The sequence below is a fragment of the Methanococcoides sp. DA23 genome, assembly GCF_057593895.1.
This window is the reverse complement of the sequence record NZ_CM172520.1, coordinates 978436-1036106: the sequence shown is the minus strand read 5'-3', so window position 1 is coordinate 1036106 and position 57671 is coordinate 978436. Positions and strand designations below refer to the sequence as shown.

Annotated in this window: 55 protein-coding genes, 1 tRNA gene and 1 pseudogene (2 of these 57 only partly in view); 23 read left to right on the top strand and 34 right to left on the bottom strand. The window is 42.0% G+C overall.

Features of this window, described 5'->3' with window-relative positions:
• On the top strand, positions 1 to 1036 hold the 3' portion of the coding sequence (locus tag AC20MK_RS05140; RefSeq protein WP_487356907.1) for a diaminopimelate decarboxylase. 227 nt of this gene lie to the left of the window's left edge; only the last 1036 of its 1263 coding nucleotides appear in the window; the start codon falls outside the window, past its left edge; its stop codon occupies positions 1034 to 1036.
• A 127-nt stretch (positions 1037 to 1163) separates the two neighbouring features.
• Here the strand turns inward: AC20MK_RS05140 and AC20MK_RS05135 are convergent, their stop codons facing one another.
• The 4 genes from AC20MK_RS05135 to AC20MK_RS05120 all read right to left on the bottom strand — a co-directional run bounded on the left by AC20MK_RS05135 (position 1164) and on the right by AC20MK_RS05120 (position 6134).
• A complete protein-coding gene (locus AC20MK_RS05135) occupies positions 1164 to 4310 on the bottom strand; it encodes a tetratricopeptide repeat protein (protein WP_487356906.1) in 3147 nt (1048 codons plus the stop codon).
• 248 nt (positions 4311 to 4558) lie between these two features.
• Positions 4559 to 4855 carry a carboxymuconolactone decarboxylase family protein gene (locus AC20MK_RS05130; RefSeq protein ID WP_487356905.1) on the bottom strand — a complete coding sequence of 99 codons (297 nt, stop codon included), beginning with the start codon at positions 4853 to 4855 and terminating at the stop codon, positions 4559 to 4561.
• 224 nt (positions 4856 to 5079) lie between these two features.
• Positions 5080 to 5361 (bottom strand): Sso10a family chromatin protein, encoded by a 282-nt coding sequence (sso10a, locus tag AC20MK_RS05125; RefSeq protein WP_487356904.1) that lies wholly within the window; start codon positions 5359 to 5361, stop codon positions 5080 to 5082.
• Positions 5358 to 6134 carry a hypothetical protein gene (locus AC20MK_RS05120; protein WP_487356903.1) on the bottom strand — a complete coding sequence of 259 codons (777 nt, stop codon included), beginning with the start codon at positions 6132 to 6134 and terminating at the stop codon, positions 5358 to 5360. The genes sso10a and AC20MK_RS05120 overlap by 4 nt, the downstream gene beginning before the upstream one ends.
• Before the next feature lie 91 nt (positions 6135 to 6225).
• Between AC20MK_RS05120 and AC20MK_RS05115 the strand changes: the two genes are divergently transcribed.
• Genes AC20MK_RS05115 through AC20MK_RS05105 form a run of 3 tightly spaced genes read left to right on the top strand, consistent with a single transcriptional unit; the run spans position 6226 to position 9573 of the window.
• On the top strand, positions 6226 to 6963 hold the full coding sequence (locus AC20MK_RS05115) for an ABC transporter ATP-binding protein (protein WP_487356902.1): 738 nt from the start codon (positions 6226 to 6228) through the stop codon (positions 6961 to 6963).
• 16 nt (positions 6964 to 6979) lie between these two features.
• A complete protein-coding gene (locus tag AC20MK_RS05110; protein WP_487356901.1) occupies positions 6980 to 8239 on the top strand; it encodes a COG1361 S-layer family protein in 1260 nt (419 codons plus the stop codon).
• Positions 8240 to 8265: 26 nt separating this feature from the next.
• A complete protein-coding gene (locus AC20MK_RS05105; RefSeq protein WP_487356900.1) occupies positions 8266 to 9573 on the top strand; it encodes an ABC transporter permease in 1308 nt (435 codons plus the stop codon).
• Between the two features lie 648 nt (positions 9574 to 10221).
• Here AC20MK_RS05105 and AC20MK_RS05100 read toward each other — a convergent pair.
• Entirely contained in the window at positions 10222 to 11091 is an 870-nt protein-coding gene (locus AC20MK_RS05100; protein ID WP_487356899.1) for a DMT family transporter, read from the bottom strand.
• Positions 11092 to 11206: 115 nt separating this feature from the next.
• Between AC20MK_RS05100 and pncB the strand changes: the two genes are divergently transcribed.
• Entirely contained in the window at positions 11207 to 12418 is a 1212-nt protein-coding gene (gene pncB, locus AC20MK_RS05095) for a nicotinate phosphoribosyltransferase (RefSeq protein WP_487356898.1), read from the top strand.
• Positions 12419 to 12706: 288 nt separating this feature from the next.
• Complete coding sequence (locus AC20MK_RS05090) at positions 12707 to 15238, top strand: bifunctional aconitate hydratase 2/2-methylisocitrate dehydratase (protein WP_487356897.1); 2532 nt, start codon at positions 12707 to 12709, stop codon at positions 15236 to 15238.
• Positions 15239 to 15474: 236 nt separating this feature from the next.
• Here AC20MK_RS05090 and AC20MK_RS05085 read toward each other — a convergent pair whose 3' ends face one another.
• Complete coding sequence (locus AC20MK_RS05085; protein ID WP_487356896.1) at positions 15475 to 15615, bottom strand: hypothetical protein; 141 nt, start codon at positions 15613 to 15615, stop codon at positions 15475 to 15477.
• Between the two features lie 253 nt (positions 15616 to 15868).
• Here AC20MK_RS05085 and AC20MK_RS05080 point away from each other — a divergent pair, with 253 nt between their 5' ends.
• From AC20MK_RS05080 to AC20MK_RS05055, 6 genes are all read left to right on the top strand, one after another.
• Positions 15869 to 17659 carry a cohesin domain-containing protein gene (locus AC20MK_RS05080; protein ID WP_487356895.1) on the top strand — a complete coding sequence of 597 codons (1791 nt, stop codon included), beginning with the start codon at positions 15869 to 15871 and terminating at the stop codon, positions 17657 to 17659.
• 13 nt (positions 17660 to 17672) lie between these two features.
• Positions 17673 to 18224: a cohesin domain-containing protein gene (locus AC20MK_RS05075; protein ID WP_487356894.1), complete on the top strand. Its 552-nt coding sequence runs from the start codon at positions 17673 to 17675 to the stop codon at positions 18222 to 18224.
• Between the two features lie 18 nt (positions 18225 to 18242).
• Positions 18243 to 18884, top strand: a complete 642-nt coding sequence (locus tag AC20MK_RS05070) for a hypothetical protein (protein ID WP_487356893.1) — start codon at positions 18243 to 18245, stop codon at positions 18882 to 18884.
• 96 nt (positions 18885 to 18980) lie between these two features.
• Positions 18981 to 19352 (top strand): VOC family protein, encoded by a 372-nt coding sequence (locus AC20MK_RS05065; RefSeq protein WP_487356892.1) that lies wholly within the window; start codon positions 18981 to 18983, stop codon positions 19350 to 19352.
• A 47-nt stretch (positions 19353 to 19399) separates the two neighbouring features.
• Entirely contained in the window at positions 19400 to 21124 is a 1725-nt protein-coding gene (locus tag AC20MK_RS05060; protein WP_487356891.1) for a 2-oxoacid:acceptor oxidoreductase subunit alpha, read from the top strand.
• Position 21125: 1 nt separating this feature from the next.
• The gene (locus tag AC20MK_RS05055; protein ID WP_487356890.1) at positions 21126 to 21980 is read left to right on the top strand and encodes a 2-oxoacid:ferredoxin oxidoreductase subunit beta; all 855 of its coding nucleotides are present in this window, start codon (positions 21126 to 21128) and stop codon (positions 21978 to 21980) included.
• A gap of 28 nt (positions 21981 to 22008) precedes the next feature.
• Here the strand turns inward: AC20MK_RS05055 and AC20MK_RS05050 are convergent, their stop codons facing one another.
• Together AC20MK_RS05050 and AC20MK_RS05045 are read right to left on the bottom strand one after the other, a co-directional pair.
• Positions 22009 to 22656, bottom strand: coding sequence for a LysE family transporter (locus AC20MK_RS05050; RefSeq protein WP_487356889.1), 648 nt, complete (start codon positions 22654 to 22656; stop codon positions 22009 to 22011).
• Positions 22657 to 22763: 107 nt separating this feature from the next.
• Entirely contained in the window at positions 22764 to 23597 is an 834-nt protein-coding gene (locus tag AC20MK_RS05045; RefSeq protein ID WP_487356888.1) for a hypothetical protein, read from the bottom strand.
• Positions 23598 to 23703: 106 nt separating this feature from the next.
• Here AC20MK_RS05045 and AC20MK_RS05040 point away from each other — a divergent pair, with 106 nt between their 5' ends.
• The 3 genes from AC20MK_RS05040 to AC20MK_RS05030 all read left to right on the top strand — a co-directional run bounded on the left by AC20MK_RS05040 (position 23704) and on the right by AC20MK_RS05030 (position 25335).
• Positions 23704 to 23835 (top strand): hypothetical protein, encoded by a 132-nt coding sequence (locus AC20MK_RS05040; RefSeq protein ID WP_269479035.1) that lies wholly within the window; start codon positions 23704 to 23706, stop codon positions 23833 to 23835.
• Positions 23836 to 24186: 351 nt separating this feature from the next.
• Entirely contained in the window at positions 24187 to 24519 is a 333-nt protein-coding gene (locus AC20MK_RS05035; RefSeq protein WP_487356887.1) for a carboxymuconolactone decarboxylase family protein, read from the top strand.
• Between the two features lie 180 nt (positions 24520 to 24699).
• Positions 24700 to 25335 carry a CDGSH iron-sulfur domain-containing protein gene (locus AC20MK_RS05030; RefSeq protein ID WP_487356886.1) on the top strand — a complete coding sequence of 212 codons (636 nt, stop codon included), beginning with the start codon at positions 24700 to 24702 and terminating at the stop codon, positions 25333 to 25335.
• Positions 25336 to 25545: 210 nt separating this feature from the next.
• On the opposite strand, the gene AC20MK_RS05025 is transcribed toward AC20MK_RS05030, so the two are convergent.
• Positions 25546 to 28209, bottom strand: coding sequence for a cation-translocating P-type ATPase (locus tag AC20MK_RS05025; RefSeq protein WP_487356885.1), 2664 nt, complete (start codon positions 28207 to 28209; stop codon positions 25546 to 25548).
• Between the two features lie 281 nt (positions 28210 to 28490).
• Between AC20MK_RS05025 and AC20MK_RS05020 the strand changes: the two genes are divergently transcribed.
• A complete protein-coding gene (locus tag AC20MK_RS05020; RefSeq protein ID WP_487356884.1) occupies positions 28491 to 29600 on the top strand; it encodes a PGF-pre-PGF domain-containing protein in 1110 nt (369 codons plus the stop codon).
• 65 nt (positions 29601 to 29665) lie between these two features.
• Here the strand turns inward: AC20MK_RS05020 and AC20MK_RS05015 are convergent, their stop codons facing one another.
• The 7 genes from AC20MK_RS05015 to AC20MK_RS04985 all read right to left on the bottom strand — a co-directional run bounded on the left by AC20MK_RS05015 (position 29666) and on the right by AC20MK_RS04985 (position 37115).
• Positions 29666 to 30487, bottom strand: a complete 822-nt coding sequence (locus AC20MK_RS05015; protein ID WP_487356883.1) for a response regulator — start codon at positions 30485 to 30487, stop codon at positions 29666 to 29668.
• Positions 30488 to 30660: 173 nt separating this feature from the next.
• The gene (locus AC20MK_RS05010; protein WP_487356882.1) at positions 30661 to 31971 is read right to left on the bottom strand and encodes a TldD/PmbA family protein; all 1311 of its coding nucleotides are present in this window, start codon (positions 31969 to 31971) and stop codon (positions 30661 to 30663) included.
• Position 31972: 1 nt separating this feature from the next.
• Positions 31973 to 33304, bottom strand: coding sequence for a TldD/PmbA family protein (locus AC20MK_RS05005; RefSeq protein ID WP_487356881.1), 1332 nt, complete (start codon positions 33302 to 33304; stop codon positions 31973 to 31975).
• Positions 33297 to 35210, bottom strand: coding sequence for an ATP-dependent protease LonB (gene lonB, locus AC20MK_RS05000; RefSeq protein WP_487356880.1), 1914 nt, complete (start codon positions 35208 to 35210; stop codon positions 33297 to 33299). The genes AC20MK_RS05005 and lonB overlap by 8 nt, the downstream gene beginning before the upstream one ends.
• Positions 35211 to 35546: 336 nt before the next feature.
• Positions 35547 to 35936, bottom strand: coding sequence for a 5-(carboxyamino)imidazole ribonucleotide mutase (purE, locus tag AC20MK_RS04995; protein ID WP_487356879.1), 390 nt, complete (start codon positions 35934 to 35936; stop codon positions 35547 to 35549).
• A gap of 12 nt (positions 35937 to 35948) precedes the next feature.
• Positions 35949 to 36236 carry a chorismate mutase gene (locus tag AC20MK_RS04990; protein ID WP_487356878.1) on the bottom strand — a complete coding sequence of 96 codons (288 nt, stop codon included), beginning with the start codon at positions 36234 to 36236 and terminating at the stop codon, positions 35949 to 35951.
• Positions 36237 to 36251: 15 nt separating this feature from the next.
• Positions 36252 to 37115: a shikimate kinase gene (locus AC20MK_RS04985; protein ID WP_487356877.1), complete on the bottom strand. Its 864-nt coding sequence runs from the start codon at positions 37113 to 37115 to the stop codon at positions 36252 to 36254.
• A 67-nt stretch (positions 37116 to 37182) separates the two neighbouring features.
• Between AC20MK_RS04985 and AC20MK_RS04980 the strand changes: the two genes are divergently transcribed.
• Positions 37183 to 37353, top strand: coding sequence for a hypothetical protein (locus AC20MK_RS04980; protein WP_487357065.1), 171 nt, complete (start codon positions 37183 to 37185; stop codon positions 37351 to 37353).
• Between the two features lie 794 nt (positions 37354 to 38147).
• Here AC20MK_RS04980 and AC20MK_RS04975 read toward each other — a convergent pair.
• The 15 genes and pseudogenes from AC20MK_RS04975 to AC20MK_RS04905 all read right to left on the bottom strand — a co-directional run.
• A pseudogene (locus tag AC20MK_RS04975) lies at positions 38148 to 39095 on the bottom strand (hydantoinase/oxoprolinase N-terminal domain-containing protein); the annotation flags it as partial.
• Between the two features lie 266 nt (positions 39096 to 39361).
• A complete protein-coding gene (locus AC20MK_RS04970; protein WP_487356876.1) occupies positions 39362 to 41287 on the bottom strand; it encodes a hydantoinase/oxoprolinase N-terminal domain-containing protein in 1926 nt (641 codons plus the stop codon).
• A 149-nt stretch (positions 41288 to 41436) separates the two neighbouring features.
• Positions 41437 to 42045, bottom strand: a complete 609-nt coding sequence (locus AC20MK_RS04965; RefSeq protein WP_487356875.1) for a HemK2/MTQ2 family protein methyltransferase — start codon at positions 42043 to 42045, stop codon at positions 41437 to 41439.
• 4 nt (positions 42046 to 42049) lie between these two features.
• Entirely contained in the window at positions 42050 to 42862 is an 813-nt protein-coding gene (gene rsmA / locus AC20MK_RS04960; RefSeq protein ID WP_487356874.1) for a 16S rRNA (adenine(1518)-N(6)/adenine(1519)-N(6))-dimethyltransferase RsmA, read from the bottom strand.
• Positions 42863 to 42880: 18 nt separating this feature from the next.
• Positions 42881 to 43477 carry a DUF655 domain-containing protein gene (locus AC20MK_RS04955; protein ID WP_487356873.1) on the bottom strand — a complete coding sequence of 199 codons (597 nt, stop codon included), beginning with the start codon at positions 43475 to 43477 and terminating at the stop codon, positions 42881 to 42883.
• A 79-nt stretch (positions 43478 to 43556) separates the two neighbouring features.
• Positions 43557 to 43910, bottom strand: coding sequence for an RNA polymerase Rpb4 family protein (locus AC20MK_RS04950; protein ID WP_487356872.1), 354 nt, complete (start codon positions 43908 to 43910; stop codon positions 43557 to 43559).
• Positions 43911 to 44060: 150 nt separating this feature from the next.
• A complete protein-coding gene (locus tag AC20MK_RS04945; RefSeq protein WP_487356871.1) occupies positions 44061 to 44354 on the bottom strand; it encodes a 50S ribosomal protein L21e in 294 nt (97 codons plus the stop codon).
• A 65-nt stretch (positions 44355 to 44419) separates the two neighbouring features.
• Entirely contained in the window at positions 44420 to 45712 is a 1293-nt protein-coding gene (locus AC20MK_RS04940; RefSeq protein WP_487356870.1) for a tRNA pseudouridine(54/55) synthase Pus10, read from the bottom strand.
• Between the two features lie 23 nt (positions 45713 to 45735).
• Positions 45736 to 46344, bottom strand: a complete 609-nt coding sequence (gene trmY / locus AC20MK_RS04935; protein ID WP_487357064.1) for a tRNA (pseudouridine(54)-N(1))-methyltransferase TrmY — start codon at positions 46342 to 46344, stop codon at positions 45736 to 45738.
• 225 nt (positions 46345 to 46569) lie between these two features.
• Positions 46570 to 47595, bottom strand: a complete 1026-nt coding sequence (locus AC20MK_RS04930) for a DUF21 domain-containing protein (protein WP_487356869.1) — start codon at positions 47593 to 47595, stop codon at positions 46570 to 46572.
• Between the two features lie 181 nt (positions 47596 to 47776).
• On the bottom strand, positions 47777 to 48823 hold the full coding sequence (locus AC20MK_RS04925; protein ID WP_487356868.1) for a succinylglutamate desuccinylase/aspartoacylase family protein: 1047 nt from the start codon (positions 48821 to 48823) through the stop codon (positions 47777 to 47779).
• Positions 48824 to 48826: 3 nt separating this feature from the next.
• Complete coding sequence (gene rimK, locus AC20MK_RS04920; RefSeq protein ID WP_487356867.1) at positions 48827 to 49732, bottom strand: 30S ribosomal protein S6--L-glutamate ligase; 906 nt, start codon at positions 49730 to 49732, stop codon at positions 48827 to 48829.
• A 72-nt stretch (positions 49733 to 49804) separates the two neighbouring features.
• Positions 49805 to 50161, bottom strand: coding sequence for an ATP-dependent zinc protease family protein (locus AC20MK_RS04915; protein ID WP_487356866.1), 357 nt, complete (start codon positions 50159 to 50161; stop codon positions 49805 to 49807).
• Positions 50162 to 50510: 349 nt separating this feature from the next.
• Positions 50511 to 50834, bottom strand: coding sequence for an META domain-containing protein (locus AC20MK_RS04910; RefSeq protein ID WP_487356865.1), 324 nt, complete (start codon positions 50832 to 50834; stop codon positions 50511 to 50513).
• A gap of 51 nt (positions 50835 to 50885) precedes the next feature.
• Positions 50886 to 51011: a hypothetical protein gene (locus AC20MK_RS04905; protein ID WP_487356864.1), complete on the bottom strand. Its 126-nt coding sequence runs from the start codon at positions 51009 to 51011 to the stop codon at positions 50886 to 50888.
• A gap of 332 nt (positions 51012 to 51343) precedes the next feature.
• Between AC20MK_RS04905 and AC20MK_RS04900 the strand changes: the two genes are divergently transcribed.
• Positions 51344 to 52123 (top strand): TIGR00266 family protein, encoded by a 780-nt coding sequence (locus AC20MK_RS04900; protein WP_487356863.1) that lies wholly within the window; start codon positions 51344 to 51346, stop codon positions 52121 to 52123.
• 22 nt (positions 52124 to 52145) lie between these two features.
• On the top strand, positions 52146 to 52790 hold the full coding sequence (locus AC20MK_RS04895) for a metallophosphoesterase (RefSeq protein WP_487356862.1): 645 nt from the start codon (positions 52146 to 52148) through the stop codon (positions 52788 to 52790).
• A gap of 51 nt (positions 52791 to 52841) precedes the next feature.
• Here AC20MK_RS04895 and AC20MK_RS04890 read toward each other — a convergent pair whose 3' ends face one another.
• Positions 52842 to 53588 (bottom strand): MBL fold metallo-hydrolase, encoded by a 747-nt coding sequence (locus AC20MK_RS04890; RefSeq protein ID WP_487356861.1) that lies wholly within the window; start codon positions 53586 to 53588, stop codon positions 52842 to 52844.
• Between the two features lie 81 nt (positions 53589 to 53669).
• Between AC20MK_RS04890 and AC20MK_RS04885 the strand changes: the two genes are divergently transcribed.
• Both AC20MK_RS04885 and AC20MK_RS04880 read left to right on the top strand, forming a co-directional pair.
• Positions 53670 to 53754, top strand: a tRNA-Leu gene (locus AC20MK_RS04885).
• Between the two features lie 351 nt (positions 53755 to 54105).
• Positions 54106 to 55059: a cohesin domain-containing protein gene (locus AC20MK_RS04880; RefSeq protein WP_487357063.1), complete on the top strand. Its 954-nt coding sequence runs from the start codon at positions 54106 to 54108 to the stop codon at positions 55057 to 55059.
• 190 nt (positions 55060 to 55249) lie between these two features.
• Here AC20MK_RS04880 and AC20MK_RS04875 read toward each other — a convergent pair whose 3' ends face one another.
• Positions 55250 to 55519, bottom strand: a complete 270-nt coding sequence (locus tag AC20MK_RS04875) for a DUF504 domain-containing protein (RefSeq protein WP_487356860.1) — start codon at positions 55517 to 55519, stop codon at positions 55250 to 55252.
• A 398-nt stretch (positions 55520 to 55917) separates the two neighbouring features.
• Positions 55918 to 56109 (bottom strand): hypothetical protein, encoded by a 192-nt coding sequence (locus tag AC20MK_RS04870; protein ID WP_487356859.1) that lies wholly within the window; start codon positions 56107 to 56109, stop codon positions 55918 to 55920.
• 227 nt (positions 56110 to 56336) lie between these two features.
• On the opposite strand from AC20MK_RS04870, the gene AC20MK_RS04865 reads away from it, so the two are divergent.
• Complete coding sequence (locus tag AC20MK_RS04865) at positions 56337 to 57401, top strand: MBL fold metallo-hydrolase (RefSeq protein WP_487356858.1); 1065 nt, start codon at positions 56337 to 56339, stop codon at positions 57399 to 57401.
• Positions 57402 to 57645: 244 nt separating this feature from the next.
• On the top strand, positions 57646 to 57671 hold the beginning of the coding sequence (locus AC20MK_RS04860; protein WP_487357062.1) for a methyltransferase family protein. The gene runs 574 nt beyond the window's last position; the window shows 26 of its 600 coding nt (coding positions 1-26); it begins with the start codon at positions 57646 to 57648; its stop codon lies beyond the right edge, outside the window.

Here is a 57671-nt window from a genome sequence, read left to right as displayed (position 1 = left end):
CAGTTCACTTCCTGAGCTTCTGCTTGCAGAGAAGACAGGTATTGTTGGCGAGAATATTATGTTCAGTTCTAACGATACTCCTGCAGAGGAATTTGTCAAGGCCAAAGAACTTGATGCGATCATTAATCTTGATGATATCAGTCATATCGAGTTCCTTGAAAAAGAAGCAGGGCTTCCTGAGCTTGTTTGTTTCAGGTTCAATCCCGGCCCATTGAAGGGAGGGAATGCCTTCATTGGAAATCCAGAAGAAGCAAAGTATGGATTTACAAAAGAGCAGCTTTTTGAAGGATACAGAATTCTGAAAGAAAAAGGTGTCAAGCGTTTTGGTCTTCACACAATGGTGGCATCGAACGAACTCGAACCATCATATTTTGTCGAGACGGCAAAACTGCTCTTTGAAGTCATAGTTGAGATCTCAAAAGAGCTTGATATTCGTTTCGATTTCGTCAATCTTGGTGGCGGAATAGGTATCCCATACAGACCAGACCAGGAAGCTGTTCCTTATCACGTCATCGCAGAAGGCGTACGTGATGAATATGAGAAGAGCATCAAGGCGAACGGTCTTGACCCGTTGAAGATATACCTTGAATGTGGTAGGACTATCACAGGCCCTTACGGATATCTTGTCACTGAAGTAAGGCATCTTAAACATATCTACAAGGACTATGTCGGAACCGATGCATGCATGGCAAATCTCATGAGACCGGGACTTTACGGTGCTTACCACCACATAACCGTTCTTGGAAAGGAGAGCGAACCGGAAGACCATCTTTATGATGTTACAGGTTCACTCTGTGAGAACAACGATAAGTTCGCAATTGACAGGATGCTCCCTGAAATAGAGCGTGGTGACCTTCTTGTGATCCATGATTCCGGAGCTCACGGCCATGCAATGGGATTCAACTACAACGGTAAACTCCGTTCTGCTGAATTACTGTTAAGAGAGGACAACAGCGTTGTCCAGATCAGAAGAGCAGAAACAATTGAAGATCACTTTGCAACCCTTGACCTTGATGGTCTTGAGGATTTCAGCTGAACTTAGATGAATCTATGCATATTCTGAAAACTCAATTTCAGTATATGCATTTTTTTGTTCTCTTTTATTTTAGTTATCAGAAAAGGTATTCTTTGCTTTTAAAAAAAAGGAATGGACCTTTGAGTTCTCATTCCTTTACTGAATTTGTTTCCAGCAGGTCTTCACCATCATACCATCTGCTTGGCAGTTCATACACGATCGCTGGATCATATTCATCCGGCGTAAAGAACTTTGTCCCTCTGTCGTCAAGCGCTGCTATGAAGTCAGGATCGAGTACATCCAGCTTCTTGCGTTCAGTTTCCGCAGAAACCGATTCTCCCACCCTATAATGTGCAAACCTTTTGTTATACAATGCAGAAGCAGCATTTGGATCGATAGATAGTGCCTTTTCGTAGTATGTTATTGCGGTCTCCACATCACCGAGTATATTGGCTATATATCCGAGGTTATACCATGCTGTGATACTATTTGGTTGCAATTCAACAGCTTTGAGGTAGAACTGTGTCGAACCTGAGTAACTACTTGTCAGATAAGCCAAATTACCCTTGTTGTACCATGCAGCAGCATCGTATGGATTTATGGCAATTACCTTATCATAATGGTCCATTGCGCCGGTATAATCTCCAATCATATATAGGTTGAAACCTTTCCTGCTCAATGCGAGACTGTTCGCCGGTTCATTTGACAGAACGATATCGTAGCAATCATTCGCATCCTTGTAAAGCCCAAGCTTTTCGTAAACATTGCCCTTCTTCATAAGCACCGATGAATCGTTTACTTTCAACGTCAATACTTCATCATAATTAATGATCGCATCTTCAAAGCGTCCAAGACCCTCTAGTGCAAGAGACTGTTCAAGTAGCACTTCAATGTTCTGTGGATCTGATACAAGGAACTTATCATAGGAATACACAGCTTCCTCGAAATTTCCAAGATTATAGGAAGCAGCTCCCCTAAGATACCATGCTTCAGTGTTACCTTTATCAATCGTTAGAAGTTTGTTGTAAGAAGCCAGTGAATTTCTATAAAGACCGATCTTATCATAAGCTTGACCTTTCTGAAGCAAGGCGGCCTTGTTTTCCGGATCGATCTTTAAGAGGCTGTCATACGCCTGGATCGCATAATAATAATTACTTGACTTGTAGGCGTTCTGTGCGAGAGCGAACCAGGCATCTTTATAGCTGCTGTCGATATCAACGGCTTTTTCGTAATCGTTTATTGCTCTGGACCTATCTCCAAGCATTTCATATGTCTGCCCTCTCATATACCAAGTAGTACTGGAGTTTGGCTTGATCAATATCGCTTTATTGTATGATGACAGAGCATCAACATAACTTCCTGATGAAAATAAAGAACCACCTTTGGCAACCCATGCATCGTGTCCATCGGGAACGACACCAATAAGATCCAACTCATTCTGTTCCATTATGGCTTTATCATAATCATTAATGCCTGAGATACTCTTTATGATCTCAAAAATATCTATAATAGGACTTATATCCTGTTTCGGAATGGTAGATGAATGGTTTGATCTTTCAACTCGACTGATATCTGCCTCCATCTGGAAACTTGCAGCAGAATTGGAAGCATCTAATGAAATAGCAGTACTGTAGCTTCCGATCGCATCTTGATACAAGCCGAGCTTGTCAAGTGCTCTTCCCTTTCTATAGTAGGCATCTGAAAAAGTAGAGCTCTGCCCAATGACCTGATCGTATGCAGCGATCGCTTCGCTGTGTTCATCCATATGGGCAAGATCAAGACCAAGTGCATACCATGCAAGTGTGAACTGTGGATCTATTTCTACAGCTTTCTTATAACAGGAAACAGCCTCTGAATACCTTCCAGTAGTATCAAGGTCATATCCTTTCTGATACCACACATTTGCACTGGATGGGTCTCTTTTCAATGCTTCAGTGTAGCATATGATAGCTGCATTATAATTTCCTAATTTATCGAGTACAATAGCTTTTTTATACCATACGATCGCATGTTTTGGATCATTTTCAAGAACCTTGTCAAAGCTAAGGACTGCTTCGTCATAGTCCCCTAGTTCAAGATAAAGAGTACCTTTGTCGTACCATATCTTTGCAGAATCACTATTAAATGAAGGAGTCGCCACAAAAGATCCAGCAAGCTGACTGGTGTTCAATCTTGCTATTGCTGGATTGGATGCATATATTTTAGCAATGTTGTCCGGATTGATCTTCAATGCACTATCATAACTGACCAGTGCTTCATCGAACCTTCCAACTTTATTGAGAACAAGTCCCTTTTTGTGCCATGCATCAAGATTGTCAGGATCGAGCAATATAACTTGTTCAAAACTGTTTATTGCTTCGAAATAATTGCCAGTAGCTTCAAATGCAACCCCAAGGTTGAACCATGCTTCTGCGTTGTAAAGATCAAGAATAAGTACTTCCTTATAAGCGATGATCGCATCTTCCTTTTTATCGAGCTTGTCATAGTCAAGCGCCTTGTTCCACCATGCATTCACATCGTTGGGCTCGAACTCTATCGCTTTGTCATAGGATACAATAGCTTCTTCATAGAGACCAAGGCTATCATATGCCTGTCCTCTTGAGTACCAGATGGTCGTATTATCAGGATCTACCTGTAGTGCTTCATCATAAAATGCAATAGCTTGTTCCGACTTACCGTCTTCTGCAAAGTTAATACCTTTTTCATAAAGGGTTGCTGAATGCTCAAGCTGTATCTCAATGAATTTTTCATAAAGTAGAATTGCTTCTTCAGTCCTTCCAAGTCCTTCAAGAGACTTGGCTTTATGATACAGTATCATTGATTCGTCAACTCCAAGCTCTTCTACAATGGAAGTTGTGGAAGTTGATCCGTTCAATTCGCTTGTTTCATTCAGAGTGATGTTTGAAATATATCTAGTAAGGTACATAAGAGCTCTATCATATGTATCAATAGCAGCTCCATAATCTCCTTTTTTTTCCAGTGCTATGCCTTTTTTAGTAAGAATAAGTGGAGACTCGGGTTGTAACATTAGAATATGATCGTAAGTGGTAATAGCCCCATCATAATCTCCTAAAAGAAATTGAGCTGCGGCCTTATTTTCCAGTGCAATTCGGGAATCGGGATCGGATACAAGTGCAAGATCATATTTCGCAATTGCCCTATCATAGGTTCCATTCAATGTCAGAGCCACACCCTCATCATTGAAGGATCTGGCATCATACCCCATACATTGAGCAGGAATACTTGTTACTAATATTATAGTAATTATAACTAGACTAAATGCCGATTTATTCATTAATGTACCACCCCAAGATAAAAATAAATCACAGATATATCTCACTTTTTCATATATAAATATTATTCTTGATCAAATGTTTCTATCTTCTAAAATATTATATAGATTCCATTTGTCCCTTTTTAAAAAAGTTATAAAATATATATGTAATATTTATTTATGAGTGTATACCAGAATTGCACAACATGATCAGACACCACCACAGCCTGATCATTTCATTAAAAATATGATAGTCCTACTTTTATTTCTCACTCTTCTGTGCCATCAAGTATTTCGTCATATGCATCTGTCCAGTGTAATTGTGATCCGGCTGCTATGAACATTGCAATGGAAATCGATTCGGCTATTTCGCTTTCAGTTGCACCTTTCTCTTTTGCCCTTTCTGAATGGATCTTTACACATTTTTCGCAGCGCATAAGAACTGCTGATGCAACTGCAATAAGTTCTTTTGTTTTTATGTCAAGCGCGTTTGCCCTGAATATAGCAGATCGCAGATCTCCAAAGGCTTTAGAAGCTTCTGGCATTTTATCATCTAAGAATGTCATATATAGACCTCCATAATTAAGATTGTTTCAATTATTGTTTTTTTCGATAGTGAACATATGACTTTGTATATAACTTATACATAGCTTTTTCCACCATCATGTTTTGGAAGTCAACAATGACAGGAATATTGTATCTACATACTAGTACATTCTCAGAACTTTAATTTTTAGAAGGAGGATGTATTAAGACATATCAGAAAGATTTAAAAAAATGTATGCGTTATTCAGAGACCAAAATCTGCAAGGAAATTCACAAAATCCTGATATTTATCCAGAAAAGCTCTCCCCTTATCTGTAAGCGAATAGATCTTCCTTTTTTCCTTATAAGGTTTAACTTCAATAAGTCCTTTTTTTTCAAGATCGTTCACATATTCTTCGAACATCTGAAAAGAAAGATTTGAGAACCTTTGGAGTTTTGTTGGACTGATGGAGTTATTGGATTCGCGTATAACTTTAAGAATATCCCTTATGATCTCCAGACGGCTTCTTTTCTGGAAAGGTTTCATATTGTTAGAATGCGACTCCATTTTCTAATACCTTTAAGGATAATTATGTAAGCGGTAATTGTAAGCCCATTTATAAAAATTGTCGCAATGCTGGACTCTGCTATGAGGTCTGCAAAAATCCCCAAAAAATTCAATGTAAAAAGCATGATAAGCCCTAGATAATATGGATGCTTTATTGACCCCATCCTTCCGGAAGACCTAAGATTGCTCTTAATTAATAATAGTATCAAAGCAAAAATTAAACCTTTATAGACCATTCCCACTGCAAATCCATATGCTTCGCTCAATAAACTATAGAGAATCAGATCTATGAATACAAAGAACATCAGACCTATGAAAAATAATGCTTTGATTACCCTCTTTGTCGAGATGGAATCAAAATGCCTCCATGTAATTGTGTAAAGCAATTCAGACCTGGCTATCCAAAATCCAAATAAAGCAAGGACCAATGCAGGTACTCCCACAATAAGAAAAAAATATGTTCCTATTAAAATGGAGAATTTCAGCATTATAAATGAGATCACAACTGTAAGGAATGAAAGATTCCCTATTCCAAAGAACAAAAAAGCGTTCTTGAAATGTTTAAGTCCCTGATACTGACTGATAGAATATATCTTCGAGATCTCCAGGTATATCATCAGTGCAAGAATCGCCATCAATGGATATGAGATCAGATCAAGCACAATATCTGTTGTAGTATAGCTCGAATTGATCTCGGTAGATAGATCCAATAGCTCTTGTGGTATTGTTGAATTAAGAACGCTTAGATCCATGGTTGTAGCTATAATCTGGGTAATATATAAAGAAAATGTAGTTGAACTATATTTTTCAACTACCCCTTGCTTTTATACACGTACAATTAGTATGCAAGATATGACAGAACCGCTGATAGAATTTCGTGATGTCTGGAAGATATACCAAATGGGTGAAGTGCAGGTAGATGCCCTGAAAAAAGTTAGTATCGAGATAGAATACGGCGAGTTCACTGCTATCATCGGCCCTTCCGGCAGTGGTAAATCCACAATGATGAACCTTGTAGGATGTCTTGATGTCCCTTCCAAAGGTGATATTTTCTTAAAGTCCAGAAATATAGCAGATATGACCGAATCCGATCTTTCAACTCTCAGGGGCAAGACCATCGGTTTTGTTTTCCAGCAGTACAACCTAATTCCCGGAATGACAGCTCTTGAGAATGTCCTCCTTCCATTGGAGATACAGGAAGTTGAAGATGACATTGCTCTGGAAAAAGCAACCGAAGCCCTTGAACTTGTAGGATTGTCTGACAAACTGAACAACAGACCAAGCCAGCTTTCAGGTGGACAACAACAACGTGTCTCAATTGCACGTTCCCTGGCATGCGACCCTGAACTTATTCTTGCGGATGAGCCCACCGGCGCTCTGGATAGTAAGACCGGACGTGATGTAATGGGGATCCTCTATCGTTTGTGGAAAGAGAAAGGTAAGACCGTAGTGATGGTGACCCACGACATGGACCTTGCACAATACGCTGCAAGACATATCGTTCTAAAGGACGGTATGGTGGTTCACGATGAGATAAATGACAATTCATCGAAGATCGATGATCAAAATAATAATATTTGAAAAAGGAGACCTTGCTATGAAATTAAAATTCATCATTAAAATAATGATCCTCTGCATGGTCATTATAGTGCCCTTCGGGCAAAGTGCCATGGCAATAAATGCCCTTGATAAAGGAATAATGGTAGATATGCTCAACCAGAAACCTGATCCTGTAAAACCGGGTGATGTCCTTGAAATAAGGTATTCCATCCAGAATACCGGTTCAAGTGAAACAGGAAACCTTGTTGTTGAAGTAGTTCCAAAATATCCATTCAAGAAAGTATCAGGCTCGAGTCTCATTGAAAATGTAGGAAAATTGGGAAGGCGTTATGAGGATGATAGAAGCAAGGTCGTAAAATTTGAAATGCTTGTTGATAACAATGTCAATGCAGGCCAGTATCCCCTAGAAGTGCTGGTATATGAACAAGGCAACAAAGACAATATCTGCATTTCCCGTGAGTTCTATATCGATGTTGATAGTGAATCAAATGCTGAGATAGAATCCATCAGCCTTGAAAAACTGGTACCTGGCAAGAAAACGAATCTGTCATTCGTGGTAAAGAATGTTGGTAACTCTCCGCTAAAGAACGCAATGTTCTCCTGGGAAAGCACAAGCGACCTTATTTTGCCTGTCGGCTCAAGTAATGTGAAATACATCAATTTTATTGATATCGATGGGAATGCAACAGTTGATTTTCAGGTGTTGACCAATGTTAACACTAAGCCTGGCTTGTATAAACTTGATATGAAACTCACTTATGATGATGTCGAAGAACTACAAACAATAACACAGGCTGGAACACTTGAGAACCAGAAACGTAAGACCATTGAAAGTAAAGCAGGCATCTACATTGGAGGTGGAACGGATTTCGACATCCTATTCGTTGAACAGACCATGGGTGGAGAATATTCATTCTCAATATCCAACATTGGTAACAATCGGGCGAGTTCAGTTACCGTATCCATTCCTGAGCAAGAGGGATGGAGTATGAGGAGTGGTTCTAATTCTGTAGTTCTGGGCAGTCTTCAGAAAGGTGATTATACACTTGCAGATTTTGGATTGATCCCTGACAACTATGGCGAGTCCTTGCCTTTGAAATTCCAGATAGCCTATACTTCAAGTGATGGAGAAAGAGAGTTACAGGACAAGGAATTGTCAGTTTATGCATCAAGGCCTGATGCATCACAAAGCGCTGTTAAGAGCAATTCTTCAGGAGGTATCAACAATTTACTTCTTCTGACACTTGCGCTTCTTGGTGGTGCAGGTTTTGTTATATATAAGAAGAAAAAGCTCTGATAGGTCCGTTCCTGAGATGTGAAAAAATGAAACCTAAAAAGATATTCAAAATCTCACTGAATATGGTCAAGGCCAACAAATTACGCAGTTGGCTGACCATTATAGGTGTTGTTATCGGCATAGCTTCTGTTATGACAGTTGTAACTACCGGCGAATATTTTCAGGATCAAGTAACGAAAACACTTGAAGATTTTGGAGGAGACACTATAACCATTTTTGCTTCTGTTCCTTTTGAGATGAATGAGGATGAAGGTGTTGGCGAACCTGTGGTCGAGGACAAAGAAACGAATCAGTACATTGATGATCCCGATTCACTATCTCAAGCACAATTGACAAAAAAAGATGTGCAAACCCTTGAAAGAATATCTGCCATCGAATACATCAATGTAAAAGTTGAGTCTGGTGCCATGCTGAGTATGGGCAATGAAGAGACATCAGTATACATAAGCGGTGTTGACCCGAAGGTCTGGTCAAAGATGACCACCGAAGATATAGGAGAGGGAAGGTTGCTTAAAGCAGGCGACAAAAATGTGGTCGTTATATCTGATAATCTTGCCAATGAAGCATTCAAGGATAAGAAGATAAGAATTAATCAGCTTATTCTGTTGAACGGAAGGTCATATCGTGTTGTAGGCATTCTCGCAAAGGGTGATGGTCTTCTTGGTGGAATGGGAGGTCTTTTTGGCAGCAGTGTTTTCATGCCATATGAAGACATGTACGTAATGGCTCAGGATGATGAATATTCGAATCTGAAAAAAGACGTCTATGGATCCATAGAAGTTAAACTCTACAAGAATGCAGAGCTACAACCTGCACTTGATGAAATGGACAAAAAGCTCAAGTTATCAAGACGTGTCAATGAGGACACAAAGGATTTCTATATATATTCACAGCAGGAAATGATGGAAAGCACAAATAAACTGATATCAGGTCTGACCGCATTCCTTGCGTTCATTGCAGGAATATCATTATTAGTGGGTTCTGTTGGTATTGCCAATACAATGTTCACTTCCGTGCTTGAAAAGACTAAAGAGATAGGCATTATGAAAGCCATAGGTGCCAGAAATGAGGATGTTCTTCTGATATTCCTCTGCAATGCTGCATTGATAGGGCTTGTAGGCGGTTTGATAGGGATCATATTTGGAACCGCATTTGTACAAGTGATAGTGTACCTGATATCAATGCAATTGAAGATACCTTTCGTATTCACGTTGAGCGTAAAGGCTACGATTGTGGCCACCCTGGTATCCATAGGAGTTGGTCTTGTCGCAGGTTTCATGCCGGCAAAGAGTGCAGCGAAGTTGAATCCTGTGGATGCTTTGAGATATGAATGAGTTCATTGAAATGATCTGTATGGGACTATCAATATAGGTACTCGAACAAAAGCAATAAACTTAAAATTCAGAACGGGATCTACTAATTCTCGTTCTATTCTTTTTTATAGCAATCCATATATTTCACCTACACAAATATCTTCATGAGACGATCTCATAATACTTAATTTAGGGGAGAACTGATCATGCTTGAAGGATGGATAGAGAACTGCCCATAGCTTAACAAAGATATTGAATATATAGAATGTAGAAAATGTGAGAACTTCATCAAACTTGATTGTATCTTCATCATATGTGGCTACAAGAACAGGGCAGTTAAAAGGCGAAAGGTCTATCGGGATGATATAACAGGTGAAGATGCTTCCAGATGTGATATTTCATGAGTATTCGAGTGAAAATGTTGTGTTTATGCTAAAAAAAGGAAGATCAATACATCTGTATTGCAAATCCTGCAAAAGCTGCCAGAAGTATTGATACGAATAGAACAAATGGTCCATTTGATGTTTGTTTTACTACTGATTCCATGGTATTACCTCCATTGTAACTGAAAGTAACCATAATCAAATCCCTCACCCCCATGAGTAATATTTCATTAGTTCCGATGTCATATAAAATTAACTATATGATCAAGACGATGCATAATTGCTTTTAAGTTCTTTCTGAAAGATACACACCTGTAAGAACCAATACCGCTCCCACAAGAGCATATATATTAGGTATGTTCCCAAAAATTATGCTATCTCCAAGAATGGTTATTGGAGGAACAAGGTAAAGCCCATTGGTAGTTGTGCTTGAACCTGTGAGACCTATTGCCTTGTTCCATAATAGGAATGCAAGAGCAGAAGCGAAGAAAGCCAGATACATGAGAGCAAACATCGCTATCAGAAGGTCAGACTGTGAAACAATATCGATCCTCATGTTCCTTGCCTCAAAAAGTGCAAATGGGAACAGGAAGATCGTACCGAACAGAGTGATGTCACGGGAAAGGATGAGCACATCCTTCGATCTTAATTTATCTATTATGGTAGTGTAGAAGACCCATGAGAAGACCGAGCCGAACATTAGAAGATCACCAAGGGGATTAAGTGCAAGGTTGAATTTTCCGTTAAGTATCAGTAATCCGACTCCTGCAAAAGCAATGACCGCTCCCAGGTATTTGATGGGTCTTGAAAATGTGCGCTTTAGCGTATCAACTGTGAGCAAGAAGAACACTGGCACGGTAGCACTTATTAAGGATGCGTTCGTGGCCGTTGTATGAGTGAGTGCCACATTCTCGAACATGTAAAAACTTGTAATTCCCAGAAAACCGGCGATAATGACGTATTGCAGTTCTTTTCTTGTATAATCCGCTTTTTTTCTGCAAATAGCAGATAGAAGAATTGTTGCAATGAAAAAACGTAAGAAACCTATGATCGCAGGATCCAGATAATTCAGCAGGACCTTTGTACCTATGAACGAGAAACCCCAGAGTATAACGGTCGTCAGCATGTAGATGATGCCTTTTGTCCGATCTTCCATTATTTTGTTCCCGTTGTTTCCTTTTTTAGCGAGTTCCTCTTGAGAGCCTGTCCTTTTATATATTGGTTTCGATATGTAGAATCCTATAGGTAATTCAAATCAGGGAAGACCTCAAGTGACCCGATCGATACTGGACAATGACCTTTATAAGTTTACAATGCAGATGGCAGTGTTAGAACTGTTCCCGGATGCACGCGCTGAATACCGCTTCATCAATAGGGGCGGTCAGAGTTTTACAGAGGAGTTCGCAAATGAGCTTAGGCGTACCATCGATGAGGATATTTCTAAAATGGCACTTTCCGAGGATGAATCTATCTGGCTCAAAGACAATTGTCCTTTTTTCAAACCCTCATATATTGAATACCTGAAGAACTTCCGTTTCGATCCGAAAGAAGTGAAGATATTTCTGACAGAAGAGAATGAACTTGAACTCTGTATCGATGGTCCGTGGCACAGTTCCATATTGTGGGAGATCGTGCTCATGTCAACCATTTCGGAACTTTATTTTACGTTAGTGAATACTAAAGGAAGAGATATATCTGCATCCGCTTCCGATGAACCTGAAAATGCTCTAATGGACAATTATGGTAGTTTCATAGGCGAGATGGGAAAGGAACTGGATTCCAATGGCTGTGTGTTCTCAGAATTTGGGACCCGCCGCCGAAGAGGGTTCAAATTACATGATAAAGTGGTCGAGGTTCTTCATAAACTGGATTCATTTTCCGGCACTAGCAATGTATATTTTGCAAAGAAGTATGGCGTGAGACCGATAGGTACCATTGGCCATGAATGGATAATGGGAAATTCCGCCCTTGTAGGCCTAAGGAATGCGAACAAGTTTGCTTTTGATAACTGGGTAAAGGTGTACAAAGGTGATCTTAGTATTGCCCTCAGTGACACTTTCGGTTCAAAGCCTTTCTTCAGGAACTTCAACCTTGGGCTTGCAAAACTTTATGACGGTGTCAGACATGACAGTGGTGACCCGGTCAAATTCGCAGATGATGTCATCGAACATTACAAGAAGCTTGGCATCGACCCCATGAAAAAAGTGCTAGTTTTCAGTGATTCACTACATGTAAGTGATGCTGTAAAACTGAAAGAATATTGTAGTGGCAGAATAAATTGCAGTTTCGGTATTGGCACAACACTGACGAACAATTCGGACTTTTTCAGTTACAACCCTCCTCTGAACATGGTCATCAAGCTACACAAGATCGATGGCATCCCGGTGGTGAAACTTAGCGATTCAGTGGAAAAGGCTACCGGAGACAAGGATGCTTTGAGGGTGGCTAATTATATATTTGGCATAAAAGGGCTGGACGATTGAGAATCAATACTTAACGTAAAAATTATAATTCTATTTTTTATAAAAAGTTATCTCGAAACATTGCAGTAATCGATGTCCAGCGAGAAATCATGGAAGTTGCATTCTCGTCTTCGGCTCCCTATTTAAAAAAGATATTCATTCGTTGCTCCGTTAATGTCATATACAGCAAACACGATTTATCAGCATTATATCACATGCAATCAAATGCTTTTTTTAAGTTAACCAGACAGGAAAAAGCTACTCAGCTGCCAATGCAGTGAAAACGCAATTTCTCATGGAGGATAAAAGATGATCGAAGCTTATCTAAAACACGAAGAAGAGAGGAAAGCCCAGGGAATTCCCGCACTTCCTCTGAATCCGGAACAGACCTCTGAACTTTGTGAGTTATTACAAGATCCTCCTGCAGACCAGGAAGAGTTCCTGCTCCACCTGTTCAGGGAACGGATCTCTCCTGGTGTAGACCCCGCTGCAAAGGTCAAGGCAGATTTCCTTGGTAACATATTGGCAGGAACTGTCTCTTCACCGCTTATAGACAAAAAAGAAGCCATCCGGATCCTGGGAACCATGATCGGGGGCTATAATATCAGTTATCTTATCGAAGCACTCGGGAATACAGAAGTAGCAGATGAAGCTACATGTGCCCTTTCAGGCATAACCCTTGTCTACGATGCTTTTGAAGACGTACTGGAACTGTCAAAGACAAATGACGCTGCTGGAAAAGTTATTGAGAGCTGGGCGAACGCTGAGTGGTTCACAAGCAGACCAGGAGTTCCCGAGACTATCACTGTCAGGGTATTCAAAGTTGATGGCGAGATCAATACCGATGACTTCTCCCCTGCCAGTGCTGCATGGAGTCGCCCCGACATACCTCTTCATGCACTGGAAATGGGGAATACCCGCTTCTCGGGAGGCATTGAGGAGATGGCAAAATGGCGCGAGGAAGGACACGAGGTTGCCTTTGTAGCTGATGTGGTAGGAACAGGTTCCTCCCGCAAATCCGCCTGCAACAGTGTGCTCTGGCATATCGGCAAGGACATACCATACGTTCCAAATAAACGCCGTAATTGCGTGATCATTGGCACTGCCATAGCTCCCATCTTCTTTAACACCGCCGAGGACTCCGGTGCTCTGCCTCTGCAAATGGATATTAGCAAGCTCCAGCACGGCGATATCATTACCATCAATACCGTAAAGGGTGAAGTAACAGATGTTGAAGGCAATGTACTCTCCAATTTTGACCTCACGCCCAACACCCTCCCGGATGAATACCGTGCTGGCGGTCGTATTCCCCTCATAATTGGTCGGTCGTTGACCACCCGGACCCGCGAGGCACTGGGTCTGCCTGAGACAGACATATTCGTTAAACCTGATAATCCAGTTCCAGAACCTGGGCAGGCCTACTCCCTGGCACAGAAGATAGTTGGCCGGGCATGTGGCGTAGATGGAGTTCTGCCTGGCACCGCCTGTGAGCCTATAATGACCACTGTCGGTTCCCAGGACACCACAGGTCCCATGACAGCCGATGAACTCACAGAACTTGCCTGTCTCAAGTTCCAGGCTCCCATGTTCATGCAATCATTCTGTCACACAGCAGCTTACCCCAAGCCTGCGGACGTGAAAATGCAAAGGACACTGCCAGATTTTGTTTCTGAGCGTGGCGGTGTCTCCCTGCAGCCCGGAGATGGAGTTATCCACAGCTGGCTTAACCGCCTGCTGGTCCCGGACACAGTAGGTACAGGTGGCGACTCCCATACCAGGTTCCCGATAGGCATATCGTTCCCGGCAGGTTCCGGGCTGGTGGCCTTTGCTGGAGCTCTGGGTTTCATGCCTCTGGATATGCCCGAATCCGTGCTGGTACGTTTCAGTGGAAAGCTTAATTCTGGTATCACTCTGCGTGATGTTGTCAACGCCATACCATACTATGCTATCAAGCAGGGCCTTATGACCGTGCCAAAGAAGAACAAGATCAATATATTCAACGGACGTATCCTCGAAATAGAAGGACTGCCCGACCTAACAGCCGAGCAGGCATTCGAGCTGACGGATTCTGCCGCAGAGCGCTCAGCTGCAGCCGGTTGCATCCAGCTCGGAGAGGAGGCAGTATCCACTTTCCTGCGCTCCAACCTTGCATTGATGAAAAAGATGATCGAGAACGGTTACAGAGATGCACAGACTCTCCAAAAGCGTATAGAAGCTGTCGAGGAGTGGCTGGAAGCCCCGAGACTGCTCAAAGCGGATCCGAATGCAGAGTACGCCGCAGTCATAGAGATCGATCTTGCGGACATCAAGGAACCTATCCTTGCGTGTCCAAATGATCCTGATGATGTAAAGCTGCTTTCCGAAGTTGCAGGCACCACTATCCAGGACGTCTTTATAGGCTCATGCATGACGAACATCGGTCACTTCCGTGCAGCAGCCGAGATCTGGCGAGACCAGAAATTCAACCCTGATGTCCGTACCTGGATATGTCCCCCTACCCGGATGGACCAGGCTAAGCTCAGGGAGGAGTCAGTTTTCTCCATATACAGCCAGGTCGGTGCCCGAATTGAGATAGCAGGATGCTCACTATGCATGGGTAACCAGGCACGTGTACCGGATGCCTCCACAGTGTTTTCCACCAGCACCCGTAACTTCGATAACCGTGTGGGTGACGGAGCCCTGGTCTACCTTGGCTCAGCAGAGCTTGGAGCAATTACCTCCAACCTTGGCAGGATACCCACGGTAGATGAGTACATGGAAGTTTACATGGAGAAGATCGAACCAAAACTGGACGAGATCTACAGGTATCTTCAATTCGATGAAATGGAAGACTACCTGTAATACAAATACAAAGCCACCTGTGGAGTAATATTAACTGCTTAACTTCAAAGCGCATTTAGGAATAATGGGCACACAGCGCCCATTCTCCACATTTTTTTCTTCGTACCTTATTTCTATAAGACCCCATCAAATTAGAATGGGTGATCTATAACCTAATTTGATGATATCGCCTTGAAAGTTTCAGGGAAGCTGGAAGTTTCAGCCTGTAAAGAAAGGATCAAGGAGAGACCTTACTCTCACTTTAGTGTGTCCCGAAGGAACTTTTGCAGGATACCGCCGTGGTTGCAGTACTCTACTTCAATACCGGATGTAATTAAGATATCCTCGAGCAATACCCTGATGGAACATGGCAAAGCAGAAAGGTTGCATAGACCCATCCCTTCAATTTTGCTCAGACGATAGATAGTTCCTTTTCTTTAAAATGAAAATATCGGCTCCGTAGAAAACCTCAATATTCGGATACTAATCCAATTTGAAAAGATTATGGAATGTATTATATGATGTTGGAATAGAATCCCATTTCCAGACTATAGATGTTGATTTTGATAGGATTTCTACAGAGCCAAATTAAAAATTATATATCAGATATATTTAAATAAGTGGATTAGTATATTTAAATATGGTGCTAATATGAGTTGTAATGTTATTTCTAAACAAATATTTATTCTAATCTTTATCTTAGCTTTTTGTCCTTTTATTGCTTCAGCAGAATCAACTACTTTTGATGCTTATGCTGTTGCAGTTTATGAAAAGATAATTGACAGTGACACTTCTGGTATTGAAATATTCCACACTGCTATGAGCAATAATGGGAATGTGATTTATTTTAATGGAGTTGATGTAAAAACCGATGAAATGATTGTAGGTCACATTAATTCAGATGGTTCTGGACTGAAAACTTATCCTACTCCTGATGGTTCGGCTATGAATATTGTAACTAATCAAGATGGTTCGATCGCTTATTTTAACGGTCTCAATACTGTTTATATAATCGAAGACGGAAGTATTGATGAAGTTGTAGCATTTGATGATGAATACTATATTTGGATGCTTCAAACCACCGATAAAGGTGATTATGTTTACATGACTGTTGAGAGCATTGGGAATGTGTGGAAAATTAATTCCGATGCAACCCGTGATGCTATTGTTGTCGATCGAGAGGATGTGGATGTGGATGATAAAGAAATCTCTAAAATACTTGATTTCCGCATTTCTGATGATGGAATTAATGTTGCATTCATACCACCGGGATATGTGGAAAATGGAACTTCACATGAATTGGCTGAATTGTTCTTTTCTAAATATGGCAATTCTAATCAAATGACATTTGATGATGAAGAAGACGATGGCATCACTAAATTCCTATTTGACATGAGTGGTGATGGTGCTTACATTATCTATGGAGTTGAAGAAGATACTTATCTTGTCAGACCTGGAAGCAAATATTTAACAAAACTGGGTTCATTTACAGGTTGGGGTCACTTAAACTATGATGGTTCCATCATGTTTACTTCAAATGAGGAAGATGCTGTATTTGTGAGTACAAATGATAAACAGGTCTTTGAACTTTCACTGAATGAAAATCTTAAAGATCCTGTGGGAAGTATTGATGGAACTTGCATTAACAACGATGCTGACACTGTTTCGTTCCTTGTAACAACAGATGATTATTCATCTACATCATTGTATGTAGGTCATTTCTATAGCAATACTGAACAAGTTCCGGCAACATCTCCAAATGCCCTTTACTCTGCGAAGGTAGTATATTCTGGAGAGCTTCCTGAAGTCCATATACCTGAAAATGTAGTAGAACCGATTCTTATTCCTGAAGAGAAGAATACACTTGTTTTCGAATCACGTAGCAAAACAACTGGAACAAGTGTGCAAATCCCACTTACTGTGTCAGGTACAGATGAGGCTATTGGCAACATGGATCTTACACTAAGTTATGACCCTAATGTGCTTGAGTGTGTGGAACTTGTAAAAGGAGGATTAACGGAAAACTCACTCTTTGAGTACAATATTATGGCAGAAACTGTCAAGATAAGCCTTGTGGATATGAAAGGTTTTAGTGGGGATGGTTCGATTTGTTATGTTAAGTTCAATGTTATCGGTTCCGAAGATGAAACATCTCCACTTAGAATCGATAAGCTCGTATCTAATAGTGCATCCGACCTTTCAATGATCGAGATGGACTCAACAGATGGTGTTTTCACGGTTCTTGGAAAAGATGAAGGAAAAGGAGATGCTGCCGGTGATGGTGGTGAATTTTCTGCATACGATGCATTGTATGCACTTCTGATGTCCGTAGATAAGATCGAAATGCATGAATCGATGGATGTAAATGATGATGGAAGTGTATCTTCCATTGATGCAAGACTTATACTGAAGATGGCTTCTGAAAAGAAGCCTATCAATTAATCGAGGTAATAGAATGAATAAAATATGTATGTTAGTGGTAGCAATGGTATGTCTGTTTACATGTGCATCTGCAGGTGCAGTCCAGGTGACAGTTTATATAGATGATGTAGAAGCATCAAGCAGTGGTTCAGTGGAAGTTCCTGTCTACTTTACAGGAGCATCAGAAATAGGCAGCATGGACCTTGTGCTAAATTATGATAGCGAGGTACTGCAGGCTACAGGTATATCAGGTTTAGATCTTGGTAGTAATTCATTTATGGAATCAAACGTTGCCATTCCAGGCGAAGTAACTGTTGCTCTTGCAGATTCTTCTGGCATTACCGGTGACGGCGCAGTTATAGCAGTATCTTTTATTGTTCTAGGAGATATAGGCTCCTCAAGCACTGTTAGTGTTGAAGAAGTTGTTCTCCATAATGTAGGACTTGTGGAAATTATAGCTGAAACTGCAGATGGTGTTGTAACTGTAGCAGATGCCGGTTCCAAGAGTGTAGGATATGGTAGCATGATGCTTGCATCAATTGGTATACTCTGCATTTGTGCACTTTTCATGAGAAGAAGGGACTAAGCATAGGAAGGGGATTGAATGAAAAAAATCATAGCTCTTTCATTCCTTTTTTTGATATTGCTGGCAACTCCTGCCCAGGCAGATCTATATGAAGATATGGAACAGAGGGTTTCTGCATATAATACAAACCTTGATTCCGTGCCTGATCTTGTAAAGAACATGCTTGGTAATGAAGAAGTCTACGGCATTATTGAAATGAATGATGATAGTACACTCGAACTCAAGGCGGTCACTTTGAACGGTGTGGTTGTAGAGTTCAGTAAGATCTCCATTGAGATTGAAGCCGGAAAAGGTGACTACAATTCCGATGGTAAACTAACTGCACTTGACTCCCTTTCAGCTGTAAAAATGGCTGTTGGTAAGCTTCCTGAAGACCTTAACCTTGATGTTGATGCTGATGGAAAAGTAACATCCATTGATTCAAGGCTTATCCTTCAATCTGCAGTTGGACTAAGCTCTGAAATTAATCCTACAGTACTGATGAAATCTGATGAGGAAACCCTAAACTTATTAATGGTTTCACCGACTCCTGCAGATGATTTCCTTACAGCATACCAGAATGGTGATATCGAGATAGAACCTATTGGTTTCGGGAACACTGTTAAGTTAGGTGTAGGCAAATTAATGCTTACTATCAGTGAGATATTGGGGCTGGTCTGAATATCCAGTCTATATTTTCTTTTTTGACAGATTTCATACTTACCCCTTAAACTTAAATCAGTTCACTGTCATATTTAAATTGGGAGTGATCTAGTTATGCCAGCTATTGCACATTTTGACTTGCCCGTAGACGATATTGACAGGGCAAAAGAGTTCTACACCGAGCTGTTCGATTGGAAATTTGAAAAAGTACCGGGACCTATGGACTACTATTTCATAGAGACAGAATCCCTCGAGGGTGAGAAGGGGGTTGACGGAGGCATGGGACTTCGTGGAAGCCCTGAGCAGAGAATAACCAATTTCATCGAAGTTGTATCGGTTGAAGACTATTGCACTCGTGTTGAAAAGCTCGGAGGAACAGTGCTACAGCCAAAGATGCCTGTTCCGGGTTGGGGTTATCTTGCAGTTTGCATGGATACCGAAGAGAATACCTTCGGATTGTGGGAAGTTGATGAGAACGCAGTATAAGAGAAGTTTCTGATCGAAACGATCTTACTATAAAAGGGGGACAAAATATGAACACAGACCTTGTGATAAAAGTAGGCGGAGCCGCAGGTCAGGGTTTACATACCATAGGTGTGGTACTTGCAAAGGCCTTCAAGAAAAGTGGTTTCAACGTTTTTACCACTCAGTTCTATCTTTCAAGGGTAAGAGGTGGACACAATACTTACCAGGTACGCATAAGCAATGAACCTATAAGGGCAATGACCGAGGAGGTCGATATTCTAATAGCTCTTGATGAGGCATCCATTGAAGAACACCTGAACGAGATATCCGATGGTGTTGTAATAGTTGACACTGATGTCATCAAGATAGATCAGATGAATGATTCTTTCTTCCATGTTCCAATGCTGAAGATCGCAAAGGATGTTTGCGGGAATAAGATCTATTCCAACTCTGTTGCGATCGGTGCTGCGCTGGGCCTTATGTGCTTTAATTTTGAGTATCTCGAACGTGTATTAACTGCGACCTTCCAGAAAAAAGGCGATGAAATAATTGAGAATAACATCAAGGCAGCACGTGCGGGTTATGATCACGCCAAAAAGAACTGCCCGTCAGCATTTAAGTTTGCCATAAAAGATCCTCTTGAAAAAGATGAGAGGATGCTTATTGCAGGCAATGATGCCGTTGCCCTTGGCGCTCTTACAGCAGGCGTTCAATTTCTGGCAGCTTATCCCATGACACCTTCAACGGGTGTTATGACCTATATAGCTGCAAAGGCCGATGAGTTCAATGTCGTCGTAGAACAGGCAGAAGATGAGATAGCTGCTTTGAATATGGTCCTTGGTGCATCCTATGCAGGTGTGAGAGCCATGACCACAACATCAGGAGGAGGTTTCTGCCTTATGGCCGAAGCACTGGGGCTTGCAGGGATGACCGAAACACCTGCAGTGATATTCCTGTCACAGAGACCGGGCCCTGCCACAGGTCTGCCTACAATGACCGAACAGGGTGATCTTCAGTTCGTTCTGACAGCCGCCCAGGGCGAGTTTCCAAGATGCATACTGTCACCAGGAACACCTGATGATTGTTTTTATCTGACGGCAAAAGCGTTCAATATCGCAGAGAAGTTCCAGATCCCGGTATTTGTAATGAGTGACCAGTACCTTGCAGATTCTCTTTTCACCTGTAAGAAATTCGACACTTCAAAGATAGAGATAGACAGGCATCTGCTTTCTGATGATGAACTAAAAGGCAAGAATGAGTACAACAGATATGAATTAACACCCACCGGCATATCCCCAAGGGCCATTCCAGGTCAGGCAGGATTTACAGTTGTCGTTGACAGTGATGAACATAATGAGACCGGTCATCTTGACCAGACTATCGATAACCGTATCCTGATGAACGAGAAGAGAATGAAGAAGCTAAAGCTTCTGGAAAAGGAAATGGAAGCTCCACAGCTTTATGGTTATAAGAAAGCTGACATCACTTTGATAGGTTGGGGTTCTACATACGGCCCTCTTCTGGAAGTTGTGGATATACTCACAAGCGAGGGCCATTCAATAGACCACTTGCATTTTACCCATGTATATCCTTTGCCAGTGGATACAATAAAAGATATGATGGCTAATGCTGGAAAGCTAGTTTGCGTGGAGAACAATGCGACCGGACAGTTCGCAAGACTTTTCGAGTGTGAGACGGGATTACGAATTGATGAGAATGTATTGAGGTCAGACGGGAAACCTTTCTCTCCCGAACACATCATAAGAGCTCTTGAACAGAAGAAGGTGATCTGAGATGGTAAGCGTGGAAGATTATGGTGAATACGAGACCGAATGGTGCCCAGGTTGCGGTAATTTCATGATATTGAAGGCTATCAAGCGTGCTCTTGCAGAGCTTGGGAAAGAACCGCACGAGGTCCTGCTGACATCAGGCATAGGACAATCGAGCAAGCTCCCGCATTATCTCAAATGCAACGTATTCAATGGTCTTCATGGAAGGTCCCTTCCCCCTGCCATTGGAGCAAAGGTCGCGAACCATGAACTGACAGTCCTTGCTGTGACCGGTGACGGGGATTGTTATGGAGAGGGAGGAAACCACTTCATTCATAATATAAGGAGAAATCCTGATATTACCCTCATTGTACATGATAATCAGATATATGGTCTGACCAAGGGCCAGGCATCCCCCACCAGTGAGTTGGGTATGAAGACAAAGATCCAGAACCATGGGGTCTTCAATACACCTTTAAACCCCTTATCGCTTGCAATATCCCTTGATTGTTCTTTCGTGAGCAGGGGATTTGCAGGGGATGTGGACCATCTTACAGAGCTTATCAAAAAAGCGATACAGCACAAAGGGTTATCCTTAGTGGATGTCCTACAGCCATGTGTTTCCTTTAATAAGCTGAACACTTTCAAATGGTATTCAGAAAGGGTCTATAGAATGGAAGAAGAGGGCTATTCCCCGAAAGATCGTGTTAAAGCATTTGAAAGGTCTCTTGAATGGGGTGAAAGGATACCCCTGGGTGTTTTCTATGTAAATGAAAAACCAACTTTCGAGGACCACCTGGACGTTCTTTCTTCAGGACCTCTTGTAAAGAACAAGGCTGATCCTGAAAAGGTCGATGAGCTACTGGATAGTTTCATCTGACTTTTTACTTTTTTTGTTCTATCCGGACTTATACAAATGAAGATAGGTTGTTGTAGTTCGATATGAAATATACTCCGAATATCATTAGGAAAACACTGCAAAAGTATAGTATCCTTCTGTGTACTCTTTCTGAGAAGAGGTCTTTCCCTTTGGCTGTCGATGATGCAACCGTCAGAAGAAAACTGAAATCTGCAATCCAGTGACCAATGATGAACGCAACTATGGCCAACATACCTAAAAGATATTCTTGCAATATAATGGCACTTCCGGCAGTGAGCCACCATAGAATAAATGCAGGATTTAGAGCTGTAGTAAGGATGCCCGCAGACACCGGACCTAATGAACCTTTGAACTTTTTGGCAGATTCAGCGATATTGATATTTGAAACTGTTTTAGCACTTTTTAGAATAACAAGCCCAAAAAGGATCATTACAATACCGCCCAATATTGATACGTAGCCAATTGTGGAGTCACTTATGAAAGAAGAAGCCCCTGCAATGACCAATAGGATCACCGTCAGTTCTACCATTGAATGCCCAAGAAAGATAAAAGGACCTGTACGCCATCCTTTTTCAAGTGATATGCCAACGGTGGCGAACATCATTGGACCAGGAATTAGTGCAGCTGATATTCCTATCGTAAATCCCAGTGCCAGAGCTTTGAGAAGTTCTATCATAACATCACCCTAAATAAGATAAATTATATAATACATCGATAAATATAATATATACACTATGTATATTACATGCCATATTAAGCTGTTGTCATCAATTTTATAATTCTTTATGTTCGCATCAGCTTTTTTCCCAATATGAACTGGTAGAGACCGATACTTATCAGCACGGCCCATACAAGAGGCCAAAACCCATCAGTAGAGATCGAGAATAACATAAATACAGATACACTTAATACAGCTAGCATCTGTGTTGCTTTTATCCTCTGTTCATCGAGTCTTTTTCCAGTCCTGTCACCTATACTAATGATAGGTGCTTTGTTAGCCACCAGCGGTAAAGTAAGTAGGAGCATAAGAATGAAGGCAACTATTTTCAACAGAGATAGGTCCATGATCACATCAGTACTTTCGTGTATCAAGGTTATGCCAGAATAGAAGAACAATAGTGCTGCATGTATCAGGTGATTTCTGTATGGCAAGGATAGCTTTCCGTCAAGACAAAAACCGATTGCTGAGACCATCCCAAATGCCCAGCTTAACTGATATGTAAGGAAAGCTCCAATGGAAAGAATACCTAACGAGTCGATAATACCAGCCTTTAAACCCGTTGATCTACTGACCAATCTTAGTAATAATAAGAACCACAATAAAAGAAAGAGCGGGTGTAACCCGAAAATTATCACATGTGGCAGAGTAAATATGACCGGAATGAAAGCCGATCTCTCATGGTCAGGGTCCATTTCCCTTGTGATCGCCCAGAGCAGGAATGTCGTTGTCCCTGCTTTTATGCCATAGACAAATGAGGCAGAAACATCTTTGTTGATAATGAGATCGTATACAAGAGCTGAAATTGTCACAAAAATTGCCAACTGTATTATCAGGCGATGATTTGGATATTTTAGGTCCAGCTTTCTATCAATTGTAGTTATCTCACATTTATTCACAGTATACATTGCCAGTTTTTGAATTATAAGGCTTCTGAATGGTGTATCAATTTTAATTCTCTGCTGGCATCATTTTATATAGTATAGGCTTCAAAAAAGAGCTTCTATGGCAATGTCTAAGAAGGATATAGCAAGGAAAAGTGGCAAGAAAAAAGAGAAAATGGAAGGACTTGAAGCAAAGGCATCCTCAGGTGATGCTGCTGCAAAGAAGAAACTTGCAAAACTTAAGAAGAAGTAATTTTCTTTTTTCAGAATTATTGAGTCGATGGCATATTAGATTTATCTTACTGCCATCCTCTTTTTCTGATATTCATCTCTGTTCTGAACAATATCTTATCGTTTGATTTTACACCTTTCTACTGTATTCAGCGCCATTTGCACGTTTTTTTCTTATCCCACATTTTCCAGCGCAGGAAAAGAGATTTATCTTGACTTCACGGACAGGTTTTACCCGTACTATTTTATTCGTTTGAATGGAATTTCAATATATATTGAAACGCTGCTTTTAAGTGCTCTTAAGTTTCATCTTCATTCGATGTTCTGTTCAATATCAGAACATTAATGCAAAAATGTATGGACGTGGATCGAAATGAGAATGTTAGAAGAATTCTTCCCGGAATTTACGGAAAAGCTGGATGAGATCGATAATTTGTATGCTGAAAATCGAACGATAGATGAGAAAACATACCAGTTCATCTGTTTTGCCCTTTCCATCAAGGCAAGGTCAAAGCCATGTGTCCTTAAGCACTTTAAAGGCGCTCTGGAAGCTGGAGCTACGGTCAAAGAATTATCCTACATATTTGCCCTTGTCATGAGAGAAGCAGCAGGTGCGGATGATTGCTGGACACATGATGTACTGGGAGACTGGAAAGAAATAATGAAAGGAAATATTTCTTGTAGCTGTTGTGGCGATGAAGATTGAACTTTCACATTTTTAATTTCCAAAGTGATAAACAATGGATCAATTGTGTAATGGGTCAATTGTTCAATGGATCAATTAATCCATTTTCCAGATTTTTTTCAGTGGTTTTGTTACAAAAGCTGTTCCTTACAAAAATTAGAAATCCGATGCACACAGATTTCTTATTATAGAGGTGTATCAGTGGAGAAAGAAATCAAGCCTTCAATAAAAGTATCAAAAAATGGACCATACATTGTGAAAGACCTTAAAACATTAAGGAATTCAAAGGGTGTTTTCATCGAGACAAAACCTGTTATGTCACTTTGCAGATGTGGGGGATCGTCAAATATGCCATTTTGTGATGGAACACATTTAGGGAACGATTTTTCCGGGGAAAAAGAAAAAGATCGTGTTCCCGACAGAGTTGACACTTACGTTGGCAAACATATTAGCATTCATCGTAACAGGGATGTGTGTTCTCATGTAGGACATTGCGTTCGTAATCTACCTTCTGTTTTCAAAAAGGGTAAAGAACCCTGGGCAGATCCGGATGCTGTAGACCCAGAAGAGATAGCAAAGCTCATCAGGACCTGTCCTTCTGGCGCATTGAGTTATACTGTTAATGGAAAATTGTATAAGGATTATTCACATGAGCCGGAAATTTTTGTTCTAAAGGATGGACCTTACAATGTTACAGGGGTCAGGCTTGATGACTCTGATGGATCAGTACCCGAAACCCAGGACCATTATGCTCTCTGCAGATGCGGTGCATCTCGAAATAAGCCATTCTGTGACGGCCAGCACTCCAATGCTAAATTTAAGGATGGTAAGAATTGAATCAACTTCAATCTTGTGATACAATCTTCAAAGTTTTTGAGAACATATTGGATGCTTAAGACTCATTGACAATAAATTAAATCAATTTGCAATATATTATGGATAGTTACTCATGATGTACTGGGATACTGGAAAGAGATAATGAAAGGAAATATTTCTTGTCGCTACTGTGGTGATGAAGATCGAGGGCCATATAACACCCTCATTTCATTATTTCTTGATTTGTTTCCTACCCCTAATTTTATTTATGAATTTTTCCAGTTCTATCAAAAAGAAGATGGAACTTGCAATTATTATTATCACAACCCAATCAATAGGCCTGATAGGACTTGTTCTCATGATCATGTTCATCGTAGGGTTGTAAGTGATGAACATCTGTAAACCGATTACGATAGAGATACCAAGAAGCATATATCTATTTGAGAAAATCTGACCAAGAATATTCTCATGGATCGATTTGCAATTGAAAAGGTAGAATATCTCGAAAAATACGATGGTATTCAACGCTATTGTCTGTGAAGTACTGACATCCATACCATTATTGATATTGAAGATGTATAACAGGAAAGTAGCAGTGACCATTAGTAATGCAACGGTCACGATCCTTCTTTTGATAATTGGAAGAAGCAGTGGCTCTTTTTGTGGCCTTGGCGGCCTATTGAGAAGTTTTTTCTCCATCGGTTCGACCGTCATAGGAACTCCAAGCCCCAATGCCGTAACGGTATTTATCCACAGGATGTGTAAGGGTAATAGTGGCGGAGCTGTGAAGCCCAGTAGAACTGCAACTAAGATCGCCAATCCTTCTGCAGCGTTCGTGGGTAATGTCCAGAGGATCACCTTTTGTATCTTGCCATAGACATCCCTGCCTTCCTCCACTGCATTCACAATGGATGAAAAATTATCATCAGCAAGTACCATGTCAGCTGCTTCTTTTGCAACTTCGGAGCCAGATCGACCCATTGCAACCCCGATATCAGCATTTTCAAGTGCTGGCGCATCATTGATACCGTCACCTGTAACTGCGACAACTTCGCCTTCCTGTTTTAGTAAACCGACTATCCTGGATTTATCCTCAGGGGATGTCCTTGCAAAAACAGATACTGACCTTAATGCTTTTATCAGCTCTTTATCGCTAATTGTTTCAATATCACTGCCCGACAATGCCCCTTCTGTACGTATCCCAAGCTGTCTTGCAATGGTATGAGCAGTTTTGATATGATCCCCAGTGATCATGATAACTCTGATGCCGGCATTATTACATTTGTAGATCGACTGCTTTACTTCCTCCCTTGGCGGGTCGATCATGCCCTGCAATCCGAGGAAGATGAGCTCATCAATATCAACATCTTCAAGTTCGGTCTTTCCTCTTTCGAGCTTCCTATATGCAGTTGCAATGACCCTAAGCCCTTCAGATGCCATGTCTTCAGCAACAAGAAGTATCTTTTCAGGTTCCATCTTTGAAAAGTCCTTCCCATTGAATTGCATGCTGGAAAGTTTGGTGATGATCTCAGGAGAGCCTTTTACATATACCCACGTGTTTCCAGCATCATCCTGATGAAGTGTTGCCATGAACCTTTTTTCGGATTCAAAAGGAATCTCATCGATCCTGGGAATATAGAACTTATCGGCCTTTGATGCTGAAACCAGAAGTGCCCCTTCGGTAGGGTCACCGTCAATGCCTCCCTCTTCACGCAGATAAGCATCATTACAAAGTGCACCTGCTTTTAGTGTTCCAAGCAATGCCCGATGATCAAAGGGATCTATTTTCTTCCCATTAAGCTCGAAATCACCCTCTGGTTCATATCCGATACCAGTAACACTGAACATACCTTCATTCGTGTATATCATCCGGACGGTCATCTCGTTTTTTGTAAGCGTGCCGGTCTTGTCCGAACAGATCACCGTTGCAGATCCAAGACTTTCAACCGCCGGCATTGTACGAATAATGGCATTTCGGGATGCCATCTTTTTTATGCCGATAGCAAGTGTGATCGTAATGAGTGCAGGCAATCCTTCTGGAATTGCTGCAACCGCCAGACTCACGGAAGCAAAAAAGAGATCCAGAGTATCAAGTCCCCGAAGTTTACCAATTGCAAATGTCAGTATGGCAACCAGAATAATAACGACAGCAAGATTCTTGCCCATATTGTCTATCGTTCTTACAAGAGGCGTGGAGAGCTTTTTTGTCTTTTTTATCAGTTCCGAGATCTTTCCGATCTCACTGGCAGAAGCAGTTGCTATTACAACACCTATACCGTTTCCCTGAGTTACAAGTGTGCCTGCAAAAGCGATATTTTTTCGTTCGGCAAGTGGAAGGTTCTTAGTTTCAATGGCATCTGTATATTTCTCAACAGCTGTGGATTCTCCGGTAAGCATTGATTCATCGATGCGAAGATTTTTTTTGTGTATAAGTCGAAGGTCAGCAGGGATTCGGTCTCCGGTTTCCATTAAAACGATATCACCCACCACAAGTTCCCTGCTGGGCACTATCAGTCTTTGCCCTTCCCTTAGTATACTTGTCTCAGGGACCAGCATCTTTGCAAGAGATTCAAGAGCATTTTCTGCTTTTCTTTCCTGAATGAATCCGATGATAGCATTTGCGAGAACCACTCCGATTATTACGGAAGTATCAGCATACTCTCTGAGCAAAAAAGTGACAAGTGCTGCCAGGAGCAGGACATAGATAAGAGGGCTTGCAAACTGCCTTCCAAAGCGATGAAGTGAACTTTCCTTTTTCTTTAGTTCGACCTCATTAAAACCATATCTTGAAAGGCGGAGTTGCGCCTCTTCGTTAGTAAGTCCCTCTCTATCGGTCTCAAGTAATGTAAGAACCTCATCCACAGGAACATGCTGCCATTTGACTTCCCCACTCATAACTATCCATGTATGTTTGTGACGTGATATTCTTTTTGGTTTTGTTTTAGAAGATTTGATCAGTACAATTTAAGATAAGAGAACTCGTATCTTACTAGAGTTGATTTTAGGGATGGGGAGTAAAGTCTATAAGCATAATTGATGCATGATAATGATAATACTCATCTGTCTTTATTATTAGAGAAAGTTACATATACGCACTCCAGCATATAAGTAATTGGATAAGAAGCGATAGTTTTTGATCGATATAGGGAATCTTGAAAGCGCCTGTGTGATTAAATATGAAATTGCAAAAAAATAGCATTGATCTGTCTGGTATGATCATAAAGATCGCGATCGTTGCGATCATAGTAGCAATATGTTCATTTTCAGCATTAGCTTTAGATGAATCATCACCTACTACTGACGCAACCATTTCTACTGATACTAGAAATGGTGGTTTTGGCGAAGGCAGCAGCACCAGCGGTGAGAGATATGAGAATATGCTATCAAAAGCTGTTGCGGCCAGGTATATTGTTAATGATATAGAAAAAACCTTCACGTTCACCGAAGTGATCGATATTACTTACATCAATGTCACAGCAAACTTGACCGTTGGTGATGTCAAAGCAATAGTCGAATCACTAAATACGACCTCAACTCTTGTGTCCAATCCACCGGAAGGAAGAGTATATAAGAATATCAATATATGGTTAGTTGATCACGAATTTGAAAAAAGGATCATTGATTCTTCTATTGGTTTCAGAGTAGAGAAAACATGGCTTAAAGAGAACAATGTACCTGAATTTTCTGTAAGGATGAGCGTATATAAGGGTAGTAGCTGGAATATTCTACCCACCTATAAAATAGGTGAAGATGATAAATATATCTATTACGAAGCTAAATCTTCTGAAATATACTCACCATTTGCAATAGTCGAAACTGTTCAAAAGGAAACGACAGCTACAGATACGAACAACTCTCCTTTAACAGAAAATATTGTTGTTCCTGATACAAACATGCCCTCCCCACCACTTGAGGTTTTAGAAGATGTAGAAAGTACTACCCCAGTTGCTAAGACCGAATCAAAAGGTTCACCTGTGAAATTCCTTCTATTTGCAATACCATTACTTACTATAATTTCAGTCTCCTATGTTGCAGCTAAAAGAGGCCATCACATAGGAGCAAAAGAAAAAATATCAACCATCCTCGAAGAAATGAAACCCGAAAAGATCAATGATACAGGCACTGTTAACGATAATCCCAGTATTTCGAGTAGATCTTCAGAAGAAACAGTTTCTGAAACGGCCATTCCTAAAGTAGAGATAACAAGATCTGATGTTTCAGCAAAAATAAAGGAATTGGAAGAATCCGGCATTCTTTCGAATGTGAACAAGAAATATCTGAAATAATTAAATAACCAAAAAAAGTTGAAATGGGAAAGAAATCCCACCCAACATCTTTTTTAGAATTGAGTTTAGAAACCTGATTCCGAAGCTTTTGAATAAATAAGGTTCTCGATGCGCTTTCTATCAGAAATATCACAGAAAGTTATCAGTATTCCCATAACGTTATTATTCTCTCCTTTTATCGGAGATCCTATAATATCAACAGGAACTCTTGTATCATCCTTTGTAACAAGGAGGGTCTGATTTGCAAGTCCATAGAACATACCTTCGCGGATCACCTTCTCCACAGGATCATCTACAGTAGCACCGGGTTCTTCACTTTCGACACAGAAAACATCATTAAGCGGTTTGCCAAGGACATCTATCTGTTTACTGCCGAGAAGAGCTTCTGCAAAAGGATTGATGAATTTTATCAAGCCATCTTTATCAGTTGCGATCATAGCATCTCCAGTGTTGTTCAAGATAGCAGTAAGCCATTTCTGGCTTTCTTTAAGCTTACTTTCCATCTTATGCTTATAAAGTGCGATCTCTATGTTCGTGCGAAGCTCACTTTCCTCAAATGGTTTGAGTATGTATCCAAAAGGCTCAGTTAACTTTGCCCTTTGCATGATACTATCATCAGCATAAGCTGTGATATAGACTACAGGTATGTCATATTTTAGATGGACCTGATTAGCAGCTTCCACCCCATCCATACCATCCTTTAACATGATATCCATCAAAACAAGATCAGGATAGACCTGCTCTGAATCAGCCAGTATTTGAAGAGCTTCGTTTCCACTGTATGCTGGAACTATATCATAGTCGTACGATAGATATGCAGTAAGTAATTCGACATTATCGGGTTCATCGTCGACTACGAGTATTTTTATTCTGTCATTCTCAGCCATATTACCACCTAAAGAGCAGAACATCTGGTCTTGTTACTTCAATATTGGTCATATTGTTCCTACCAAAGTATATAAATTACTGGGTAGATGAAATTAAAGATATCACTTTATTATTGCAATGAGTGATATATAATAATTCCTATAGTAGTTGATTTTTTCTTTGATCACCTATTTCAGCCTACAATGCTCATCTCCGAGATTCTCAAAGATGGCACTACAGTCCCACCCACTTTGCGGACATCACTGCCTGCACCCGTGATCTTGTTCAGCATTTCGAAGATATTGCCCGATAACATCAGGGACTTTATCGGTTTATCGAGCTGCCCATCCTTGATAGTAAATGCATTTCTGGCCTCGACCGAGAAATCCCCAGAAATTGCATTTGCCGTATGTGCCCCGATGACCGTATTAATGAACACACCCTCATCGGTATCTGCGATCACATCACTTGAAGGATATTCCACGATCATGTTTCTGGGACCTACCGAAGGAGACGATACATAAGAATGCCTCATGCCGTTTCCTGTGCTGGAGGTATTGTCTTTTCCTGCTGTGTAATTATCATAGAGGAACGACTTGAATATACCATTTTCAATTATCAGTGTCCTCTGAGATGGTGTTCCTTCTTCATCGGATATGGAGGTCTCGATTCCACCCTCAAACAATCCATCATCAATGATGTTCAGGTCCGGTGTAGCAATAATCTCTCCTTTCTTGCCTATGAGTGAAGAGCGTTCTTTTTGCATATTATCCGCATCTATGGATGGTTCGAATGTGTTCTCAAAAATATCGGAGAACGCAAACGGATGCAGAATGACGTTCGTCTTCTTCGGCTCTATGGAAATGCCTTCCTGTGACCTGATGGCAAGACTTGAAGCACTTGCACCTATGCCAAAAACATCGATATCAAGTGATCTCGAAACTTCAAAATCATAAGCTGTTGAGATATCCCCTTTAGTAGTGATGACATCCACAAAACCGGAAACCCCGGTACCTTCATCAATGATCTCCACACCATTTGTATTCATGATGAGGTGCTTATTGAATGATGTTGAAAAGCTTCCAGATGTAGTATTGACATCAGGTACCGATAGTGCACCCTCGATCATCTTTCCTGTAAGACCTATACACTCGTCCAGTCCGATCTCACTTATTCTTTTATCGTATGTACCTGAGACCTCAGGATATTTCGCATTCGATGGAAGTGATGTCCATTCCGGATCACTTTCCCTCACTTTTGCAGAGGAAACAGAGATGTTCACTACATCCTCGATACGACTCACGTTGTTCGTACTTGCAAAACCAACCGCACCGTTGATTATGGAACGGATGCCAATACCCTGGCTGACATTCTCTTTTGCCGATTCGATGGTATTCTTCCTGATATCTGCGGAAATTGAGTGATTATAGGAAACATATACCTCTGCTTCATCAGCACCCAGTTTTTCAGCAAGCTCAATAGCTTTCTGTGCATGTTCGAACATATCAGACTCCTCCTACCAATGCCTTTGAAATGGATATATGTGGAGAACCATCAGATACCGGTGCAAGCTGACCGCTCTTACCACATCTTCCAGAGTGCATCTTGAGATCATTACCGACCAATGTAACATTGTTCAATATCTCAAGTGTCTTGCCTGAAAGGGATACATCGCGGAGCAAACTTGTGACTTCCCCATTCTCAATAAGATAACCTTTCTCGGCATTGAACTGGAAGATACCCTCTCCAGTATTCACCTGACCGCCTCTTGAGCCTTTTAAGTACATCCCATTGCCAATTTCCTCAAGCATCTCATCAAAATTCGAATCGCCATTATCAATGTAAGTATTGCTCATTCTAACGACAGGGTCAGAATAACCCTGGGCTCTACTGTTTCCCGGAGTTCCACCAAGGACCTGTGCAGTTTCCCTTGAGTGCAAATATGAATTGAGTACCCCCTCCTTTATTATTGTGGTCTTTGAAGCCATGACACCTTCGGAATCAAAGGGATAGTATCCATATTCATGTAATGTAGGATCATCAATGATATTGACCAAAGGGGATGCTATCTGTTCACCCAAACGGTCTGCGAGAATGGAACTTCCTTCGAGCACAAGATCTGCCTCAGATGCATGACCTACTGCCTCATGTGCGAACACACCTGCAAGTTCGGGGTCAAGTATGACCGGTAATGTGCCTCCCTTTGCCTGTTCTGCACCAAGCAGCTCAACTGCTGTCTCTCCGGCAGACCTTGCAAGGGCAAGAGCATCGTTCTGTTCAAAAAGTTCAAAACCACATACACCAAAACGACTTTCCCTTCCAACCTGATACGAACCATTCTCAGTAGCAACAGCGCTTATGGCAAATCCGGTTCGGATAAGACTGTATTCACAATCCACACCTTCGGAACTGATGTAATGAACCTTTACGGAAGCTTCGGAATATACTGCTGAAGTACTGCTGACACCATCCATCTTTGCATGGTCTTCAATGTCCTTCAATAACTGTACCTTTTCCTCTATAGGAACATCTGCGGGATCGATCTTTGCAGTGGGTATGTTCTTTATAGCAGGCTTTTCCACGGGCTTAAGATGTACTTCATCCTTTGGAGAGATACTATTCATCTGTGATGCAAGCTCTGAAGCGGAATCAATTGCCGCTTTCAGATCGAACTCGCCTTCTGCGGTAGTAAAACCCCATGACCCACCACATAAGGCACGAGCACCACACCCTTTGCTGTAATTGACCGAGATCTCCTCGATATTGCCATTGTCAAGAATGATCGATGTGGATGTTGCATCGATCATTCTGACATCGTAAAACCCAACTTCAGACATCGTCACTACCTGCGACCTTCTTGCCCCTTACTGCAAGATCGATCTTTTTGTTGCTCATGTTCTTGAGCTTTTCAACAATGCCGGCTTTATCCTCACCCACAAGACTGTGTTCGATGACCTCTGCTATTGTTGTAACTGGGATTATCTCGACCTTGTCCTTGTAGTAATCCTCGATAAGAACATCCGCCTCATTGGACTTGGGTATGATCACTTTCTTGATACCTGCCTGAGCTGCTGCCTCTATCTTGTAGGTAGCCCCACCGATAGGGAGTACATCTCCCCTTACAGATAGTGAACCTGTCATAGCAACGGTCTGGTCGATAGGAATGTTCTCCAGTGCAGATATAACGGCAGTTGCAATGGATATCGATGCACTGTCACCCTCCACACCTTCGTATGTTCCTATGAACTGTATGTGGATATCATGGTTGGAAATGTCCTCACCAGTCACTTTCTTGATAACAGCTGATACGTTCTGGACAGCTTCCTTTGCAATATCCTTCAACATACCTGTTGCGATCACATGCCCTCCGGCGGAAGATTGTGTTGGTGTCACTTCAGCCATGATAGGAAGGACGATACCGGAATCACCACCCATGACAGCAAGACCATTGACCCGTCCAACAGCAGCGCCCAGCTTGCCAAAAAGCTGGTAATCCTTACGCCTTTCGAGATAACTGTCTGCAAGCTGCTGTTCGATGGAACGTGCTATCTTCTTTGCTGCGAGAACATGTGTTGCAGTAGTGATCTCTGCATTCTCGGAATGGGCAATGTCCCCAGCTACCCTTACAAGGCCACCAAGGTCACGGAACTTCAGAGTAAGATGACCTTTCCTGCCTGCCCTTCTTCTAGATTCCCTGATAACCTCGTTCACTGCACTCTTATCAAATGGTGGGATGTGGCCATCACGTACGACCTCCTGTGCCACAAAGCGAACGAGTGACTTACGGTTCTCAAGTGTGTCTTCCATGGAATCACGCATGAACACCTCATATCCATATCCCTTTATACGTGAGCGAAGTGCAGGATGCATTTTCTCCACTGCATCAAGATTACCTGCTGCTATCATGATAAAATCACATGGCACAGGTTCGGTCTTTACCAGAGCACCTGAACTGCGTTCAGACTGCCCGGTGATAGCATACTCCTTCTCCTGCAATGCGGTTAGAAGGCTCTGCTGGGATTCAAGTTTCAGGGTATTGATCTCATCGATGAAGAGAACTCCCTTATGGGATTTGTGAATGTCACCGCTCTCAACCCTGTCATGTGCAGGTGTTTCAAGACCACCTGACTGGAACGGGTCGTGCCTTACATCACCGAGAAGTGCACCTGCGTGTGTTCCGGTCGCATCGATGTATGGAGCCTGATCCTTCTGATAATTGGAAACAATGAGCTTTGGTATCATGAGCTCTTCTTTTGGCATGAACTGGCGCGTCAGCATAAGTATCATGATAGCGGCGATGATACCCCAAAGCAACTGGCCTACGTAGAACGAGTACATGACGATGCCTAACACAAGGAACATCATCATCATATTACGTGACTGAGCCTTTTTGCGAGCCTCCATCTTGTGGGCCAGGACGATCTCCCTTCCCTTTCCGGCAGGTACTTCCCTTATCTTTGGGTTGTTGTTATCCTCCAGATTGGGGTATGTCATTATATCTTCAAGCTCTTCCTTTGGTAAAAGTTCGGCCATTGCTTTTGCAAGCATTGATTTACCGGTACCTGGGGTGCCTATCATCATGACATGGCGTCTCTGGCTGGCTGCCTTTTTCACAACTTCGACAGCATGCTCCTGCCCGATGACCTGATCTATCATAAGTTCAGGTACATCTATTGAACTTGTAGTGTTAAAATCATCACCGAAAAGTTCGGTTTCTTCCGTAGCAGTCATTTCGTCTTCCATGGTTTACTCACATTTAAACAGTATGATATGAAGTCTTTACATGAATTATGATATAGAGTGATATTTTAGAGAATTTTATTTAATACTATACTAGAGGCATTCAACTAAATATATTTAACTCTTTTTGGGTACCCGATACATGCTATTCATTACTTTAAACATATATATTAATGAAAAGATACATATCGGAATTGCATAGGAATTTGTTAATAAAGAAGAGATCAAACGTAGTTATTGGATAATATGGGGAGACCACCTAAACATTAGGGCCCATAAAGAAAAAAAGTCAGTTTGAAATGGATGGAAAAAGCTATTTCATTTTCCACCACATTCATTTCATTTAAGAAGATCCAGTATCCTTATAGCAAGTTTTGCAGCATTGGCACCGTTATCGATACCTACGCTTGCTACAGGAACTCCAGGTGGCATCTGAACGATGGATAAGAGTGCATCAAGCCCGCCAAGTTTTGCACTGACAGGCACACCAATAACAGGTTTCATGGTCTTAGAGGCAATGACACCAGGAAGTGCTGCAGAAAGGCCTGCGATCGCAATGAAGACATTTGCATCGCTCTTAGCAATATATTCTTCAAGTTTTTCAGGGTCACGGTGTGCTGAGATCACTTCCACTTCAAAGGAGTAATCGGTATCCTCAAGTACAGACGTGACTCGGGTCGCTATTGCATGATCAGATTCAGATCCCATTAATATTGAAATATCTACCATTTTTTATCTCCTTCAGGGAAGATTTCCTTCTCCACTAAGCTCATGTTGGCGCTCAATGCTCATTCTGATAAGGATCTCGAATATTTCTTTCACTGCACCGGAATCAAGGTTCCTTTCGGTTGCTGCATTTGTGGCCCTTTCGAGTACCACATGGTTCTGCGTGCCATCATTGATGGACATATGCTCTTTCTTTTTTATATCAAGAACATCAGTCGCACAATCGATACGCTCTTCTATAAGTTTTATGATCTCGTAGTCGATCTGTTCGATCTTATTGCGGACTTCTTCTATTGCGGTCATGGTTTCCACTGCAAATTAAGGTTTAGTTAATCCATCATTATTAATCTTGGTATTTATCACTTTTCCGCTCGTTCCAAGATCTTCCCATACTTTCTTCAGAGTACCCGCCATCTTCCGCTCAACAAGAGCAGAATATGCAGGGCCGGTCCCGGATAAACTGACCCCCTTAACTCCGCATTTCAATGCTTCCATCATGATATCAGTGCTAAAACCAAGAGCACCGCAATAAAGGAAACCGTTAAGCGTCATGGCCTTTTCATATTCCCCATCAAGTGCGAGATCATATGCCATATCCACCCAGGGAGCCAGCAGTTCAGAATTATGCACATTCGTCTGTGAACTGAATGACTGCCTGTCCGGTGCAAAGATGACCACATCCATCTCCTTTTCAGTGCGTTTGACCAGCTCGTTCGTCCGGTTGTCCGTCACAACGATCCCACCAAAGAATGAGGCACATGCATCATCAAAGGCCCCGGTTATAGTAACACCGGCATCCTTTGCAGCCCTCACGCCCATTTTAACCGCATCCATCGGTTCAAGGGTCTCACCAAGGGCATCCAGCGTGGCCAGAATAGTAGCATTGGCAGCAGCACTGCTGCTTTTCAAGCCGCTTGCAAGGGGTACTTCGCTCCTTGTAACAACGGTTCCACCCATTTCAATACCAAAGTGCTCGAGGACAAGCTCCATGGACCTTTCAATAAGCGTAGTGTCCCCCTGAGGCACACCCTCAATAGTGCCGATAAAAGAAGAACTCCCCTTTGTCAGTTCAACATCAGCAAATGTTTTCAGGTCAACTCCAAAGGCCGCCCCTTTCCAGGTAGCGATGGCGTTTATGACCGTTCCGGCACCTAGTGCATAAGCTTGTCCTGTAAGTATCATATCAAATTCCCGGTAGTATATATGGGAATTTGATATTTAAGAATTGACTTACCTTTTAAGTTCAGCAATGCCCAAAAATGCATATCTTGTTTCCAGAGGGATACCAGTGTTCATCGGATTGATCACCCTCTTGCTTACCTCGATCTTTATGTCCCCGTCATCAAGCTGGGCATCTTTCATGTACTGCATGACAATATCATTACCATGCTTTTCCGCAAATTGGACAGCTTCATCATAGTTTTGCATCTCGTGCTTGCCCTGTGGCGAAAATACGCTTATCGAAGTAGGTTTCAGATTATATTTCGATTCACCGAATGTGACCCTGATAAGGATCTCGATCCTCTTCACACCTTTTCCTGCAAGCGCACCCACAGCATTACCGACCTCTGCATACTCAGGTAGAAGGATATTCGCATCAACGAACTTCTTGATATCTTCAGTATATGCACGGACAGGGCCACCAAGCAACACCACAGGCACATCTGTCTTGAAGCCTGCGAGATAATCACCATCAAGACCTTTTTCAATTTCAGCAGGAGCTACGTTTTCCATCAAGTAGGAAAGCAGGTTCAAGGCCATGTTCTTTGCAACCTTCTTCTTGACATCCATACACAGGTCCTTCACTTCCATGTCAGCGAAGATGCACATCTGCTCGGCACCCAGAATAGCTGCTTCAGTACTCCATTCATCATAGATCCCAAGAGCATGTAATGCATCGGTTGGAGTGAATCCTATGGCCTGGACAAGCCTCTTCTGAATGAGACTGTCAAGAAGCATAGGAGAAGGCATTTTCCTGCTTTCCCAATATATGTCAGCCACATGGACAGGCTCATTACCGATCCTGTTAAGAAGTTCTTCTTCCCTCTGTGTGAGCTCAATAGGTTTCTGTTCTGTTCTGATGAAGAACTTGGTAGGCTGAAGGTTTTCTCCAAGCTGATTGCGTGTAATGGATTGTCCATGCTTTAACTTCTTTATGATCTGCGGATGCGTTGAAGCAGCAACACAAAGCGGGACCACCCTTCTTGGCCCTATGCTTATCACATGATTACGCACCCAGACATGGCTGTCGCCACCCATTGCCGAAGTTTCCATTTTTATGGCTTCGACCTTGGTCTGCCATCCACCGACAACAGCACCTGTATCGGATATCTGTGGTAAGCCGTCAACGATCAATGAAACATCAGTACTGGTACCACCCACATCTATGACAACACAGCTCTGCTCCTTCGATAGATAGGCAGCACCAAGAAGACTTGCAGCAGGTCCAGTGAAAATAGACTCGATCGGGTGTTTGAGAGCTTCCGACATACCCACAATGGAACCATCACATTTTAGCATCATGATCTTGGCATCGATACCACGACGTTCTATTTCAGAGACAACGGTGTTCATGAACTGGTTGGTGATAGGAAGTAACTGCGCGTTCAGGAATGCAGTGATCCCCCTATCATAAGCACCGAGTGATTGGGAAAGCTCGTGACCGCAAATGACAGGCATTCCGGTGAGCTCTGTGATGACCTCTTTTACCTTTAGCTCATGTTCCGGATTCCTTACACTGAAATATGAGGATACTGCAAAAGCAGAGACCTTCGCTCTTACACTTTCAACGAACTCCTTCACTGAAGCAATATCGAGTTCTGCAGTCTCATTTCCGCCGGAACTGTGGCCGCCATCTACTGAAATTGAATATTTTATGGCGGAATTTTTAGGGATGTCAGCATTGCCAACAAGTATCAGGCCTACGGGATAACCGGTTTTTTCAAGAATGGTATTTGTTGCAAGGGTTGTGGAAACTGAAACGAGATTTACCTGTTGCAATATTTCCTGATCGACCCCGTCGAGTGCATTCTGTATCCCCACAAGCAGGTCCGGATAGGTCGTACGTGCTTTTTTGACTCCGACTACGCTTCCGTCCTCATCGTTGATAAGAACGGCATCTGTATAAGTTCCTCCTGCATCAATACCAAGGCTATATTTCATGATAAACTTCCTTTATGAGTAAATTTTGATATTCTGGATAGTTGATATCCAATTCTATTGAACGATGATGTTATGATGGCTTTTTTATGAAATAGCCGTCATGAATGCTTAGTATGCCTTTAGGATTAAAGTAGATGTATATGAACATTAGGATTTTGTTCTGCAATGCAGGAAGTGCATTGGACATTTATAGCCAATGCATCATCCAGGTCCAAAGGTCCTGCATCCCATGAGAACGAACAAATACTAAATGTCCGGTCTTAAAATTAGATATTGACCTCTCTTTTCGGAGTGCCGATACCCACAAAGACGAGCTTCGTCTCGATTGGCAAGCTGTCACCATGCATGGAAATGTCATTCCTCGTAACTTCAATACGTACATCGCCTGCATTAAGCCCTGCTTCACCCATGTAACTGAGTACAAGTTTCCTACCCAGAGCATCGGCATATTCGAGGGCTTCAGGATGGGTCATGAAGACCTTTCTCTCACCTGGTGCGAACATCGTTATGTTCGCTTTGGTCCTCTTCCTTACGTTCTTGATAAGGATCTCTATGCGCTTGATACCCTTGCCCACAAGAGCACCCACAGCATTTCCGACCTCGGAATGTTCCGGCAAGACGATCTCAGCATCGATGATCTCTCTGACATCATCCACATATGCCCTTACAGGCCCTCCCAGAAGCACTACTGGGACATCGAGCTTGAACTTTGTGTGATAATTTCCTTCAATGACCTTCCTTATCTCATCAGGATGGACATTTTCAAGCAGATAGGACATCAGGTAGATGACCATGTTCTTTGAGACTTCCTTCTTTACCGTCTGGCAAAATTCTATTTTGCCTTGATGGGTCATTCTCCCAAGTGTCTTGGCAGCAATATTGGAAGCTTCAGAATTCCATTCTGTATAGTCACCAAGAACGTGCAGTGCATCGGTTGGTGTGAATCCGATCCCCTGTATGAGTCGCTTTTGTATCAATATATCAAGAAATACCGGTGATGGAAGTCTGTCTATGAAAATCTCATTGATGGATATCGGTGTGTCCTCAATTTTGTCAAATATCTCTTTTTCAGAAGGACTTAGTTCGTTCTGCGGTTCCCTTCCTGAACGGATAAAGTATTTAGTAGGCTGGATATTTTCACTTAAGAGCATCCTTGAGGGTATCCTTGCCATTTTCAGCTTATCGATGAGCTCGGGGTATTTTGAAGCAGCAACACACAAAGGAATTACCCTTCTTGGACCGATGTTCGGACGCTGGTTCTTTATCCATATATGGCTGTCACCACCCATGGCCGATGTCTCCATGCGGATCGCCTTGACCTTCGTCTGCCAGCCTCCAACTATGGCACCCTCATCACAGAGTTCAGGAAGTTCGTTGCTTATCATTGAAACATCTGTGCTCGTGCCACCTACATCGATCACGGCACAGGTTTTCGAATCACTCAGATAAGCTGCACCTACAAGACTTGCAGCAGGTCCGGAAAAGATGGATTCAATAGGTTTTTCCTTAGCTTCATCGATTCCCACAACGGAACCATCACATTTGAGCATAAGGACCCTTGCTTCTATCTGCCTTCTCCCCAGCTCATTGATAATTGTCTCGATAAAGTGGTCTGTTATGGGGATGAGCTGGGCATTGAGGTATGCTGTTATTCCACGATTATAAGCACCCAGGTCCTGAGATAGTTCATGTCCGCAAACTACAGGAAGACCTGTGAGGTCCTTTATCATTTCCTTTATCTGAAGTTCATGATCAGGATTACGGATACTAAAATAGGATGAGACTGCAAAGGCTGATACCTTGTCTTTGTTCTGAAGGACATAGTCTTTGACACCATCAATGTCCAGTGGCCTTGTTTCTTCACCATTCGGACCGTGACCACCTTCAACAATAAAATAGTTATTTATTGAGTGAGTCTCAGGGATTAGATAATCACCTGCCATGATAAGTGCAACAGGATATCCGGTGCTTTCAAGGATAGTGTTGGTCGAGAGAGTAGTTGATACGGAGACGAGTTTGACATCTCCCAGATATGACTGGTCGAGACCGTCAAGGGAGTTCTTTATACCTTCAAGAAGGTCGGGGTAGGTAGTAAGTGCTTTATTTGAATCAACTATTTCACCGTCAGAGTCCCTGATTATAACCGAGTCAGTATATGTACCACCGGCATCAATGCCCATGCTGTATTGCATTTTTATCACTCCTTTGTTGCAACTCTTAAGAATCGTAATTCATAGATCAGATAGAAAGGTCAATTATGTATTTCCTTCTTCCTAAGATAAATGAGCAGGGCTTCTATATAAGAGTTGTGTGATGTTTATGCAAAACCTATTCGCTAAGTTTAAAGCTTCTCTGAAGCTTTTAAAGTACCTTTTAGGACCATAAGTTCTTCAAAAAAACAATCCCGGTCAATGTTACAGATCTCGACTTCCAGTCCCTGCTTCTTCATACGCATTTTTACTTCATCCATGCCGGTAAGGGACGATATCAATATAAGGACAATTCCTTCATCACTTAAGTATGGAGTCACTTCTTCAAGGAATCGGTTAACTGCTTCGCGACCGTCGATACCACCGTCGAAGGCATAGTTCAGCCATCCAGGGATCTTTTCATCTTCTGCTGTAGGAAGATATGGAGGATTAAAAAGAATGAGATCGAACTTTGCCCCTGATCCGAAACATCCGAACATGTCTGCCCTGATGACCCCGACACCATTGCGTTTGGCGCATTCGGCTGCAAAAGGACTTATTTCAGTGGCGACGAGGTCTATATCCACATTGGTTTGAAGGACCGCCGAGACAAAACCGGTGCCTGCACCGACCTCGAGTACGCTCATTCCGACCCGTGCCACATCTATTGCAACATCTGCAAGCAAGTATGAATCTTCGGCAGGATCGTAGACATTCTCATCGAGTTCGATGTCTGCATCCCTATATTTTATTGTGACCATGCTCTTAGGAAGTAGCTTTCATTTTGAAGATCTGGTTAGCGATCTCCGCCAGTTCGTGCGGTTCAAGGTTTTCGGCTCTCCTGGACATGAACTCTTCAGGTAGTTCGGCTACGATCTGCTTGATATTTGGAACATTTAACAGATGATTGCCTTTTATAATGGCATTCCTGAGCTTTTTCCTCCGCTGGAGGAATACTGCCGTTACCAGATCAAGGAAGAATTGAGGGTTTTCAACGTGGAAAGAAGACGGCCTTGGAACTACCTTCACAACGGCGGACCAGACTTCCGGAGGCGGTGAGAATGCAGATGGAGGTATCTTCATGATAATATCTGCATCGGCAAAATAATGCGTGTTCACTGAAAGTCTGCTATAGTCTTCAGTATTTGCTTTAGCCACCATACGCTGTGCAAATTCGTACTGATACATCAGTATCCCCAATTCGAACTCGTGCTTAAAGAGCTTGAAAGTTATAGGAGATGATATAGAATAGGGAAGATTTGCAACAACCTTATTGAATTTTGGAAGATCTACTTTTAGGACATCACCAGGGATTATCTCTAATTTCTCATTATCAGAAAAGCGGTCTTTGAGGACATGCACAAGTGCAGGATCAAGTTCAATGACATAGACCTTACCCGCTTTTTCAAGAAGGCGTTCAGTAAGATTTCCAATGCCCCCACCGATCTCCAGTACGACATCCTTTTCAGAAAGCTCCGCTTGATCTACAATGGAATCAAGTGATCGTTCATCGATCAAAAAATGTTGATCATGGCATCCACCACGGATGCCATATTTTTGTAATATTTTTCGTACCAAGTCAATGACACCTTATTATCAGTCACGCTTCTGCTGCTGCATTGCTGTTGTAAAGAGCCTGTATTTGATGTTATCATCCTTAAGCTCTTCAAGTATGCGGTTTACGATGATCTTTTGCGGAATGTGCACTCCACCGACACGATCATGGAGATCCTGCAGATCCTTGAACTCACCTTTCTTACGTTCATCGATTATAGCCCACATCAGCTTCTTTCCGATACCTGGCAAAAGCTCAAGCATGTGCAGCCTTGTTGTTATTGGATGTGCATCGTTGAAGAATTTAACGAATTTCTCTTCCTGGTCTTTGACACAGATCTCAAGAACAAAAGGTAGCTCGAGCTGTGCTCCATGGCTCAGATCATCAAAGTGGATCCTGTGTTTAACGTGATCAATGACATCCCGATCCCCATCGCCGACATAGACCTTGGATTGGATCTCAGGACTTGCTCCTTCCTTAGGAACCAGTTCCATAAGAACGAAGTGTTTGTCACCAATTGCCTGTACGAGAGGTTTCTTTTGATATGCTGGACGTTTGTCAGTATTACTTCCGTACGGAAGGTAGTCAAGAACCCATGCGTACTCCTCTTTCTCAGGCGGCGTGCCCCTCTTTCTCATAGATATCCTCCAGTATGTTATGGATTAATGTTGAAAACTTACTGTTTCCACTAAAAAAAGTAAAGTATGAGATATAAATTTATTCCATTGCCTCGAGCACAAGAGCCAATATCGCGTCCAGCTCTTCTTCGGTCAACGTGAATCTTTCTTTTGCATAGACTGTCCTGAGCTCATCTCTTGTCAGAGGTGCAATATCAGCAATGTGTATTGCGATCTCAGGCTTCATCTTCTCCATCTCAAGGAGCTTGTTAACAAGTTCTCTGGATCGGCTTGCATCCATCTTTGCAAACATGTCCGCATGATTGATAGCTTTGCGAAGTTCATATCCAAGCTCTTCTTCACGTGCCACACGCTCTTCCATTATGTTGTTAAGTATTTCCTTGACCTCAGGAACGGTCAATAATTCTTCACTCTGAATGTGTTTGACTATCATTAAAATACACTCTTTGGAATTAGATATGTTTAACGTTTTTGTACCTGCTAAAATAATAGCAGATGCTATCTGTCAGATGGACTTCCGCACAGATATAACTATCGACAATAAAAGGTCACGCCCAGGCTATTACTAGCCTGGATGTTGAATTTAGTATTTCTGTGGTTTCAAGTGCTGTGACAGGGAGATGACCTCTTTCTTAGAGTTTCCATCTGTTACCTGTAAAAGATAAGCCCTACCGCGCTTTCCAAGTACCTTACCGGTCTTGCCCTGGAACTTTGGGTTTGGCATTCCCTTCTGCACGCTTGGATCGATATCGATGTGGACCATCTGGCCGTCTTCGAAATCCTGAATTGCCTTGCTTATAGGAGAGAGTCCTCGTTCCCTTACTGTCTTCTTCAATTTGTACCTAGTACAGCTACGTTCACCGTGTGATGTTGGCATTGTTTTCCTCCGTTATTTCAGGTCGTTTATAGACCTGTATTTGATAAATATGATATATAGGCGACTTATATGTCGACCCCGACAACATCCAGCTCTGTAACAAAGGCCTGCGAACCGATAAGCCCTGTAAGGCTTGGTATGGTCCTTCCTTCGTCACTGGATATCAGTTCCTTTACATACAGGCCACCTTCACAATGAACTTCGATCATTGCGTAGTCATCTGTTAATTCGTTAAGCTTCATGTCGTGAACAGTTCGCTTACGAACCAGATCGGCCCTTCTGTGTGAGACACGCTGTGGTGTTCTCTGTTGGATCTGCGCACCAATAAGCTCATTGATTGCAGCCCTGAGTTTATCCTCTGGAATTTGCTCTTTGAATGTAACTTTAAGTTTATAAACTTTATCCGCCTTTACGGTCTTAAGGTTCTCAACAGTACTCTTTGGAGTGAATGTTAACCCTTCTACCTCGATCTTCCCACCTGCACGCTCATTGATCTCTTTTTCAACCTTTGCAAGATCGCATGTGCGCAGCATAGGTTCAACCGCTTCGACCACGAATGGTCTACCTGATCCAAGCATCAGAGCATCGATATCCTCACGTCCTGCCCCATGGAACTTCGTGTCCTTTGACTTAAGGGCTTCCACGACAGGGTCCTTGATAAGTTCGTCAACGGACTCAGGATATTGCTTTCCGGTGAAATTACAGGTCTCACAGCCCCTTCCTCTGCATGCTCTGCATGGCCAGCGCGTCTGTGGGATGGTACGCACCATTTTCCGGTACCTTCCGAGAATATAGACCGAACGTACCTGCAGATGAACTTTCTCTTCGGCAAGATCTAGAGTTACAAGAATGTCCGGATTTTCGAGTTCGACCTCTTTGCCGGTCCTTTCTGCAATGAGCTTGCCGACCTCACGGTTCATCTCGGATTTGAACTGTTCCGCATAGGTGGTCCCTGATTCGGTCCAGATGATCTCCTCGTTCTCGCTCAAAAGACCGCTCATCTTTGTCCCCACAAGGAAAGTGGAATACTCATATTCCTTCAATGCAGTCTCTGCTCTTTCTGCCCATGTGTCAAGCTTTTCGAAAAGACCAAGACAAACCCAGCATTTTTCGTCCTCGCCTTTAAGTCTGAGGGATTTGCGTGCATTGACACTTGAAGCGCTCAGGTCCTCTAGGACCTCCTTGTCGCCTTCGTCCTTGTTAATGCGGTCCCCTTCCATAGCAAGGGCAAGCTTGATAGCACTCCCTCTTTTGTCATTGGTAAGTCCGGTAGAGAGTTTTGCGAACTGTCTTCCCATACAATGGTCACATATCGGTCCTTCACGGACGATCTTTTTTGCAATATCGAGCACGTTCAACTGATCACTTCCTTCTTCCTGTTTTACTGGGATCTACCTGACAAATTCCGGTCTATCTCGTTATTGATAAGTATGATACAATGGTCTGCATGTAGCGGTATCGGACCAAGAGATATGGTCTTAGCTCCATGTTCTTCTATTAAATGCTCTTCCTCTTCGGTAACTCCCATATGGTCGCCAAGAATGAAAACAGCATTGTTCGTAAGGTCGGAAAGCTCGCGGATATCCTCGCCATCTTCATGAAGATAAATGAGCCTGCGTCCTTCCTCTTTGAACTCATGAAGCAATGTCTCAAGGGTACCGCTTCTGATGAACACACCCGGTGTTGAGCGTGTCTCATATTCTCCGGCAGTCTTCTGTAATGCCTTCTTGATAAGTGAGCCGGCACTCCTTTCATCCGGATTGAGATATCGGACATGCTCACTGTCAAAACGTATGATCTTTCCAGGCTCCGGTTCTCCAAGAAGTACCAGATGTACCTGAACATCCCGCCTAAGATCATGTGAAAGGAACAGGCATGAATTGATGCACCTGCAAAGGATATCCATGCGTCCTGCTGAACCAGGGAGGTCATTCAGGGAAAAGTCACCTGTTGTCAAAGCCTTATGAGCAATTATCACAAAATCTCGCATTTTCTTCAGTATCCTATCTTGTTTTTTGGTGATTACCATGTGTTATTAGATTAAATGCACCCTTGGATAACACAAAGCCTTTTTCATTTAGTTAATTTGTACTGTGGAATGGTTGATAATAAAGAATATAGAATAAAAACATATCTACTCTGATCAAGATTGCATGCTGACAATTAACATGGATTGAAAGCTTTCAGCAGGGTCAACAAAAAAAAGGGAGGGAATTCATCTTACCCTGTAAACGATACCTCTGAAAAGGCGACCGAGTATGTCAGAACCTGTTATGACTCTTTTTTCAGGATCATTGTCATTCCAGTAAAGTATCAGGTCATTATCTATAACATCATCTTCAGAGTCTACAGGATAAACCTTCAGTTTGTGAATTACATCCCCGATCTTTACATTAGGACTCTTTACGATCAGAGGAATATGGCAATATCTTTGTGGATGGAAATCATTTTTTTTGTAAATAGCATCCCTTATGAAAGAGGTAGAATCTATCGCTACAACCGGATACCTGTTCTTATCGACCACTATTATCCATTTTTTAGCTGGAAATGCGATCTTATGAAGCAATATCTCAAAATCCGAAGTTCCGACTTCAGGAAAGACCGGCAGGTTGTTAATTGTATCAAGTTCTATTATGGTCTTCTCGACTATAAGCGAACCTTCCTGTTTGATGTTAAGATCATCCAGTGACAGGAAATTAATAGCGCCAAGTCCTTCCATTTTATCAATATCGCTTGCATCTGACTTTATATGTTTATGAAGCATTATCCTCAGGGATGTTTCTTTGAAATAATCAATTTTCTCTTTACCAAGCCATCTGTCAAGGACCATTGCAGAAGGTTTTGTAACAGGATACAACAGCATTATGTACAATTTTACAAGAGGTGTTAAGGAAGCACCCATCTTTAGGGCATTTCTTGTGAAATATGCCTGAGGCATTATCTCTCCAAAGCAGGTGATGAACACTGTCGAGAATATGAACGCAGAGCTACCGACCATAACAGAATCCGTTAAAAGAGTAAGCAGTACATTGACACACACATTACCCCACAATAAGGTCGAAAGTAGCAAATGCGGATTATGCCTTAGTTTTAAGACCTTCTGTGCATCGATGTTGTTAGATTCGGCTTCGATCTCAAGCCTTAGACGGCTCAGGCCAAAAAGGCCAATTGTCAAACCAGAAAATATTCCGGATTGGACCAGACAAAGAGCGATAAGTATCCAGATGATGATATCATTCATGATTTATTGACCCACTCAAAGTAAGACAAATTGTTAAACAATAATACGGGGGCACAAAATAAAACTATTTCTACGTAAATGGGATCTTTAATGCCCCAGTAGATGATCATGTTGGATAATTGTGTTTGCTGACCGATTTTAAACTATAATTTTGACCATACTTAGTACTACATTCAAAGCATTATACCAAGGGATGTTCCTTGCTTCTTATCTCATCAGTCAGAGGGTCAAGTTCATCCTGATCGGTTTCGATGTGATTGAAGACCTCCTCTGCCTCCGAAAATTTGGCTATATTGAATATAGCTTCACCTTCATGTACAAGTGGTAAGTTCGTTTTTCCAATGACTATACCAAATGCTGAGCTCAGTACTTTCGTTTCACACTCACCTAATGGATCATTTACATAGGCCAATATATCATCTTTTTGAACCAGAGTGCCCAAAGGAACAATTGAACGCAATATTCCGCTTTCCGGAGCTCGAACCCATTGTGTCGAACTGGAAATAAGGGTATCGTACTCTTTTTTCTTTCTGCTTTTTAATCTCATGCCTAAATGCGACATGACCCCAAGGACACCCCTTACGCCTGCCCGAATAGCAACTTCATTAAATCGCAGTGCTTCACCTGCTTCATACAATAGGACTGGGATATTATGCTCACGGACTGCTTCACGTAATGAACCATCGCGCAGTTCAGAATTTATTATGACCGGCACACTAAAAGCACGGGCAATAGCTTCTGTTTCGGCATCCCCTCTCAAACAGGCGCGGATCTGAGGTAGATTTTCCCGGGCAACAGCTCCTGTATGAAGATCTATCACATGAGTGCAATGGCTTATTATCTCCGTCATCAGGATGTTTGCCAAACGGGATGCCATCGACCCTGTTTTTGAACCAGGGAATGATCGGTTCAGATCACGTCTGTCGGGCAAATAGCGGGACTGTGAGACAAAACCGAACACATTTACAAGTGGAATGGCAATAAGTGTACCTTTTAGGTTATTGATCGTTTTATGTGCAAGGACGCGGCGAATGATCTCCACCCCATTGATCTCATCCCCATGGATCGCAGCACAGATGAGCAGGCAAGGTCCTGGTTTGCTTCCATGTACAATATGAACTGGCATTGATGCTGATGTATGGGTATAAAAGCTGGGAATAGGTACTTCTATAGATCTCCTTGTTCCCGGCTGGATGGTTATGCCTGCGATAGTAATGGGAGATTGCATAGATCAGCCTTTTCCACGAGTTTTTGTCTTACCGGCTTTACTGGTCTTCTCAATATATTCAATGATCATACCTGCAACATCCTTCCCGGTCGCTTTTTCGATCCCATCCAGGCCAGGGCTTGAGTTAACTTCCATTACCACAGGTCCGTGATTGGAGCGTAAAAGATCAACACCTGCAACATTGAGCCCCATTATCTTTGCAGCACGTACAGCTGTCGAGCGTTCTTCAGGTGTGATCCTGATGACCTCTGCAGAGCCTCCCCTGTGCAGGTTCGACCGGAATTCGCCTTTTGGTGCCTGCCTTTTCATGGATGCCACCACTTTACCGCCGATAACAAAACAACGAATATCAGCCCCATTCGCTTCCTTGATGTATTCCTGGACAAGAATGTTTGCTTTTACGCCCATGAACCCTTCTATCACACTTTCTGCAGCCTTTTGTGTTTCAGCCAGTACTACACCAATACCCTGCGTACCCTCAAGGAGTTTAACAACAAGGGGAGCGCCACCGACCATCTTGATCACATCTTTAATGTCATCAGGCTTGCTTGCATATCCTGTCACAGGCATACCTATGCCCTTGCGGGAAAGTAACTGTAAAGAGCGAAGTTTGTCCCGGGAACGGGTAATTGCAACCGATTCGTTCAAAGGGAAAACACCCATCATTTCAAATTGTCGCAAGACAGAAGCACCATAGAATGTCACAGATGCACCAATGCGAGGAATGACCACATCAAAACCATCAAGCTCCTCGCCTTTATAGTGAATTGAAGGCTTGTGAGAAGTAATGTTCATGTAAGCTCTCAATACGTCTATTACTTGAACTTCATGCCCTCTTTCTTCGGCTGCTTCAATTAAGCGACGAGATGAGTACAGCTTTCTATTTCTTGATAATAAAGCAATTTTCATTTGTTAACCTCATGTTTCAGACCGTATAGTGAGTTTGCATCAAGTTTTCCATTTATGTATGATGCACCTGGATCATACTATTGTTCTATTTTTCATTGCGCTACGACCCAATAACATCCTGAAACGCATTGTATCACGGTCTGTAAGTGTTAATTCAATTGGATATCGTTCAGATGCGATCACGACATCTGTTTCGATAACATAACGAGTCTCCTTGTGACCACCAGAATCAGTTACCTGGCGTCGGTTCTTTAGAGGTGTTATGCATTCTCTCTGGAAATCCTGATCTCTTTGTATTGGATGGACCATAAATCTAACCATTTCAACACCATTTTCCCTGAAAACCTCTACATTAAAAGCATGTAGTGCTGATGTCTTGGCTCCGGTATCCACCTTGGCTTTGATGGCATGTATGCCCAGATCAGGCAAAGCAACCCATCCCTCCAGCCAAGTATCAATTTCTGATCTTCTTTATTCATAGGACTCTTCAAAGTAGATGATCTTGGTTTTGATCGATTTATAAATAAAAATTTCTATGAAAATTTATTCACAATGAAAAAAACCTGTTCATTTTGCATAAGTGAGAGATGAAAGTCTCAATGTCGCACACAATTCAGTACAACACCAAGTATCATTCTATCATATATATCCACTTTTTTATAAGTAGTAAGAACTTAAAATTGAAAAATAACTTTATAGTATAAATTAAATTTGGTGGGATGAAAAGAACTATGTGCCCTTCATTCCTAAATTCAAAAAATATAGTCGGAACAGGTTTTCACTGCCCGACTACTTCCCCTTTAACAAAAAGCATCCTATCGCCGTTCTCCCCGATACCGAGAACAAGCTGATCATTTTCCATTGAGACGGTCGTTACATTGCTCAACAGGGAAAGATATTGGCTATCCAGTGAGTCGGGGCCACAGTATGCGAGCGTTATTGGACCTGGTGCTAAGGTGAGCTCATCTCCTTCCAGAGTATAGCCACCACTTCCAATGTTGCAGTCTGCTTTAATGGAGTATGTTCCATCCGGTTTCAATGTAAGTGTGTAGTTTTCCTTATCAGGAACTACGGACTGGCTGGATGGAAGTGTTTCGGTCAATCCTGACCATTGCCATTCGATGTCGATGATCTCGTCAATGGATACAACAGTTCATTCACCCTGGTCAACCTCAATAATGTCGTTCTCATTATCAATTTCAGTACAACCCACTGCTATAAAGGTACAGGTGAGTACGGCAAAGATAATGAGAATGGATAATAATTTTTGTGTATTCATGATATGATAACCTCCTGGTTCTCTAAATGTAAATACATCAAGTTACTATTTATAGGTTATTTAAGCTACAGTTCAGTTTGAAGTCTTCCGGCACTGTTATTGAAATCGATCCGATTATTATTGGGAACCTATGAAAAGTGTATATCCATATTAATAGCAAATTTCCATCCATCGATATCTTATGAATTTGAAAAAATATCACTAAATTTCGGTATGCCTGAACTGTAACACTTGTATGATACCTACAATACGTTTATGTGCTGTCAAATGCAATATTTCTGCATGTGGGACTTTCCGTATTGAGGACACTGTCCCATAGAGGAGTAATAAAAATGGCAGATGATATTGATTATAAGATCCACGGGAATGAAATGCAGCTTGTTGAGATAGAGCTTGACCAGGGTGAGACCGTAAGGGCTGAAGCAGGTGCAATGATGTTCATGGGAGATGGCATCAAAATGGAAACATCCACAGGCGGAGGGTTACTTAAAGGTCTGAAGCGTGCATTCTCAGGAGAGAGCTTTTTTATAACTTCTTTTACCCAGAACGGAAAAAGCAAGGGAACAGTTGCCTTTGGAGCACCATATCCCGGAAAGATCATACCCATAGACCTTGCATCAGAAGGTGGCAGTTTCCTCTGCCAGAAAGATTCATTCCTCTGTGCCGCTGACGGTGTAGATATTACGATCGCATTCTCGAAGAAGATAGGTGCAGGCCTTTTCGGTGGAGAAGGTTTCATCCTCCAGAGACTCAAAGGCAACGGTCTTGCATTTGTACATGCAGGCGGAACGATAATCAAGAAAGACCTTGCCCCGGGAGAAACACTTAGGGTAGATACAGGTTGTCTGGTGGCCTTCTCAGAGAGCGTTAACTACGACATACAGTTCGTAGGTGGTTTCAAGAATGCACTCTTTGGTGGCGAAGGTGTCGTTCTGGCAACGGTCTCAGGACCAGGTACGGTATATCTTCAGAGCCTGCCGTTCTCACGCCTTGCTGACAGGATAGCAGCAGCCATCGGACCCATTGGTTCGAACAGAGGCGAAAAAGGCGGTATTTCCGGCATAGGTGAAAGTTCACTGGGTGGCATTCTCGGTGGCGACAGGAACTTCTAAAGCTTTACATGAGGTGAAATAAATGAAAATACTTGCAATTGCTGATATTCATGGTAATTTTTCCCATCTGGAAGATATCAAAGAAAAAGCCGGTGAGATCGATGTAGTGGTCATAAGCGGAGATATTACGAACTTTGGCCCTTCCAGCGAAGTTGAAAAACTCAATGATGTTTTTGATGTGCCGGTCTTTGCAGTTCCCGGAAATTGCGATCAAAAGGACATCCTCGAAGTCCTCGATGATTCGGGAATAGTGAACTTGCACAAGGCTACCGAAAGAATAGGAGAGTTCGCTTTCGTAGGAATAGGAGGTTCCAGTCCAACCCCATTCAATACCCCGTTCGAACTTGAGGAACAGGAGATCGAGGATGCCCTCGAGCCCATGTTCAATGCCTGTGAGAGGGATTGTAAGGGCAATATAGTAATGTTGTCACATGCGCCCCCTAAAGGACTTCTGGACTCTATCTCCGGAGACAATGTGGGCAGTGAAGCAATTGCCAAGTTCATTGACCGCTCAAAGCTGGTGATCTGTGCGCATATCCACGAAGCAAGGGGATTTGCCCGATCAGGAGATACGTTCCTTGTGAATCCCGGCATGGCAGCAGATGGATATGCGGCTCTCATCGAGCTTGAGCAGGATAATGTGAGTGTGTCCTTTATTGAGGTCTAAAAACAGGGCATCTCATAAAGTTCGAAATAGAACACATTCCCGGACTAGTTTTCAGAGCTCAACTGTCATGAGGTCGGAAGCAATATGCACTTCCCCCTCGAACTTTTCTTTTATATATGTGAGAGCTTCCTCTTCGTGCCCCTGCATGTGGGGATAAAGATGTGTCAGATACACCCCTGAGATGCCGGACCCTTCGAGATATGGTCGCAGCATGTCAGGTGTGGCGTGATTGGTCATAGGGAAATCAAGCGGGAACGAACATTCATGGATAAGCATATCGGCACCTTGTGCCAGCTCCATGATACTATCACACGGTTCAGTATCCCCTGAATAGACAACGACCTTACCATCGTATTCTACCCGATACCCAAGCGAAGGCACGCTGTGTATCCCATTGCCACACTGGATACTGCACCCATCTGCAAGCTCAAATCCATCACCTGCCGCAACTTCCCGAACCTCGACATCGACCTTCTCTATCATATACGGATAGATATCCATGAGCCGCTCTAACCATTCCTGTGTCCCAACGGGACCATAGATGACCGCATCCAGCTTCTCGCAGAGCCAGTTGGCCTTGAGCAGACACATGACATCCGCCACATGATCAAGGTGCAGATGGGAAAGCACAATTGTGTCGATCTCCGTATGCAATACCCCGCTTTCGAATATCCGATTAAGAATACCACCCCCGCAGTCGAAAAGTACCTTCTTTTTCCCGAACTCGATCAGTACACCTGACTGGACCCTGTCCTTCTGGGGTATCGCCACACCTGTTCCAAGAAATGTTATCTTCATGTTCCAGTAGAATAAGGCTTAAGTAACTTAACTTTAATTATGGGGTGACCAAAAGCGTAAGGCAGCCGTTCTAATTCTCATGCGGGGGTCGCCCAGCTAGGTCAAAGGCGCCAGACTTAAGATCTGGTATCGAAGGATTTCGAGGGTTCGAATCCCTCCCCCCGCACTTAATTTAATGGATATAGGTAACAGTAAAAAACCGAACTCTAAAAATAGAATCCAATACCTAAAAAAACACTAATATTAGAAAGTTATTGGTGGTTTAAGCAGAAAGTTCACCGTAAACTTTCAATAATGCTATTGTTTGGAGAAAATCGGACTATTTGGCTTAATTTTCAAGTAATCGTTTTTGCCGTAATTAATTAAATACAATCGATTTTTTGACTTTCTCATGAACACTCTATTTGAAACGTACCACAATCATTTTATTTAGAGCTGAATATTATATTATTCAAATACTCAAAAGGTTATATATGGATATAAATCTACAAGCGTTTAAAATAAAGAGGGTGTACCTATTAAAATCATTACAATAACTACTATATTTTTACTTCTGCTTGTTTTTAGTTGTTTCAATTCAGCTGCAGTAGACGTAACGCTTCAACCATCAACTCAGTCCGCCATACCCGGTGAAAACTTCACAATAGATGTTTTTGTAACACCAGATACTGCAATTGCGGGATTGCAGTTCGATCTCGATTTTGACAGCTCAAAAATACAGATTGACAGTGTATCTGAAGGCATGCTCTTAAGCCAGAATGGAGCTTCAACATTTTTCAGTGACGGAAGCATAGACAACAATGCAGGTATCCTTTCAAATGTTTACGGTTTGATACTGGCTCCTTCAAGCATCATAGAACCTGAGTCATTTGCAAGCATTATAATGAATGTAAAAGAGCAGGCTACAAGCACATCAACAATTGGTCTGAAAAACGTTATCATAAGTGACCCATCAGGAAATCCCATAGATTTTGTGATCAAAAATACTACTCTGAATATTAACGAGGTCCCTGTGGCAAGTGAGCCAAAGGAAGTATTCTCTGATAGCTTTGAGCAGGGTGAATGGAACGGACTCTGGACTGAAGACAGCCAAAGCGACTGGTTTGATTCAGTTCAGCAGGCTAAAGACGGCAGATTCTCTGCTGAAATCGATGGCCGAGCTACTGATGCAGCATTAACCTCCAAAGATATAGATCTGGATGGCAAAACAAGCGCTACAATCACCTTCTCCTGGTATATTGAAAGTGGCCTCGACAACGGAGAATACCTTGCATTTGATGTGTCCACAGATGGAGGAACTACCTGGACTGAAAAGGCAATTTTAAGAGGGAATGTTGACACTGAAAACATCTGGCACGAAGAAAGCATTGACCTAACTGACATAAACAACCTCAAGATCCAATTCAGGGGAAAGATGAGCAATTCGCGGGAAGATGCATTCGTTGATATGGTTAGCGTAGTAACAAAATAAGCAACAAGCCGCTGAATGAAGATGAAATTTAATGGTGTCCGATCCGGACACCAAACCTTTTTGAATTTGAGTCAGATTCTTTTTTGAATTTACAACATACAAATTATCATATGATGGCTCTTATACGAACTAAAACTGAAATTAGCGAACGTTGTATTTGTGAATGGACCAGTTCTGGAAAATTCACAGATCAAACATGGTCTGGTTCAGCCTTTACGTATACCTTTTCCCCTTTGTACTTGATATTAAGTATCCTATGATATGGGATCATGGTATCTGGAAAAAGCGTGAAGAATAAGTGCCCAATATCTACTATATCCTCTCCTGAAACCGTTTTAGTATTTCCAGGCACACCCCTGTGGATATACTCTATGCTGCATTCGCTTATATCCATGCCTTCCTTCCATTTCAATTCATTGAATATGTCCCTCGGACGTTTTGATCTTATTTCATCATCCATAAAATACCTTCCAGAAGGTCTAATATGTAGATAGCAAAAAGATTCCAATACAGACCCCCACGATCTATTGGATTCCCATCCGTTCCCCTCAATATTATTTAAGATACTTTTAAAATAAATAGTTATTGAAACTGTTTCCCCATCACTTCAAACCATTGAACAGAACAATAATGCACTACGTTGAACATACTGAACATGCCCCATGCATTAGATCTTCTTAGTAGAAAATGTGTCATTCCAGGAAATGGACTTACATATTTTCGGCCGGGATCAGGAGCATTGACGATCTTGCTGACTATCTGAACAATGAACAAAGGTATTTTCGTCACTTTAACTTAGGGATCATTGATATTGAAAAAAAAGGTAGTGGGTGCAAAATATTGCAATCCACTATTTTATTATGCTTTAAGTGCAAGCAGCGAAAGACCCAGTTTCTTTTCCAGATCCTTTACTTCTTTAGCAGCGTCTTCATTTAAGTCTGCATACTTGATATCTTCATCTGAAAAAGCAATTAAGGCTATACCTAATTTACTTTCCAGCTCATTGATAGCTTTCAGATTTTCGGTGTCAATTTTTGAATAACTCCACATTTTTAAAACCCCCAATAGAATATACATTCGATTAGCTAATATATGTTGTCTCTGAAAATCCCATATATATAATTAATATTGGATATATTATTGACATCACCAGTCGTCAGAATATTTACATCGATACTCTTATTTTCTCATAGAACAAAAATCATGTAAGGGTAATTTGAATGAAAGGCACGTTTAGTATTTATTTTCTTTAACCAATTTTCAGGGATGGACTTACCATGGTGTTGTCTGAAGAAATGGAATTTCGGCTCATATCATTTGATTCAATGGGTGCCAAATCATCATGCACTCTTGTGAAAACCCCTGACACCAGCATACTTATCGACCCCGGAGCTGCGATCATGCAAAAGAGTTTTCCACTGCATGACCCGGAAAAACAATTTTATCTACTACGCGCTATAGAACATATCAAAGAAGAAATGAAAAAGGCGGATCATATCGTGATCAGCCATTATCACTTTGATCATTATATGATAGATGAAGAATCATGTGGGATCTATCTCAATAGTGATATGTGGATCAAGGATCCAAACCGATGGATCAACCATTCGCAGTGGGAACGTTCCCGGGATTTCCTACGATCGATGAGCAAGGTCAATAAGACCCATCTCAAACACTCCCCACCAGGACAAAAAGAGTACAATGATCCAGTGGAATGTCTACCTATAGCTTTTTCCAAGGATTTCGGAAATTATCAGGAACGAAGGGAAGAACTAGTATCAAGCTGGAGAAAACGATTTTTGAAGATGCAGGAGCGCTGGTCCTCTGGCAGATGGGTTGAACCGGTATCTTCCAGGATGCATTTTTCAGACGGGTCAGGATTTGAAGTTGGTGATACCCGCGTACGTTTCAGCCGCCCCCTTTTCCATGGAATAGAATATTCTGCAATGGGATGGGTGATCGCCACCATCATAGAATATGGAGGTAAAAAATTAATTCATACATCGGATCTGCAGGGACCAAATATTGAAGACCATGCCCAATGGATCATTGATGAAGAGCCAGAAATATTGATACTGGATGGTCCAGCAACCTACCTTTTTGGTTATCTACTCAACAGGACAAACCTTGATCGAGCCATAAATAACCTCACCCGGATCATCAGGGAATGTACCCCAGATCTCATTATATACGACCACCATCTTTTGAGAGATCCGCTTTACAGAGAGCGTACTGCAAAGGTATGGGAAGCAGCAGATGATATGAATGTCAGTATAATGACAGCTGCTGAATACAATGGACTTGATCCTGTTGTTTTAAGATCAGTGGAAGGTAATGTATGATCCGAAAGATCAAGGTGCATCATCAAATTCCAGAGGACACTCACCAAAATGATCTGCGATATTTTAGTGGTTGGCTTTATATTGCGTGAACTTCTAATATTTATCAAGGATTATAACGTAATATATTTAGATATTATTGAGGCCGTGTTTAAAAGATCGATCAACAACAGAAGATCTGACAGTACCGTCAAATCACAAAATATAGATAAAGATCATTAAAATAACAAAATGGAGAGTATTGGAATTGGTATCATCCACGATCATCCTTGT

Excerpts from the sequence above, each read along its gene's own strand:
- AC20MK_RS05135 (WP_487356906.1), bottom strand. The coding sequence starts at position 4,310 with ATGAATAAATCGGCATTTAGTCTAGTTATAATTACTATAATATTAGTA.
- AC20MK_RS05130 (WP_487356905.1), bottom strand. The coding sequence starts at position 4,855 with ATGACATTCTTAGATGATAAAATGCCAGAAGCTTCTAAAGCCTTTGGA.
- sso10a (WP_487356904.1), bottom strand. The coding sequence starts at position 5,361 with ATGAAACCTTTCCAGAAAAGAAGCCGTCTGGAGATCATAAGGGATATT.
- AC20MK_RS05120 (WP_487356903.1), bottom strand. The coding sequence starts at position 6,134 with ATGGATCTAAGCGTTCTTAATTCAACAATACCACAAGAGCTATTGGAT.
- AC20MK_RS05115 (WP_487356902.1), top strand. The coding sequence starts at position 6,226 with ATGCAAGATATGACAGAACCGCTGATAGAATTTCGTGATGTCTGGAAG.
- AC20MK_RS05110 (WP_487356901.1), top strand. The coding sequence starts at position 6,980 with ATGAAATTAAAATTCATCATTAAAATAATGATCCTCTGCATGGTCATT.
- AC20MK_RS05105 (WP_487356900.1), top strand. The coding sequence starts at position 8,266 with ATGAAACCTAAAAAGATATTCAAAATCTCACTGAATATGGTCAAGGCC.
- AC20MK_RS05100 (WP_487356899.1), bottom strand. The coding sequence starts at position 11,091 with ATGGAAGATCGGACAAAAGGCATCATCTACATGCTGACGACCGTTATA.
- AC20MK_RS05090 (WP_487356897.1), top strand. The coding sequence starts at position 12,707 with ATGATCGAAGCTTATCTAAAACACGAAGAAGAGAGGAAAGCCCAGGGA.
- AC20MK_RS05085 (WP_487356896.1), bottom strand. The coding sequence starts at position 15,615 with ATGGGTCTATGCAACCTTTCTGCTTTGCCATGTTCCATCAGGGTATTG.
- AC20MK_RS05080 (WP_487356895.1), top strand. The coding sequence starts at position 15,869 with ATGAGTTGTAATGTTATTTCTAAACAAATATTTATTCTAATCTTTATC.
- AC20MK_RS05075 (WP_487356894.1), top strand. The coding sequence starts at position 17,673 with ATGAATAAAATATGTATGTTAGTGGTAGCAATGGTATGTCTGTTTACA.
- AC20MK_RS05070 (WP_487356893.1), top strand. The coding sequence starts at position 18,243 with ATGAAAAAAATCATAGCTCTTTCATTCCTTTTTTTGATATTGCTGGCA.
- AC20MK_RS05065 (WP_487356892.1), top strand. The coding sequence starts at position 18,981 with ATGCCAGCTATTGCACATTTTGACTTGCCCGTAGACGATATTGACAGG.
- AC20MK_RS05060 (WP_487356891.1), top strand. The coding sequence starts at position 19,400 with ATGAACACAGACCTTGTGATAAAAGTAGGCGGAGCCGCAGGTCAGGGT.
- AC20MK_RS05055 (WP_487356890.1), top strand. The coding sequence starts at position 21,126 with ATGGTAAGCGTGGAAGATTATGGTGAATACGAGACCGAATGGTGCCCA.
- AC20MK_RS05050 (WP_487356889.1), bottom strand. The coding sequence starts at position 22,656 with ATGATAGAACTTCTCAAAGCTCTGGCACTGGGATTTACGATAGGAATA.
- AC20MK_RS05040 (WP_269479035.1), top strand. The coding sequence starts at position 23,704 with ATGGCAATGTCTAAGAAGGATATAGCAAGGAAAAGTGGCAAGAAAAAA.
- AC20MK_RS05035 (WP_487356887.1), top strand. The coding sequence starts at position 24,187 with ATGAGAATGTTAGAAGAATTCTTCCCGGAATTTACGGAAAAGCTGGAT.
- AC20MK_RS05025 (WP_487356885.1), bottom strand. The coding sequence starts at position 28,209 with ATGAGTGGGGAAGTCAAATGGCAGCATGTTCCTGTGGATGAGGTTCTT.
- AC20MK_RS05020 (WP_487356884.1), top strand. The coding sequence starts at position 28,491 with ATGAAATTGCAAAAAAATAGCATTGATCTGTCTGGTATGATCATAAAG.
- AC20MK_RS05015 (WP_487356883.1), bottom strand. The coding sequence starts at position 30,487 with ATGGCTGAGAATGACAGAATAAAAATACTCGTAGTCGACGATGAACCC.
- AC20MK_RS05010 (WP_487356882.1), bottom strand. The coding sequence starts at position 31,971 with ATGTTCGAACATGCACAGAAAGCTATTGAGCTTGCTGAAAAACTGGGT.
- AC20MK_RS05005 (WP_487356881.1), bottom strand. The coding sequence starts at position 33,304 with ATGTCTGAAGTTGGGTTTTACGATGTCAGAATGATCGATGCAACATCC.
- lonB (WP_487356880.1), bottom strand. The coding sequence starts at position 35,210 with ATGGAAGACGAAATGACTGCTACGGAAGAAACCGAACTTTTCGGTGAT.
- purE (WP_487356879.1), bottom strand. The coding sequence starts at position 35,936 with ATGGTAGATATTTCAATATTAATGGGATCTGAATCTGATCATGCAATA.
- AC20MK_RS04990 (WP_487356878.1), bottom strand. The coding sequence starts at position 36,236 with ATGACCGCAATAGAAGAAGTCCGCAATAAGATCGAACAGATCGACTAC.
- AC20MK_RS04985 (WP_487356877.1), bottom strand. The coding sequence starts at position 37,115 with ATGATACTTACAGGACAAGCTTATGCACTAGGTGCCGGAACGGTCATA.
- AC20MK_RS04980 (WP_487357065.1), top strand. The coding sequence starts at position 37,183 with ATGCCCAAAAATGCATATCTTGTTTCCAGAGGGATACCAGTGTTCATC.
- AC20MK_RS04970 (WP_487356876.1), bottom strand. The coding sequence starts at position 41,287 with ATGCAATACAGCATGGGCATTGATGCCGGTGGTACATATACTGACTCG.
- AC20MK_RS04965 (WP_487356875.1), bottom strand. The coding sequence starts at position 42,045 with ATGGTCACAATAAAATATAGGGATGCAGACATCGAACTCGATGAGAAT.
- AC20MK_RS04955 (WP_487356873.1), bottom strand. The coding sequence starts at position 43,477 with ATGAGAAAGAGGGGCACGCCGCCTGAGAAAGAGGAGTACGCATGGGTT.
- AC20MK_RS04950 (WP_487356872.1), bottom strand. The coding sequence starts at position 43,910 with ATGATAGTCAAACACATTCAGAGTGAAGAATTATTGACCGTTCCTGAG.
- AC20MK_RS04945 (WP_487356871.1), bottom strand. The coding sequence starts at position 44,354 with ATGCCAACATCACACGGTGAACGTAGCTGTACTAGGTACAAATTGAAG.
- trmY (WP_487357064.1), bottom strand. The coding sequence starts at position 46,344 with ATGCGAGATTTTGTGATAATTGCTCATAAGGCTTTGACAACAGGTGAC.
- AC20MK_RS04930 (WP_487356869.1), bottom strand. The coding sequence starts at position 47,595 with ATGAATGATATCATCATCTGGATACTTATCGCTCTTTGTCTGGTCCAA.
- AC20MK_RS04925 (WP_487356868.1), bottom strand. The coding sequence starts at position 48,823 with ATGCAATCTCCCATTACTATCGCAGGCATAACCATCCAGCCGGGAACA.
- rimK (WP_487356867.1), bottom strand. The coding sequence starts at position 49,732 with ATGAAAATTGCTTTATTATCAAGAAATAGAAAGCTGTACTCATCTCGT.
- AC20MK_RS04905 (WP_487356864.1), bottom strand. The coding sequence starts at position 51,011 with ATGAATACACAAAAATTATTATCCATTCTCATTATCTTTGCCGTACTC.
- AC20MK_RS04900 (WP_487356863.1), top strand. The coding sequence starts at position 51,344 with ATGGCAGATGATATTGATTATAAGATCCACGGGAATGAAATGCAGCTT.
- AC20MK_RS04895 (WP_487356862.1), top strand. The coding sequence starts at position 52,146 with ATGAAAATACTTGCAATTGCTGATATTCATGGTAATTTTTCCCATCTG.
- AC20MK_RS04890 (WP_487356861.1), bottom strand. The coding sequence starts at position 53,588 with ATGAAGATAACATTTCTTGGAACAGGTGTGGCGATACCCCAGAAGGAC.
- AC20MK_RS04875 (WP_487356860.1), bottom strand. The coding sequence starts at position 55,519 with ATGGATGATGAAATAAGATCAAAACGTCCGAGGGACATATTCAATGAA.
- AC20MK_RS04870 (WP_487356859.1), bottom strand. The coding sequence starts at position 56,109 with ATGTGGAGTTATTCAAAAATTGACACCGAAAATCTGAAAGCTATCAAT.
- AC20MK_RS04865 (WP_487356858.1), top strand. The coding sequence starts at position 56,337 with ATGGTGTTGTCTGAAGAAATGGAATTTCGGCTCATATCATTTGATTCA.